Annotated in this window: 38 protein-coding genes (1 of these 38 only partly in view); 22 read left to right on the top strand and 16 right to left on the bottom strand. The window is 71.5% G+C overall.

Annotation, left to right across the window (positions count from 1 at the left end):
* Positions 1-159 precede the first annotated feature (159 nt).
* From clpB to BJ992_RS01220, 5 genes are all read left to right on the top strand, one after another.
* Positions 160-2,781, top strand: coding sequence for an ATP-dependent chaperone ClpB (gene clpB, locus BJ992_RS01240; RefSeq protein ID WP_184978124.1), 2,622 nt, complete (start codon positions 160-162; stop codon positions 2,779-2,781).
* 443 nt (positions 2,782-3,224) lie between these two features.
* On the top strand, positions 3,225-3,965 hold the full coding sequence (locus BJ992_RS01235; protein ID WP_184978123.1) for a helix-turn-helix domain-containing protein: 741 nt from the start codon (positions 3,225-3,227) through the stop codon (positions 3,963-3,965).
* Between the two features lie 19 nt (positions 3,966-3,984).
* Positions 3,985-4,191, top strand: a complete 207-nt coding sequence (locus BJ992_RS01230; protein WP_184978122.1) for a DUF397 domain-containing protein — start codon at positions 3,985-3,987, stop codon at positions 4,189-4,191.
* A 114-nt stretch (positions 4,192-4,305) separates the two neighbouring features.
* On the top strand, positions 4,306-4,512 hold the full coding sequence (locus BJ992_RS01225; protein ID WP_184978121.1) for a DUF397 domain-containing protein: 207 nt from the start codon (positions 4,306-4,308) through the stop codon (positions 4,510-4,512).
* Positions 4,513-4,630: 118 nt separating this feature from the next.
* On the top strand, positions 4,631-5,281 hold the full coding sequence (locus BJ992_RS01220) for a response regulator transcription factor (RefSeq protein ID WP_184987410.1): 651 nt from the start codon (positions 4,631-4,633) through the stop codon (positions 5,279-5,281).
* Positions 5,282-5,414: 133 nt separating this feature from the next.
* Here the strand turns inward: BJ992_RS01220 and BJ992_RS01215 are convergent, their stop codons facing one another.
* The 3 genes from BJ992_RS01215 to BJ992_RS01205 are packed head-to-tail and all read right to left on the bottom strand — an operon-like array spanning position 5,415 to position 8,822.
* Positions 5,415-6,383, bottom strand: a complete 969-nt coding sequence (locus tag BJ992_RS01215) for an Acg family FMN-binding oxidoreductase (protein WP_184978120.1) — start codon at positions 6,381-6,383, stop codon at positions 5,415-5,417.
* A 33-nt stretch (positions 6,384-6,416) separates the two neighbouring features.
* Positions 6,417-7,412: a cytochrome d ubiquinol oxidase subunit II gene (gene cydB, locus BJ992_RS01210; protein ID WP_184978119.1), complete on the bottom strand. Its 996-nt coding sequence runs from the start codon at positions 7,410-7,412 to the stop codon at positions 6,417-6,419.
* Positions 7,413-7,433: 21 nt separating this feature from the next.
* Positions 7,434-8,822, bottom strand: coding sequence for a cytochrome ubiquinol oxidase subunit I (locus BJ992_RS01205; RefSeq protein ID WP_184978118.1), 1,389 nt, complete (start codon positions 8,820-8,822; stop codon positions 7,434-7,436).
* 368 nt (positions 8,823-9,190) lie between these two features.
* Here BJ992_RS01205 and BJ992_RS01200 point away from each other — a divergent pair, with 368 nt between their 5' ends.
* Complete coding sequence (locus BJ992_RS01200; RefSeq protein WP_246496488.1) at positions 9,191-11,821, top strand: bifunctional acetate--CoA ligase family protein/GNAT family N-acetyltransferase; 2,631 nt, start codon at positions 9,191-9,193, stop codon at positions 11,819-11,821.
* A gap of 87 nt (positions 11,822-11,908) precedes the next feature.
* Here BJ992_RS01200 and BJ992_RS01195 read toward each other — a convergent pair whose 3' ends face one another.
* Together BJ992_RS01195 and gap are read right to left on the bottom strand one after the other, a co-directional pair.
* Positions 11,909-12,784, bottom strand: a complete 876-nt coding sequence (locus BJ992_RS01195) for a universal stress protein (RefSeq protein ID WP_184978117.1) — start codon at positions 12,782-12,784, stop codon at positions 11,909-11,911.
* 155 nt (positions 12,785-12,939) lie between these two features.
* On the bottom strand, positions 12,940-13,935 hold the full coding sequence (gap, locus tag BJ992_RS01190) for a type I glyceraldehyde-3-phosphate dehydrogenase (protein ID WP_425503635.1): 996 nt from the start codon (positions 13,933-13,935) through the stop codon (positions 12,940-12,942).
* A gap of 179 nt (positions 13,936-14,114) precedes the next feature.
* On the opposite strand from gap, the gene pflB reads away from it, so the two are divergent.
* Both pflB and pflA read left to right on the top strand, forming a co-directional pair.
* The gene (pflB, locus tag BJ992_RS01185) at positions 14,115-16,376 is read left to right on the top strand and encodes a formate C-acetyltransferase (RefSeq protein WP_184978116.1); all 2,262 of its coding nucleotides are present in this window, start codon (positions 14,115-14,117) and stop codon (positions 16,374-16,376) included.
* Positions 16,373-17,164: a pyruvate formate-lyase-activating protein gene (gene pflA / locus BJ992_RS01180; RefSeq protein ID WP_343072442.1), complete on the top strand. Its 792-nt coding sequence runs from the start codon at positions 16,373-16,375 to the stop codon at positions 17,162-17,164. The genes pflB and pflA overlap by 4 nt, the downstream gene beginning before the upstream one ends.
* Positions 17,165-17,178: 14 nt before the next feature.
* Here pflA and BJ992_RS01175 read toward each other — a convergent pair whose 3' ends face one another.
* Complete coding sequence (locus tag BJ992_RS01175) at positions 17,179-17,613, bottom strand: pyridoxamine 5'-phosphate oxidase family protein (RefSeq protein WP_184978115.1); 435 nt, start codon at positions 17,611-17,613, stop codon at positions 17,179-17,181.
* Positions 17,614-17,777: 164 nt separating this feature from the next.
* Here BJ992_RS01175 and adhE point away from each other — a divergent pair, with 164 nt between their 5' ends.
* The 3 genes from adhE (at position 17,778) to BJ992_RS01160 (ending at position 23,593) form a co-directional block, all read left to right on the top strand.
* A complete protein-coding gene (gene adhE / locus BJ992_RS01170) occupies positions 17,778-20,330 on the top strand; it encodes a bifunctional acetaldehyde-CoA/alcohol dehydrogenase (protein WP_343072441.1) in 2,553 nt (850 codons plus the stop codon).
* Between the two features lie 15 nt (positions 20,331-20,345).
* Positions 20,346-23,069: a pyruvate, phosphate dikinase gene (ppdK, locus tag BJ992_RS01165; protein ID WP_184978113.1), complete on the top strand. Its 2,724-nt coding sequence runs from the start codon at positions 20,346-20,348 to the stop codon at positions 23,067-23,069.
* A 98-nt stretch (positions 23,070-23,167) separates the two neighbouring features.
* The gene (locus BJ992_RS01160; protein ID WP_184978112.1) at positions 23,168-23,593 is read left to right on the top strand and encodes an Hsp20/alpha crystallin family protein; all 426 of its coding nucleotides are present in this window, start codon (positions 23,168-23,170) and stop codon (positions 23,591-23,593) included.
* 84 nt (positions 23,594-23,677) lie between these two features.
* Here BJ992_RS01160 and BJ992_RS01155 read toward each other — a convergent pair whose 3' ends face one another.
* The 4 genes from BJ992_RS01155 to BJ992_RS01140 all read right to left on the bottom strand — a co-directional run bounded on the left by BJ992_RS01155 (position 23,678) and on the right by BJ992_RS01140 (position 28,137).
* A complete protein-coding gene (locus BJ992_RS01155; protein ID WP_184978111.1) occupies positions 23,678-26,398 on the bottom strand; it encodes a cation-translocating P-type ATPase in 2,721 nt (906 codons plus the stop codon).
* Positions 26,399-26,422: 24 nt separating this feature from the next.
* Positions 26,423-26,926, bottom strand: a complete 504-nt coding sequence (locus tag BJ992_RS01150; RefSeq protein WP_184978110.1) for a universal stress protein — start codon at positions 26,924-26,926, stop codon at positions 26,423-26,425.
* Positions 26,927-26,998: 72 nt separating this feature from the next.
* Positions 26,999-27,505 (bottom strand): flavodoxin family protein, encoded by a 507-nt coding sequence (locus BJ992_RS01145; RefSeq protein WP_184978109.1) that lies wholly within the window; start codon positions 27,503-27,505, stop codon positions 26,999-27,001.
* Positions 27,506-27,582: 77 nt separating this feature from the next.
* A complete protein-coding gene (locus tag BJ992_RS01140; protein ID WP_184978108.1) occupies positions 27,583-28,137 on the bottom strand; it encodes a hypothetical protein in 555 nt (184 codons plus the stop codon).
* 255 nt (positions 28,138-28,392) lie between these two features.
* On the opposite strand from BJ992_RS01140, the gene BJ992_RS01135 reads away from it, so the two are divergent.
* Positions 28,393-28,854: a pyridoxamine 5'-phosphate oxidase family protein gene (locus tag BJ992_RS01135; protein ID WP_184978107.1), complete on the top strand. Its 462-nt coding sequence runs from the start codon at positions 28,393-28,395 to the stop codon at positions 28,852-28,854.
* A 212-nt stretch (positions 28,855-29,066) separates the two neighbouring features.
* The gene (locus BJ992_RS01130) at positions 29,067-30,719 is read left to right on the top strand and encodes a sensor histidine kinase (RefSeq protein ID WP_246496487.1); all 1,653 of its coding nucleotides are present in this window, start codon (positions 29,067-29,069) and stop codon (positions 30,717-30,719) included.
* Here the strand turns inward: BJ992_RS01130 and BJ992_RS01125 are convergent.
* Entirely contained in the window at positions 30,694-31,116 is a 423-nt protein-coding gene (locus BJ992_RS01125) for a pyridoxamine 5'-phosphate oxidase family protein (RefSeq protein WP_184978105.1), read from the bottom strand. The genes BJ992_RS01130 and BJ992_RS01125 overlap by 26 nt on opposite strands.
* Before the next feature lie 226 nt (positions 31,117-31,342).
* Between BJ992_RS01125 and BJ992_RS01120 the strand changes: the two genes are divergently transcribed.
* Both BJ992_RS01120 and BJ992_RS01115 read left to right on the top strand, forming a co-directional pair.
* Complete coding sequence (locus tag BJ992_RS01120) at positions 31,343-32,398, top strand: beta family protein (protein ID WP_184978104.1); 1,056 nt, start codon at positions 31,343-31,345, stop codon at positions 32,396-32,398.
* A gap of 93 nt (positions 32,399-32,491) precedes the next feature.
* Positions 32,492-35,746: an amidase family protein gene (locus tag BJ992_RS01115; protein ID WP_184978103.1), complete on the top strand. Its 3,255-nt coding sequence runs from the start codon at positions 32,492-32,494 to the stop codon at positions 35,744-35,746.
* Between the two features lie 45 nt (positions 35,747-35,791).
* On the opposite strand, the gene BJ992_RS01110 is transcribed toward BJ992_RS01115, so the two are convergent.
* Positions 35,792-36,721: a hypothetical protein gene (locus BJ992_RS01110; protein ID WP_184978102.1), complete on the bottom strand. Its 930-nt coding sequence runs from the start codon at positions 36,719-36,721 to the stop codon at positions 35,792-35,794.
* Between the two features lie 189 nt (positions 36,722-36,910).
* Here BJ992_RS01110 and BJ992_RS01105 point away from each other — a divergent pair, with 189 nt between their 5' ends.
* The gene (locus BJ992_RS01105) at positions 36,911-37,849 is read left to right on the top strand and encodes an Acg family FMN-binding oxidoreductase (RefSeq protein WP_246496486.1); all 939 of its coding nucleotides are present in this window, start codon (positions 36,911-36,913) and stop codon (positions 37,847-37,849) included.
* 42 nt (positions 37,850-37,891) lie between these two features.
* Positions 37,892-38,590 (top strand): CBS domain-containing protein, encoded by a 699-nt coding sequence (locus BJ992_RS01100; protein WP_184978101.1) that lies wholly within the window; start codon positions 37,892-37,894, stop codon positions 38,588-38,590.
* Positions 38,591-38,600: 10 nt separating this feature from the next.
* Here BJ992_RS01100 and BJ992_RS01095 read toward each other — a convergent pair whose 3' ends face one another.
* The gene (locus tag BJ992_RS01095) at positions 38,601-39,086 is read right to left on the bottom strand and encodes a CBS domain-containing protein (RefSeq protein ID WP_184978100.1); all 486 of its coding nucleotides are present in this window, start codon (positions 39,084-39,086) and stop codon (positions 38,601-38,603) included.
* 348 nt (positions 39,087-39,434) lie between these two features.
* Between BJ992_RS01095 and BJ992_RS01090 the strand changes: the two genes are divergently transcribed.
* The 5 genes from BJ992_RS01090 to BJ992_RS01070 are packed head-to-tail and all read left to right on the top strand — an operon-like array spanning position 39,435 to position 54,492.
* Positions 39,435-40,949 carry an AMP-binding protein gene (locus tag BJ992_RS01090; RefSeq protein WP_184978099.1) on the top strand — a complete coding sequence of 505 codons (1,515 nt, stop codon included), beginning with the start codon at positions 39,435-39,437 and terminating at the stop codon, positions 40,947-40,949.
* A gap of 47 nt (positions 40,950-40,996) precedes the next feature.
* The gene (locus BJ992_RS01085) at positions 40,997-47,389 is read left to right on the top strand and encodes a non-ribosomal peptide synthetase (protein WP_184978098.1); all 6,393 of its coding nucleotides are present in this window, start codon (positions 40,997-40,999) and stop codon (positions 47,387-47,389) included.
* A complete protein-coding gene (locus BJ992_RS01080) occupies positions 47,386-52,857 on the top strand; it encodes an amino acid adenylation domain-containing protein (RefSeq protein WP_184978097.1) in 5,472 nt (1,823 codons plus the stop codon). The genes BJ992_RS01085 and BJ992_RS01080 overlap by 4 nt, the downstream gene beginning before the upstream one ends.
* A complete protein-coding gene (locus BJ992_RS01075; RefSeq protein WP_184978096.1) occupies positions 52,826-53,089 on the top strand; it encodes an acyl carrier protein in 264 nt (87 codons plus the stop codon). Before BJ992_RS01080 ends, BJ992_RS01075 begins: the two co-directional genes overlap by 32 nt.
* On the top strand, positions 53,086-54,492 hold the full coding sequence (locus tag BJ992_RS01070) for a condensation domain-containing protein (protein WP_184978095.1): 1,407 nt from the start codon (positions 53,086-53,088) through the stop codon (positions 54,490-54,492). Before BJ992_RS01075 ends, BJ992_RS01070 begins: the two co-directional genes overlap by 4 nt.
* Here the strand turns inward: BJ992_RS01070 and BJ992_RS01065 are convergent.
* From BJ992_RS01065 to BJ992_RS01055, 3 genes are all read right to left on the bottom strand, one after another.
* Entirely contained in the window at positions 54,467-56,356 is a 1,890-nt protein-coding gene (locus tag BJ992_RS01065; RefSeq protein ID WP_184978094.1) for a glycoside hydrolase family 15 protein, read from the bottom strand. The two genes, BJ992_RS01070 and BJ992_RS01065, sit on opposite strands and share 26 nt — an antisense overlap.
* A gap of 164 nt (positions 56,357-56,520) precedes the next feature.
* A complete protein-coding gene (locus BJ992_RS01060) occupies positions 56,521-57,177 on the bottom strand; it encodes a response regulator (protein ID WP_184978093.1) in 657 nt (218 codons plus the stop codon).
* Positions 57,174-57,671: the 3' end of a sensor histidine kinase gene (locus BJ992_RS01055; protein WP_343072440.1), read on the bottom strand. 657 nt of this gene lie beyond the right edge of the window; 498 of the gene's 1,155 nt are visible here — the last part of the coding sequence; its start codon lies off the right edge, out of view — the gene reads right to left on this strand; the stop codon is at positions 57,174-57,176. The genes BJ992_RS01060 and BJ992_RS01055 overlap by 4 nt, the downstream gene beginning before the upstream one ends.

Genomic DNA, 57,671 nt, shown 5'->3' with positions numbered 1-57,671 from the left:
GGCCGTACCACTCGTACGTCCGCAGCCCTACCCCTTTGACCTGGGACGACACTGATCGTCCGGGTTCCGCGCACCGGCACACCTCAAGAGTTTTGTGTTTTATGTCCGATTTGCGACCTGGGGCCGGGTAGAGCTGAGAGCGGACACGGGAGGCGCATCGTGGATGTGAACCGTCTGACGCAGAAGTCCCAGGAAGCCCTGCACGACGCGCAGACCAAGGCGATCCGCTACGGCCACACCGAGGTCGACGGCGAGCACCTGCTGCTGGCCCTGGTCTGCCAGCCGGACGGCCTGGCCCCCCGCCTGCTCGCCGCGGCGGGAGCCGACACCGACAAGCTGCTGCTCGAACTGGACGCCGAGCTGGAGCGTCTCCCGCGCGTCAGCGGCCCCGGCGCCGCACCCGGCGAGGTCTACGTGACCAAGCGGCTGGCACGGCTGTTCGACGCCGCCGACCGCGAGGCCAAGCGCCTCAAGGACGAGTACGTCTCGGTGGAACACCTGCTGCTCGGCCTGCTCGACGAAGGCGCCGAGGCCCCGGCCGGACGCCTGCTGGAAGGCCACGGCGTGACCCGGGACCGCCTGCTCCAGGTGCTCACCCGCATCCGCGGCAACCAGCGCGTCGTCTCGGCCCACCCGGAAGGCGCGTACGAGGCCCTGGAGAAGTACGGCACCGACCTGGTGGCGGCCGCCGCGGCCGGCAAGCTCGACCCGGTGATCGGCCGGGACGCCGAGATCCGCCGCGTCGTGCAGATCCTCTCCCGCAAGACCAAGAACAACCCGGTGCTCATCGGCGACCCCGGCGTCGGCAAGACCGCCATCGTCGAGGGCCTCGCGCAGCGCGTCAACAGCGGCGACGTACCGGAGGGCCTGAGGGATCGCACCATCTTCAGCCTGGACATGGGCTCGCTCATCGCCGGCGCCAAGTACCGAGGCGAGTTCGAGGAACGCCTGAAAGCCGTACTCGCCGAGGTCAAGGCCTCCGACGGCCGCATCCTCCTCTTCGTCGACGAACTGCACAACGTCGTCGGCGCCGGCGCCGCAGAAGGCGCCATGGACGCCGGCAACATGCTCAAACCCATGCTCGCACGCGGTGAACTCCACATGATCGGCGCCACCACGGTCACCGAGTACCGCAAGCACATCGAGAAGGACGCCGCACTGGAACGCCGCTTCCAGCCGGTGTACGTGGACGAGCCGTCCGAGGAGGACGCCATCTCGATCCTGCGCGGCCTGCGCGAACGCCTGGAGGTCTACCACGGCGTCACCATCCAGGACGGCGCCATCGTCGCCGCCGTGGTCCTCAGCCACCGCTACATCTCCGACCGCTTCCTCCCGGACAAGGCCATCGACCTGGTCGACGAGGCCTGCGCCATGCTCCGCACCGAGATCGACTCCATGCCGGCCGAACTCGACGAACTCATCCGCCGCGTCACCCGCCTGGAGATCGAGGACGCCGCACTCGCCAAAGAGGACGACCCCGCGAGCGTCCGCCGCCTCGAATCCCTGCGCAAAGAACTAGCCGACCTGCGCGCCGAAGCAGACGCCATGCGCGCGCAGTGGGAAGCCGAACGCCACTCCCTGCGCAAAGTGCAGCACCTACGCCAGGAGATCGAGTCCGTGCGCCGCGAAGCCGAACGCGCCGAGCGTGCCTACGACCTGAACAAGGCCGCCGAACTGACCCACGGAAAGCTCCCCGAACTGACCCGCCGCCTCCGCGCCGCCGAGGAGGCCCTGGAGTCCAAACAGTCCGGCCACCGCCTGCTCCGCGAAGTCGTGACCGAGGACGAGATCGCCGGCATCGTGTCCCGGTGGACCGGCATCCCGGTAACACGCCTCAAGGAAGGCGAACGCGAGAAACTCCTCCACCTCGACGAAATCCTGCACGAACGCGTCATCGGCCAGGACCAGGCCGTCCAGTCCGTAGCCGACGCCATCATCCGCGCCGGCTCCGGCATCAAGGACCCCCGCCGTCCCATCGGCTCCTTCATCTTCCTCGGCCCGACCGGCGTAGGAAAGACCGAACTCGCCAAAGCGCTCGCCGAGGCGTTGTTCGACACCGAAGAGAGCATCGTCCGCGTGGACATGAGCGAATACCAGGAACGCCACACCGTCAGCCGCCTGGTAGGCGCACCCCCCGGCTACATCGGCTACGAGGAAGGCGGCCAACTGACCGAGGCCGTCCGCCGCAAACCGTACTCAGTAGTCCTGTTCGACGAAATGGAAAAAGCCCACACCGACGTCTTCAACATCCTCCTCCAGGTCCTCGACGACGGCCGCCTCACCGACGCGCAAGGCCGCACGGTGGACTTCCGCAACACCGTGATCATCATGACGTCGAACATCGGCTCGCAACACCTGATGGAAAGCGGCGTGACCCACACCGGCGAGATCGCACCAAGAGCCCGCGACCTCGTCCTCAGCGACCTACGCCGCCACTTCCGTCCAGAGTTCCTCAACCGGGTGGACGACACCGTCCTCTTCAAACCCCTGACAGAACCGGAGATCGAACGCATCGTCTCTTTGATGTTCAACGACATCAGAACCCGCCTGTCCGATCGCCGCATGACCCTCGACATCACAGAAGCAGCTCTGCACCACATAGCAGAACAGGGCTTCGACCCCGTCTACGGCGCACGACCTCTGCGCCGCTTCATCGCACGCGAGGTGGAGACCCGGATAGCCCGCGCCTTGGTCGCCGGCGACGTACGCGACGGCGCCGTCATCCACATCGACGCACCGGCCGACCACCTCACCGTCCGCTACGACAACCCCGAGCAATAGCCGAACCCCGAGCCGACCGAGGCCTCACCGACGCTCTGGCACTGAAGCGCGCATGTGCCGAGCACAGCGCTCTGGCGGACCACGACCGACCGGCTCGCGACCCCGTACCGCCACAACCGGCCCCACCAGACCCGCCGAACGCGACCCTTTCGATCTCTGTTCACTCGTCCCACCCTCGCTGATACACATCCAGTGAATTTTCTTTTCCGTACCGCCGGATGAATATGACGTGTGCTTAGATTGCCTTCGTGACCTGTGATTCCACGGCCAGAACGATGTCCCAGAAGATGACCGATGATGACATCGACAGGTTTGATAAAACCTAGGCCTGACATCGCCGCCATAGATAAAAAGCCCGATTTCATCTGTTTCGGGAGTATCGCGAATGAGCGTCGAACACTTCCCCGATCCCGGCTCCCCCCCGCACACTCTTCGGCGCAGAAATGCGCCGCATGCGCGAAGCCGCGCAACTGTCCCAAGCCGCCGTAGCCACCCGCCTCGGCTGCACCCAGACGCAGGTAAGCCGCCTTGAGTCCGCCACCAGAACCCCATCCAAATCCGACGCCGAACGCCTCGACCGCCTCTTCGGCGGCGAAGGCACCACCTACTTCGCCGGCCTGCGCCGCCGCATCGTGGCCCGTCCCAGCGGCCCCATCTGGTTCGAAGGCTGGACCGAAGAGATCGAACCCACCGCCGTGGTCCTCCGATCCTGGGACCCCCTCCTCATCCCCGGCCTCCTCCAGACCGAGGCGTACGCACGCCAGCTCTTCAGCCGTGCCCCACGAGCCGTCCCGGAAGATGTGGAAAAGCGAGTCGAGGCCCGCCTGCGCCGCCGCAAGATTCTCGACGCACAAAACCCGCCGTCGGTGCTCGTCCTCTTCGACGCAGGCGTACTACGCCGCCGGGTAGGCGGCTCCGAGGTGATGAGCGAACAACTCGGCTACCTGCTTGAGGTGGCCGAACGACCTAACGTGACCATTCAGGTCGTCGACCCCGACTGTCTCGCGGGACTGGCAGGCGCCTTCATGATCGCAGAACTTCCCCATGGACAGCCAGATGTCATCCATGCGGACTCACCGGTCCAGGGACAGATTACAAGCGAACACGAATTCGTAGCATCCATACGCAACCGATATGAAGCCGTACGAGCATGGGCCTATCCTGAGCATGTGTCCTTGAAATGATCGAGGAGGCGAGACGAGAGTGGACCTGAGCACCGCCGCGTGGCGGAAGTCGTCATACTCCTCCGACAACGGCGGGCAATGCGTCGAGATCGCGACCAACCTGCCCCACGCGATCGCGGTACGCGACAGCAAGTTCCCCGCGGGCTCCAAACTTGTTTTCAGGCCGACCGAGTGGCGGCATTTCATTGGAGAGATCAAGAAAGGAATGTTCGATTCCATGTCCTGACTTGTCATGATTCGCATCTTTTGATGCGTTCTGGAGGGTTTCCTCCCTGAATGACGGCGAATTCTCCTGAGCCGACACATCCGGCCAGAGCCAAAGGCCGAGGAGGCATCAGTCGTGACCGTAGACCTGACCCAAGCCGCATGGAGAAAGAGTTCTCGCAGTGGGGACAGTGGTGGGAACTGTGTCGAGGTGGCATCGAATCTGCTCGGCATCGTCGGAGTCCGGGACAGCAAGAACACGACCGGGCCCGCATTGATCTTCAGCTCCGGCGAGTGGTCGGCGTTCCTGCGCGGCGTCAAGGGTGGCGAGTTCGGCCGCTGATCGGTAGCGACGAGGACGCGAACCAGGAGGCTCCGGCCGAGGGGACAGGTCCTGTGTCGGCGGGACACGGGACCATGGTCACTACCGGTAGGGGCCGGAGGTGCATAGATTCGGTTCTATGATTCGTGTTTTCCTTCTCGATGATCATGAGGTCGTTCGGCGGGGTGTCGCGGCGTTGCTGGAGGCCGAGGACGATATCGAGGTCATCGGTGAGGCGGGGACGGCCGAGTCGGCGGTGGCGCGGATTCCGGCGCTTCGGCCGGATGTCGCGGTGCTCGATGTGCGGCTGCCGGACGGCAGCGGTGTGGAGGTGTGCCGTGAGGTGCGGAGCCGGGTGCCGGGGTTGAACTGCCTCATGTTGACCTCTTATGCCGATGACGACGCGCTGTTCGAGGCGGTCATGGCGGGGGCCTCGGGGTATGTGCTCAAGCAGATCCACGGCTCGGACCTGGTCGGCGCGGTGCGTACCGTCGCGGCGGGGCAGTCGCTGCTCGACCCGCAGACGACGGCGGCGATGCTGCACCGGCTGCGGGACCAGGCGACTCGCAAGGATCCGCTCGCGGTGCTGTCGGACCAGGAGCGGACCATTCTGGAGCTGATCGGCGAAGGGTTGACCAACCGGCAGATCGGCGAGCGGATGTTCCTCGCGGAGAAGACCGTGAAGAATTACGTGTCGAACCTGCTGAGCAAGCTCAACATGCAACGCCGCACCCAGGCCGCCGCGTTGGCCGCGCGGCTCAAGGACCGGCCGGAGACGCCAGGGACTTAGGAGCCGTACGCGGCCTCGGCCATGGCCTTTTGCCTTCCGGCCGGTCCGCGCGCCGGTTTCCGGTATCTGTGCCGTCCCCCACGGCGGGCCTGCCATCGTGGCGGCTGATCACGTGCCAGGAGCACGGGGCCTGCTATTTCTCGTCCAGGACCTCGTGGACCGGACGCCGGACGCCGTGGGTCTCGGTGCCGGTGTGGCCGAGTCTGAGGATCATCTGGGGGTGTTCGCCGGCGCAGAGTTCCTCGCGGATGAAGGCGCGTAGCAGCGGCCGTTCCAGGGCCTGTGTGTGGAAGGCGGCGCGCACGCCGTTCGCGGCGGCGTGCAGCAGTACGCGTTGCAGGGCCTGGCCGGCGGCGATCCAGTCGCGGCGGTCGTCGGCGCGGGTCGTGATCATGGCCACGAGGCCTGTCGCGGTCTCGTCGCCGCGGTCCTCTCCGGTGCCCCAGGCGTTGCCGTGCGCGTAGTCACGTTGTGCGAAGTGCGGGGACGTGCGGCGCGGGTCCCGGGGGTAGGCGGCGGCCGGAACGCCGTCGCCGTGGCGGCTGCCGGGAGGACGGCCCCATTTGACGGACTCGAGGGTGAAGGCACGGTCGCCGGCCTGGATCTCCTGGGCCGCGGCGGTGATCGCCGCGAGAGCACGCACCGCCGCGTCCTGCTCCACGAGCAGCAGGTGTGCTCCTTCGGCCTCGGCCTGTTTGACCAGTGCGGTCACCAGGTCCTGCGGCACAGGTTCATCGGCGAAACCGGCACGGTGGGTCCGCCGGGCCGGGATCTGCTCGTTCATGAGCTTCACCTGCTCGTCGGCGTCCATCGGGCCGTCGGCCCTGACGGACGCCAGTACAGCGGGCCGGTCGGGGTCGGGGAGGACGGTGACCACGGGCCGCAGGCCGGCGGCGCGCAGGGCCGTCCTGATGGTGAACAGAGCGGCGCCGCAACTGATGAGCTGTTCACGGCCCTCGGGATCACCGGCGCGTGACCAGCGCTCGGGGTCGGCGCGCACCCGGATCTCGTCTCCCTCGATGACGAAGGACCAGGGCTGGCTGTTGTGCAGCGACGGGGCCCAGACGGCGGCCTCCACCGCTGAACGCAGATGGTTCGTCATGTCATCAGTCCATCACCTGGACGGATCCGCAGGTCAGGGACTTATGGCCTTTTCCAGGGGGTCGTTGGTGAGCCGCTTGCGGAACACCCAGTAGGTCCACCCCTGGTACAGCAACACCACAGGAGTGAAGATCGCCGCGACCCACGTCATGACCCCGAGCGTGTACGGCGTGGAGGCGGCGTTGACCACCGTGAGGCTGTTGGCGGGGTCGAGGGCCGGCATGACGTCGGGCCACAGATTGCCGAACAGGGTGGCCGTCACGGCGACGATCGCCGTCGCGGTGGCGGTGAACGCCAGTCCGTCCCGGCCGGCCCGCGTCGCGACCAGGGCCGCGAGCAACCCGGCGGTGGCGATCCCCGCGGTGATCCAGGTGGCCGTTCTGCCGCCGTCGAGCTGGGTGAGCAGCAGGAACGCGCCGCCGGCGAGCACCGACGCGAGGCCTGCCTGGAGTGCGAGCCGCGTCGCGCCGGCGCGCAGTTCGCCGACGGTGCGCAACGCCAGGAACACCGCGCCGTGGAAGGTGAACAGCGTGAGTGTGGCGACCCCGCCGAGGAGCGCGTACGGGTTGAGCAGCGTGAGCAGGGTGCCGGTGTACTCGTGGTCGGCGTCCAGGGGGACGCCGCGCACGATGTTCGCGAACGCCACACCCCACAGGAACGCGGGGATCAGCGACCCCCAGAAGAACGCGTGGTCCCAGGCGCGGGTGCGGTCGCTCTTGGCGCGGTACTCCAGTGCGACGCCGCGTGCGATCAGCGCGAGCAGGATGAGGAACAGCGGCAGGTAGAAGCCGCTGAACAGCGTCGCGTACCACTCGGGGAAGGCCGCGAACGTCGCGCCACCCGCCACGAGCAGCCACACCTCGTTGCCGTCCCACACCGGGCCGATGGCGCGGTAGACCAGGCGCCGCTCGGCCTCGTCCCCCGCGAGGAACGGCAGCAGCACGCCGACGCCGAAGTCGAAGCCCTCCAGCACGAAGTAGCCGGTCCACAGGACGGCGATGAGGACGAACCATACGGTGGTGAGTTCCATGGTCTTCGCTTTCCGGTGCGGCTAGTACGACAGGGCCGGCAGCGGCTCGGCGGGGGTCTCCGCGCCGGGGTCGGGCTCGGGGCCGAGGCGGATGAACTTGAGCAGCAGCCGCACCTCGATGGCCGCCAGCACCGCGTAGACCAGGGTGAAGCCGACGAGGCTGATCGCGACCTCGGGGACGTCGGCGCCGGGTGAGACGGCGGCGGCGGTGCGCATGACGCCGAAGACCGTCCACGGCTGTCGTCCCATCTCGGTGAAGACCCAGCCGAGTGAGTTGGCGAGGAACGGCAACGCGATCCCGGCGACCGCGACCCGGGTGAACCACGGGCTCGCCGGGGTCCTGCCGCGCCGCGTCAGCCACAGCCCGGCCAGCGACAGCAGCCCGGCGAGGAAGCCGAAGCCGATCATCAGCCGGAAGCTCCAGTACGCGAGCCCGATGACCGGCCGGTAGTCCCCCGCGCCGTACAGCGCCAGGTAGCGGGCCTGGATGTCGTTGATGCCCTCGACCCGGCCGTCCAGGGTGTTGGTGGCGAGCACGCTCAGGCCGTTCGGCACCTGGAGGTTGACGCGGTTGCGGCCGTTCTCCACGTCGCCGATCGCGAACAGCGAGAATCCGGCCGACGACTCGTCCTGCCACAGCGCCTCGGCCGCGGCCATCTTCATCGGCTGCTGCTCGGTCATGATCTGCGCCTGCCAGTGGCCGGACAGCGCGACACCTCCGGCGGCGACCAGACCGACGACCATGGCGAGCCGCAGCGACGTGCGGAACATCGCGACGTCGCGCCGCCGTGCGATCTGCCAGGCGCTGATCCCCGCCACGAACGCGCCGGCCGTGACGAACGCGCCGAAGATCACGTGAGGGAAGGTCACCAGGGTCGTGGAGTTGGTCAGCACGGCCCAGATGTCGGTCAGCTCGGCCCGATGCGTCACAGGGTTGATCCGGTAACCCACCGGGTGCTGCATCCAGGAGTTGGCCGCCAGGATGAAGTACGCCGACAGGGCCGTGCCGATCGACGCCAGCCAGATCGTCGCCAGGTGCACACGCGGCGGCAGTTTGTCCCAGCCGAAGATCCACAGGCCGAGGAACGTCGACTCCAGGAAGAAGGCGATCAGCCCTTCCATGGCCAGCGGCGCACCGAAGACGTCCCCGACGAACCGCGAGTACTCACTCCAGTTCATCCCGAACTGGAACTCCTGCACGATCCCCGTCACCACACCCATGGCGAAGTTGATCAGGAACAGCCGGCCCCAGAACCGGGTAAGACGCAGGTAGGCGGGTTTCTTCGTGCGATACCAGGCCGTCTGCAGGCCGGCCACGACAAGCGACAAGCCGATCGTCAACGGGACGAAGAGGAAGTGGTACACGGTCGTGATGCCGAACTGCCATCGCGACAGGTCCAAGACGTCCATCGGGGACTCCAAGTCATAGCGAACTCCTGCGAGGGTCCTCCCGGCCGCACGACCCGGCGTAGGGCCGGGAGGCTCACGGGGTGAGGACCTTGGTCCCGGCACACCGCGCCATCGGTCCTGTGACCTGCCACAGAACCGCCGGGGCCTGATCACGTGAAGCCAGGCCGGCCTTGACGCGCGGCACGGAACCACCGGGGTCCTGATCACGTGAAGCCGGGCTGGTCCCGGTGTCCGGTACGGGCCGGCTCGGTGGTCTCGTCACCTGCGGGCCGCGGACCAAAGTCCTCCGGGGCCGGGCCGTCCGGCTCTCCTCGCCGCACCCCGGCCGGGGAGAACCTGACGGCGGAAACCAGTGAAGGAGTCGTGCCATGTCCCCCGTCGAATCGGGAATCCGCGCCATGTCCGACGCAAGCCCCGTCGAATGCGACGTGCTGTTGCGTGACGGCACCATCGCTCACGTGCGCTCGCTCACGCCAGGCGACCTCGCCGCGCTGCACGACCTGGTCGACCGCAGCTCCGAGCGGTCGGCGTACCTGCGGTTCTTCACCGGGGGACGTGCCACCGCGCACACCTACATGGACCGCGTCACGGCGCCGGGTCACCAGGGCCGCGCGCTCGTCGCGGTGGTGCGTGGCCGCGTGGCCGGCATCGCCGAGTACACGCCGTACGGCGACGGGACCGCCGACATGGCCGTCCTGATCGGCGACGAGGCCCAAGGCGAAGGACTCGGCACGCTGCTGCTCGAACACCTGGCGGCTCTCGCCGCCGCCGAAGGCGTCGGGACGCTCATCGCGCAGGTGCTCAGCGCCAACACCGCGATGCTGCGGGTTCTGCGTGATCTCGGCCTGGAAGTGGAGGTCGGCTACAACGGCGCGACCGCGGACGTCCTGGTGGACCTCACCCCTGGCGTACGGCTCATGGAACGCCTCGCGGCCCGCGACCACGAGGCCGAACGCGCCTCTCTGGCCCCGCTGATGACCCCCGGCTCGGTCGCGGTGATCGGCGCGGGACGCGACCCCGCCGGCATCGGCCACAAGGTGGTCCGCAACCTGATCGACAGCGGCTTCCGCGGCGCGATCCACCCTGTGAACCCGCGCGCCACGACCATCGCCGGCCTGGAGGCCTGGCCCGACATGGCGGCCATCCCGGTACCTGTGGACGTGGCCGTGGTCGCCGTGCCGGCCGCGGCGGTCGTCAAGGTCGCTCGTGAGTGCGCCGCCACCGGGGTCAAGGGCCTCGTCGTGCTGTCCGCCGGTTTCGCCGAGAGCGCCGGCCGCGACGCCGAACGCGAGCTGCTCGCCGTCTGTCGTACGGCCGGCATGCGGCTGATCGGCCCCAACTGCCTCGGAATCGTCAACACCGCGGCACGGCTGAACGCCAGCTTCCTGCCGCACACCCCCGTGCCAGGCGACGTCGCCGTCCTGTCGCAGTCCGGCGCCGTCGGCGCGGCGCTGCTGGACCGCCTGGCCGTCTCGTCGTTCGTGTCGGTCGGCAACAAAGCTGACGTGAGTGGCAACGACCTGCTCGAATACTGGGAGGACGACGACGCGACCAAGGTGATCGCGCTGTACCTGGAGTCGTTCGGCAACCCACGCAAGTTCGCACGCATCGCATCGCGTGTCGGCCGCCGCAAGCCGATCCTGCTCGTCAAGAGCGGCCGTTCCGACGCCGGCGACCGCGCCGTACGCTCGCACACCGCCGCCGCCGCGACTCCGGACATCGCCGTGGACGCACTGGTCCGCGCCGCCGGCGTCATCCGCCTCGACAACGTGCGCGACCTGATCGACACCGCCAGACTCATGGCCGCGCAACCCCTCCCCGCCGGCCGCCGCGTCGCCATCGTCGGCAACTCCGGCGGCCCGGAAGCCATGACCGCCGACGAATGCGAAAGAAACGGCCTGCTCGTCCCCGAACTCCCCACCTCAACGGCGCTCGCGGCCCGCATCCCGTCCGCCGCACTCCACAACCCCGTCGACCTGACCGCCGGCGCCACCGCGGAAGACATCGCGCTGGCCGTGACCGAGGCCCTCGCCGCACCGCAGACCGACACCGTCCTCGTCGTCTACACCCCCCCGTTCGGCTCAGGTGCGGACGCCACCAAGCAGGCCATCGCCGAAGCGGCCCGCGGCGCCACCAAGCCTGTCGTCGCCTGCGTCATGGGTGAGGACGGCCTGATCGACGGCCTCGTCCCGACCTACGCCTACCCCGAGCAGGCCGTACGCGCTCTCGCACGCGCCGCCGCCTACGCCGAGTGGCGCCACCTGCCTCCCGAGATCCCCGGCCCCACCCTGGACGACCCGAAGGCCCGCGAGATCGTCAAAGGCACCGACGGCTGGCTCTCCCCCGAGCTGACCGAACGCCTCCTGCGCCACTTCGACATCCCGGTGCTGCCGTCCCTGACCGTCCACGACGCAGAAGCCGCCGCCGAGGCCGCCGAGTCCCTAGGTGTCCCCGTGGCTTTGAAGGTCACCGGCCCCGTCCACAAGAGCGAAGCCGGCGGCGTACGCCTGAACCTCCGAGGCGCCGCCGAAGTACAACAGGCCTACCAGGAAATGTCCGCCTCCATAGGCACCGCCATGACCGGCGCCATCGTCCAGCCGATGGCCGCACAAGGCGTGGAGATCATCGTAGGCGGCGTCAACTACCCGACCTTCGGCCCCCTGGTCATGGTCGGCATGGGAGGCGTCACCGCCGACCTCCTGGCCGACCGCTCCTTCCGCATGCCCCCCTTCCGAGTCGACACCGCCGCCGAAATGATCGCCGACCTCCGCTGCTCCCCCGTGCTCTACGGCTACCGAGGCCGCCCCAAAACCGACACCACAGCCCTGGCGACCCTCGTCACCCACGTAGGCCACCTCATGGACACCCTCCCCGAGGTGGCGGAACTCGACCTCAACCCGGTGATCGTCACCCCGGAAGGCGCCGTGGCCGTCGACTCCAGAATCCGTGTGACCCCCCGCCGTCCCACCCCGTCCCCCTACATCCGCCGCCTGCGCTGACCCGGCCACGACGAAGGCCGCTCACCGGAGTCCTCCTCCGGTGAGCGGCCTTTTGCCTGATGTCGGCGTGCGACGCGGCGCCTGACGTCAGGAGTCGGCACCCCCCTCATCGAGCCTCGGCCGCACGACGGCGACCGGACACCTGGCGTGGTGGAGGACGGCGCGGCTCACCGAGCCGAGGACGGTGGCGGTGACGGGGCCGCGACCGTGAGAGCCGACGACGAGCAGGTCCGCGCCTTCGGACGCGGAGGCGAGGGCTTCGACCGGGTGCGCGCGGCGGACGTCCTCGATCACCTGGACGCCGGGGTACTCGGCGCGGGCTTTGGCGAGGAGGCTTGCCACCGCGGTCTGGTGTGCGATGCGGGTCTCCTCCATGTTGTAGCCGATGTCCGGCGCGAAGGGGTAGACGTCCGGTTCCCAGGCGTGCAGTGCGCGCAGGGTGGCGCCGCGGCGTGCGGCCTGTTCGAAGGCGTAGGTGAGGGCCGGGAGGCACTCGGGGGTGTCGTCGACACCGAGGACGACTTCGCCTTTCGTGAGGTCCGGCAGGTGCGGCACGACGACGACGGCGCCGGCGGCGCGGCCGGCGACCTGCATGCTGACGGAGCCGACGACCAGCCTGGCGAAGCCTCCCATGCCGCGTGTGCCGATCACCAGCTCGCCGGCCTTGGCGGCCAGGTCGCGGAGCACCTCGCCGGCGGCGCCTTCCAGCATCTGGGTGGTGACGTCGACCTCCCCGGACCGCGCGTGCGCGATCTGCTCCGCTTCGGCGAGCACCTTGGCGGCGCCACGGGTGAGCTGGTCGTCGAGCTCGGGGTCGGGGAATCTTCTGAGCTGGTAGGGGTCGCGGTTCAGGACGAACACGATGCGCAGGGGAACTCCGGCGCGCACCGCGTCGTCGGTGGCCCATTGGACCGCCGCGAGTGACGCCGGTGACCCGTCCACTCCGACGACGACATCTTTCATGACTGCCTCCTTCGTCTCTTCCATGGCACCGCGCGGAGCGTCCGCATCGAAGGGCCGAAGGTCCCTGCCAAGGTCCCGTACGGCGCGAAGCCGGTCCGCTACGAGAAGAGCCCGTCCGGCGAAGGCGGACGGGCTCTGGAGCTTGGGTCAGGGGGTCAGTGTTCTGCGGCGATTCTGGTGGCGGTTTCGGCGAGGCGGGTGGCGTAGGCCCATTCGTTGTCGTACCAGCCGAAGATCTTCACGAGGGTGCCTTCGGACTGGGTGAGGGGTGCGTCGAAGACGCAGGAGGAGGGGTCGCCGATGATGTCGGTGGAGACCAGGGGTGCGGTGCTGTAGCGGAGGATGCCGGCCAGAGGGCCGGTGGCGGCTGTGGCGAAGGCGTCGTTGATCTCTTCGGGGGTGGCGGGGGTCGCGAGGACGGCGGCGAGGTCGGTCAGGGAGCCGTCGGGGACGGGGACGCGGAGGGCTATGCCGTCGAGGCGGCCGGCGAGTTCGGGGATGACCTCGCCGACCATGCGTGCGGCGCCGGTGGTGGTGGGGACGATGTTGACGGCGGCGGAGCGGGCACGGCGGGGGTCTTTGTGGGGTGCGTCGAGGAGGCGCTGGTCGGCGGTGTAGGCGTGGACGGTGGTCATGAAGCCTTTGACGAGGCCGAAGGTGTCGTTGAGGACCTTGACCATGGGGGCGACGCAGTTGGTGGTGCACGAGGCCATCGAGATGATCTGGTGGAGGCCGGGGTCGTAGGCCTGGTCGTTGACGCCGGGGACCAGGGTGACGTCCATGCCGCGGCCGGGTGCGGTGACGAGGACCTTGCGCGCGCCGTTCTTCAGGTGGATCTCGGCGTCGGCGCGGGTGCGGAAGCGGCCGGTGGCCTCGATGACGAGGTCGGCGCCGTAGGAGTACCAGTCGATGCCGGACGGGTCGTGGTGGCCGGTCACGGGGATGCGTGTGCCGTCGACGACGAGTGCGCCTGGTGCGGCGGCGACCGGTTTGTCGTAGGTGCCGTGGGTGGAGTCGTGCTGGAGCAGGTGGGCCAGCGTGCCGACGTCGGCCAGGTCGTTGATCACGGCGATGTCGAGGCCCCGGGCCAGGCCGGCGCGGAGCACGGCGCGGCCGATCCTGCCGAAACCGTTGATACCGATCTTCATCATGGCGTCCTCCAAGGCGTCTGTACCGCCGATGGTGCGGCGGCGGCGGGGCCGGGCCGTAGAGGCGAACCGATGCGGTGAGAGGGGACCTTCGTCCCGCTGACCGGTGACCTCTGTGCGATGAGAACCAGGTGTTCCGGCGGGAGGGTGGTGGGAGAAGCAGAGACCCGAGGAGGTTTCCGATGACGGTCACCATGGACCGGGGACGGATGGCCCCGGTCATCGCATGGCACGGTTTCCGTGGCACGGCGTGGCGGGAGCGGATTGACGTACGTGCGTTCATTCAGGACAACTACACACCGTACGAGGGTGACGAGAGCTTCCTGGCCGGGGCCACCGGCCGTACCCACGCCGTCTGGGCCAAGATCACTGAGTTGCTGCCGGAGGAGCGGCGCAGAGGCGTGTACGACGTGGACGTCACCACGCCGTCGTCCATCACCGCGCACGCTCCCGGGTACATCGACAAGGAACGTGAGCTGATCGTCGGACTGCAGACCGACGCGCCGCTCAAGAGAGCGATCATGCCGCAGGGTGGCCTGCGGATGGTGGAGAACGGGCTGGCCGCCTACGGCTACGAAACCGCCGCCGCCGTGCGGGAGATCTTCACCAAGTACCGCAAGACGCACAACGACGGCGTGTTCGACGCCTACACCCCCGAGATCAAGGCCGCGCGGCGCTCGGGGATCATCACCGGCCTGCCGGACGCGTACGGCCGGGGACGGATCATCGGCGACTACCGCCGGGTCGCGCTGTACGGTGTGGACCGCCTCGTCGCGGCGAAGAAGGACGAACTGAGCGGCCTGGACGCCGCGTTCTCCACCGCGGACGTGATCCGCGACCGCGAGGAGCTCTCCGAGCAGATCCGCGCGCTGGAGGAACTGCGGCGGATGGCCGCGTCCTACGGCCATGACATCTCCCGTCCCGCCGCCACCGCGCAGGAGGCCGTGCAGTGGCTGTACTTCGCCTACCTCGCGGCGGTGAAGGAGCAGAACGGCGCGGCGATGTCGCTCGGCCGCACCTCGACCTTCCTCGACGTCTACCTGCAGCGGGACCTCGCCGAGGGTCTCATCACCGAGGAACGCGCGCAGGAGCTCATCGACGACTTCGTCATCAAGCTGCGCGTCGTGCGGTTCCTGCGGACCCCCGAGTACGACCGGCTGTTCTCCGGCGACCCGACATGGGTGACCGAGTCCATCGGCGGCATGGGTGAGGACGGCCGCACGCTCGTCACCCGGACGAGCTTCCGCTACCTGCAGACGCTGCGGAACCTCGGCCCCGCGCCGGAGCCGAACCTCACGGTGTTCTGGTCGCCGCGACTGCCGGAACCGTTCAAGCGGTTCTGCGCGCGGATGTCCATCGAGACCAGCGCGATCCAGTACGAGAGCGACGACCTGATGCGGCCGTGCACCGGTGACGACACCGCGATCGCCTGCTGCGTGTCGGCCGCTCCGGTCGGCGAGCAGATGCAGTTCTTCGGCGCGCGGGTGAACCTCGCCAAGACGCTGCTGTACGCGATCAACGGCGGACGCGACGAGGTGACCGGTGAACAGGTCGGCCCGGTGACGCTGCCGATCACCGGCGAGTACCTCACCTACGACGAGGTGGCCCCGGCGTTCGACCGCATGATGGACTGGCTGGCCCGCACGTACGTCTCGGCGCTCAACGTCATCCACTTCATGCACGACAAGTACGCCTACGAGCGCATCGAGATGGCGCTGCACAACTACCCGGTGAAGCGCACGCTGGCCTGCGGCATCGCCGGCCTGTCGGTCGCCGCCGACAGCCTTTCCGCGATCCGGTACGGCCGGGTCCGGGTGGTGCGCGACAAGAGCGGCCTGGCGGTCGACTACGTGGTGGAAGGCGACTACCCGGCGTACGGCAACAACGACGACCGCGCGGACAGGATCGCCGTCGACCTGGTCAGGTCGTTCATGACCAAGATCCGCAGGCACCCGGCGTACCGGGACGCCGAGCACACCCAGTCGGTGCTGACGATCACCTCCAACGTGGTGTACGGCGCGCACACCGGCAACACCCCCGACGGACGCCGCGCCGGACGGCCGTTCGCTCCGGGGGCCAACCCGATGAACGGACGCGACCGGCACGGCATGATCGTCTCCGCGCTGTCGGTGGCCAAGCTGCCGTACGCCGAGGCCAGGGACGGCATCTCACTCACCAACACGGTCACCCCCGAGGGCCTCGGCCGCACCGATGAGGAGCGGGTGACCAACCTGGTCGGCGTGCTCGACGGATACATGGACGCCGGTGGCTTCCACATGAACGTCAACGTGCTGACCAGGGCCGTGCTGCTCGACGCGATGGAGCACCCGGAGAACCACCCGCAGCTCACGGTCCGCGTGTCCGGGTACGCGGTGAACTTCGTGCGGCTGACCAGGGAACAGCAGCAGGACGTCGTGGACCGCACGTTCCACGGGTCGCTGTGAACACGCGCGACGAGGTCCTGGCGCAGGCGGCGGACGAGTTGCGTCCGCCGCCTGCGCCGGACGGGACCGGGGTGATCAGCTCGTGGGACCTGTCGGTCGGCGTGGACGGCCCCGGCAGCCGTTTCGTGGTGTTCACCTGCGGCTGTCCGCTGCGCTGCCTGTACTGCCAGAACCCCGAGACCTGGCGTATGCGCGACGGCCGCAGGGTGACCGTGGACGAGGTGATGGCCGAGATCGGCAAGTACCGCAGGTTCATCGAGGTGGCCGGCGGCGGAGTCACGGTCAGCGGCGGCGAGCCGCTGCTCCAGCCCCGCTTCACGGCGGAGCTGCTGCGGCGCTGCAAGGACGCCGGTCTGCACACCGCGCTCGACACCTCGGGGTTCCTCGGCGACCGCGCCGATGACGCGCTGCTCGCCGATACCGACCTGGTGCTGCTCGACATCAAGTCCGGCGACCCCGAGGCGTACCGCGCGCTGACCGGCCGCGATCTCGAACCGACTCTGCGCTTCGCGCGCCGCCTGGCCGATCTCGGCAAACGGACCTGGGTCCGCTTCGTGCTCGTCCCCGGCCTCACCGACGCGCCGGAGCACGTGGACGCCGTCGCCAGGTTCGTGGCCGGGCTCGGCAACGTCGAGCACGTCGACGTGCTGCCGTTCCACCGGATGGCCGCCGAGAAGTACGGCCGGCTCGGCCTGACCTTCCCGCTGGCCGATGTTCGGCCGCCGGGGCCGGACCTGACGGCCCGGGTGCGCGCGCAGTTCGCGGTCCGCGGCGTGACCGCGATCTGACGCGCACCCCGGGGCTACGAACCGCGGACCCGGCGGCCGGTGATCCGGGTCGGCACGACACGGATGTGCAGCGCGCGTTCACCTCCGGCCCATGGTTCCACGGCCGCGTCCCGCGCGGCCGCGAGTTCGTCCTCCGAGGTGACGCGGTGCGCGGCTCCCTGGACGAGCACGCTCCACCCCTCACGGGCCGCCGTGTCGATGTGGTCGACCTCGAAGGCGATCTTGAACTCCAGGCCGGCGGCCCCGGTGTCCAGGCTGTCGTCCATCGGGCCGCCGAAACCGGTGCGGAACAGCACCGTGTCGCCGTCCATCGTGTAGTTGACCGGCAGCACCACCGGGCCGTCCGGCCCGTTGAAGCCCACCCGTCCGATGACGCCTTCCGCCAGCAGGCGGCGGCACTCGTCCACATCCAGTTCCCGAAACACGGGTGCGGTGTCGTGATCCTTCATGACGGGACCTATTCCCCCCGGCGGCCCCCTTACCTTCCCCGGCGCGCGGCGGGTCTCCCGGACATGTCCAAGGTCCTCCCCGCCGGTGCCTAACGCCTCCGGTGCCCGGCCCCGTTGATCGAGATGCTTGAGGTGTCCACAGGACCACCGACCCGTCCCCCGAGGTGACCGGCGACATGATCGACTTACTGGTGGAAAACGCACTCAAGGCCCTCGACGAGTACGCGGCCTTCACGCAGGAGCAGATCGACCACATCGTGAAGAAGGCGTCGGTGGCGGCCCTCGACGAGCACGCGGCACTCGCCGAACTCGCGGTCGAGGAGACCGGACGCGGGGTGTTCGAGGACAAGGCCGTGAAGAACATCTTCGCCTGTGAACACGTGACCAACAGCATGGCGACGCTGAAGACGGTCGGCGTCGTCGCGCGGGACGACATCAGCGGCCTGGTGGAGATCGCCGAGCCGGTGGGGGTCGTCGCCGGCATCACCCCGGTGACCAACCCGACGTCCACCACGGTCTTCAAGGCGCTGATCGCGCTGAAGACGCGCAACCCGATCGTCTTCGCCTTCCACCCCTCCGCGCAGGAGTGCAGCGTCGCGGCGGCCACCGCCGTACGGGACGCCGCGGTCGCCGCCGGAGCACCCGAGCACTGCATTCAGTGGATCACCGAGCCGTCGCTCGACGCGACCGCCGCGCTGATGCGCCACGACGGCGTCGCGACGATCCTCGCGACCGGCGGCGCCGGCATGGTGCGGGCCGCGTACTCGGCCGGCAAACCGGCGCTCGGCGTCGGCCCCGGCAACGTTCCCGCGTACGTCGAGCGCACCGCCGACCTGCGCAGGGCCGTCAACGACATCGTCTTGAGCAAGTCCTTCGACAACGGCATGGTGTGCGCCTCCGAGCAGGCCGTCATCATCGACGCCGCCGTCCGCGACGAGGCGCTGACCGAGTTCACCCGCCTGCACGCGCACCTCGCCACCCCCAAGGAGAAGCACCTGCTTGAGGAGTTGCTGTTCGGCACCGGAGCGCTCAACGCCGATGTCGTCGGCCGCACCGCGCACGAGGTGGCGCGCATGGCCGGGTTCGAGGTGCCGCGGGACACCTCGATCATCCTCGCCGAGGTGGCGGAGGTCGGGCCGGCCGAGCCGCTGACCAGGGAGAAGCTGTGTCCGGTGCTGGCCGTGCTCACGGCGAGCGGCCGCGAGGAAGGCATCGTGCTCGCCGAGCGCATGGTCGAGTTCGGCGGCCTCGGCCACAGCGCCGCCGTCCACACCGAGGACGCGGGGCTCGCCGAGGAGTTCGGCGAACGGGTCAAGGCGGTGCGGATCATCTGGAACGCACCCTCGTCGCAGGGGGGCATCGGCGACATCTACAACGCGTTCGTCCCGTCGCTGACGCTCGGCTGCGGCAGCTACGGCCGCAACTCCGTCTCGCACAACGTCTCTGCCGTGGACCTGCTCAACATCAAGCGCATCGGACGGCGCACCAACAACCTCCAGTGGTTCAAGGTGCCGCCGAAGATCTACTTCGAGCCGCACGCCGTCAGGTACCTCGCCGACATGCCGGACGTCCACCGGGTCACCGTGGTGACCGACGCCACCATGACCCGGCTCGGCTACGTCGACCGGATCATCACCGTGCTCGGCCGGCGGCCGGAACGGGTCGCGCTGCAGATCATCGACGACGTCGAGCCCGAGCCGAGCGTCGCCACCGTCGACCGCGGCGCCGAGCTCATGCGCGCCTTCCACCCCGACACGATCATCGCGCTCGGCGGTGGATCGGCGATGGACGCCGCCAAGGTCATGTGGCTGCGGTACGAGCACCCCGAGGTCGTCTTCGCCGACATGCGGCAGAAGTTCTTCGACATCCGCAAACGCGCCTTCAGGTTCCCGCCGCTCGGCGCGCGGGCCCGGCTGGTGTGCGTGCCGACCACGTCCGGCACCGGCGCGGAGGTCACCCCGTTCGCCGTCATCACCGACACCGCGACCGGCAAGAAGTACCCCCTCGCCGACTACGCGCTCACCCCGACCGTCGCGATCATCGACCCCGTGCTCGCCGCCGACCTGCCGGCCGTGGTCACCGCCGACAGCGGCTTCGACGCGCTGACCCACGCCATCGAGGCGTACGTCTCGGTGTACGCCAGCGACTACACCGACGGCCTCGCGCTGCACGCCGTCAAGCTCGTCTTCGCCAACCTGGAGCGCGCCGTACGGCACGGCGCCGCCGACCCCAAGGCACGCGAGCACATGCACAACGCCGGCACCATCGCCGGCATGGCGTTCGGCAACGCCTTCCTCGGCATCGTGCACGCCATGTCGCACACCCTCGGCGCGACCTTCCACATCGCGCACGGCCGCACCAACGCGGTCCTGCTCCCCCACGTCATCCGCTACAACGGCACGGTCCCCGCCAAGCCGACCGGCTGGCCCAAGTACGAGCACTACCGGGCCCCCGAGCGGTTCGCCGAGATCGCCAAGGCGCTCGGCATCGACGGCGGCGCCGAGGAACTCGCCGCGGCCGTCGAACGGCTCAGGGACGCCGCCGGCATCGAGCCGTCCTTCCAGGCGCTCGGCGTGGACGAGCAGGACTTCCTGGCGCGGCTCCCCGAGCAGGCACGCAACGCCTACGAGGACCAGTGCGCGCCGGCCAACCCGCGCATGCCGATGCTCGACGACATGCGGAACCTCATGCGCGCGGCGTACTACGGCACCAAGTGAAGGAGGCGACTCGCGATGCGGACCTTCGTGTACGACTTCGCGGACGGCGACAAGGACATGCGGGACCTGCTCGGCGGTAAGGGGGCGAACCTCGCCGAGATGACCCGGATGGGGCTTCCCGTCCCGCCGGGTTTCACGATCACCACCGAGGCCTGCCGGGCCTACCTCAAACTCGGCGAGGCCCCCGAGGGCCTGATGGACGAGGTGGCGGCCCACCTGCGCCGCGTGGAGGAGGCGATGGGCCGCCGCCTCGGCGACGCCGCCGACCCGCTGCTGCTGTCGGTGCGTTCCGGCGGGAAGTTCTCCATGCCGGGGATGATGGACACGATCCTGGACATCGGCCTCAACGACACCACGGTCCACGGCCTCGCGGCGGCCGGTGAGCGCTTCGCCTGGGACTGCTACCGGCGCCTCATCGCGATGTACGGCGCCACGGTGGCCGGCGTGCCGCACGACGACTTCGAACGCGCGCTGGCCGAACGGCGTCGCACGGCCGGCGTGACCGCCGACTCCGGTCTCGGTGTCGCGGACCTGCGGGACCTCGTCGAGGAGTACCGGTTCATCTACCTGCGGCACACCGGCGAACCCTTCCCGCAGGACCCCCGCGACCAGCTCACCGGCGCCGTGCTCGCGGTGTTCCGGTCCTGGAACACCGAACGGGCCGAGGTGTACCGCCGCGCCGAGCACATCCCCGACGACCTCGGCACCGCCGTCAACGTCATGGCCATGGTGTACGGCAACCGCGGCCCCTCCTCCGGCACCGGCGTCGCGTTCACCCGCGACCCGGCCACCGGCGCGCGCGGCGTCTACGGCGACTACCTGCCGGACGCGCAAGGTGAGGACGTCGTCGCCGGCGTCCGCGACACGCTGCCCCTGCACGAACTGGCCCACCTCGACCCGCGGTCCTTCGGCGAGCTGACCCATGCCATGGACCTGCTGGAACGCCGCTACCGCGACCTGTGCGACATCGAGTTCACCATCGAGGACGGCCGGCTGTGGCTGCTCCAGACCCGGGTCGGCAAGCGCACCGCGGCGGCGGCCTTCACCGTCGCGGCCCAGCTCGTCGACGAAGGTGTCATCGACCTGGACGAGGCGCTGCGCCGCGTCGACGGCGCCGGGCTCGCGCGGCTCATGTTCCCCCGGTTCGACCTGTCCGGCGGCCCCGTCCCCGTCGCGACCGGCGTGCCGGCCTCCCCAGGCGCGGCCACCGGCCGTGCGGTGTTCGACGCACGCCGCGCCGCCGCCGCGCACGGCCCTGTCGTCCTGGTCCGCGAGGAGACCAACCCCGACGACCTCCCCGGCATGATCGCCGCACGTGGCATCCTGACCGGCCGCGGCGGCAAGACCTCGCACGCCGCCGTGGTGGCACGCGGCATGGGCCGCGCCTGTGTCTGCGGCGCGCCGGTGGTGGTGGACGAGGAGCACCGCGAGCTGCGCGCCGGCGACGTGGTCGTCCGCGAAGGCGACCTGATCTCCGTGGACGGCGCGACCGGCGAGATCTACCTCGGCGAGCTGCCGGTGCGGCCGTCCCCCGTCGCGGGCTACTTCGACCACGGCCTGGACGCGGAGTCCGGGCCGCTGGTGACGGCGGTGCACCGCCTGGTGACGCACGCCGACGCCGTGCGCCGCCTGGAGGTGCGGGCCAACGCCGACACCCCGCAGGACGCCGCGCGCGCCAGGCGGTTCGGCGCCGCCGGGATCGGCCTGTGCCGCACCGAGCACATGTTCCTCGGCGAACGACGCGCGCTGGTGGAACGGCTGATCGTCGCCGAAGGCGAGCAGGAGGTCGAGGAGGCGCTCGACGCGCTGCTCCCCCTCCAGCGCGCCGACTTCATCGGCATCCTCACCGAGATGGACGGCCTGCCGGTGACGATCCGGCTGCTCGACCCGCCGCTGCACGAGTTCCTGCCGTCGCTGGAGGACCTCCTCGGCGCCACGAGCGACCACGAACGCAAGCTGCTGGCCGCCGTCCGCCGGCTGCACGAGAGCAACCCGATGCTCGGACTGCGCGGCGTGCGTCTCGGCCTGGTGGTCCCCGGCCTGTTCGCCATGCAGGTCCGCGCCATCGCCGAGGCCGCCGCCGAACGGGTGCGCGCCGGCGGCGACCCCCGTCCCGAGATCATGGTCCCGCTCGTCGGCGACGTCAGAGAACTGTCCGCCGTCAAAGCGGAAGCCGAACGCGTACTGGCCGCCGTCAAGGCCGAAGCCGAACAGGTGCCGGCCGGCGTCAACGCGAAATCCGGACGCGCGCCGACCACCACCGACACCGAACCCGGACTGCCGGCCGGTGGCTTCCCCTGCGTCCCCGTCGGCACCATGATCGAGGTGCCGCGTGCCGCGCTGACCGCCGGCGAGATCGCCGGTGAGGCCGAGTTCTTCTCCTTCGGCACCAACGACCTGACCCAGATGACCTGGGGATTCTCCCGCGACGACGTGGAAGGCACCATTTTCCCGGCCTACATGCGCCTCGGCATCCTCACCGCCTCCCCCTTCGAGACCATCGACAGGCACGGCGTGGGCCGCCTGGTGGAACTCGCCGTGGCCGAGGGCCGCGCGGCGAGGCCCGACCTGACCACCGGCGTCTGCGGCGAACACGGCGGCGACCCCGCGTCGGTGTGGTTCTTCCACGAGACCGACCTGGACTACGTCTCCTGCTCCCCGTTCCGCGTCCCGGTCGCGCGCCTCGAAGCCGGCCGAGCCGCACTGCCGCACCGGACCAGTACCTCCGACACCCGCTGACCATCGCCGCCTGGGGCGGGCCTTCCGGCTCTACGCGCCACCCGCCTCAGGCGGTCGAATGGAATCGAACACCCATCCATCCACAAGGAGGTGGAGCGATGAGCACGCTCACTCGCCGGGAAAAGGGATTCATCCCCGAGATCGTCGACCTGCTGGAGGCCCCCTTCTTCGGTCTCCGTCCGATGTCTCAGCCCCTGCGCTTCGAGGACTACGTCAAGGACGGCGAGTACGTCCTGCGCGTGGAACTCCCCGGCGTCGACCCCGCCAAGGACATCGAGGTCACCGTCGGCGGCGGCGTCCTGACCGTCCACGCCGAACGCCACCAGGAGCAGACCGACGTCACCCGCACCGAGTTCCGCTACGGCACCCTGACCCGCTCGATCACCCTCCCCCCGTCCGCCGACGAGAAGGACGTCACCGCCGCCTACGACAACGGCATCCTCCAGATCACCGTCAAGCTCACCGAACCCAAGGACGCCACCACCCGCATCCCCGTGACCACCCCGAAGCCCACCAAGCACTGACAATCCATACGGAAGGACCCGCCTTCACCGGCGGGTCCTTCCGACGTTCTCCCTCACCGGGTGACCGCTGGGACCGAAGGCTCTCTAGCGGGTGGACTCGCGGGTGGCGCGGTGGCGGGTCAGGGCCAGGACGGCGCCGGGGATCAGGGACAAGGCGGCGGTGACGAGGAGGTCGCGAGGGGACAGGGGTTCGACGCGCAGGAGCTGGCGGAGGGGGGCCACGTAGAGGGGGATGATCTGCAGGATCAGTGCGCCTAGGACGGCCAGGTCGAGGAAGCGGAGGCGGCTCTGGCCGTGGGGACGGGGAGCCCGTACGGCCAGGGCCACGCCTAGTTGGGCCACGCCTAGGGATATGAAGATCATGGTCTGCCAGGGAGCGCCGGTGAGCCAGGCCCAGGCGCCTAGTGCTGTCGCGATCGTGGCCATGGCGGTGCCGGTCAGCGCGATGGGGGTCAGCAGGCCGGACAGGATGGACTGGCGTGGGGGTCTTGGGGGGCGGCGCATGGCGGAGGGGTCGGGGGGTTCGGCTCCCATGGCGACGCCGGGGAGGCCGTGGGTGAGCATGTTGATCCACAGGATCTGCGCGGGTTGCAGGGCCACGGCGGGGCCGAGGAACGGGACGGCGAGCATGACGAGCAGTTCGGCGAGGCCGCCGCTCAGGCCGTAGCGCAGGAAGCGGCGGATGTTGGCGTAGACGCGGCGGCCCTCCTCGACGGCGGACGCCACGGTGCGCAGGTCGTCGTCGGTGAGGACGAGGTCGGCGGCCTGGCGGGCCACTTCGGTGCCGCCGCGGCCCATGGCGACGCCGATGTCGGCGCGGCGGAGCGCGGGGCCGTCGTTGACGCCGTCGCCGGTCATGGCGACGACGTGGCCTTCCTGCTGGAGCGCGCGGACGATGTCGAGTTTCTGCTCGGGGAGGGTGCGTGCGAACACCCGCGCGGCGGTGAGGCGTTCGGGGGTGACGCCGGCCGCGATCTGCGGGCCCGTGAGCACCTGCGTGGCCGTGGCGGGGATCCCGACCCGTTCGGCTACGGCCGCGGCGGCGGCCGGGTGGTCGCCGGTGATGAGCCGGAACCGGATACCGGCGCGCCGGCACGCGGCGACGGCCTCGGCGGCGTGACTGCGCGGCGGGTCGGCGACCGCGACCAGGCCGAGCATCCGCAGACCTCGCTCCGCCTCGTCCACCTGGTCATCGGCCGTCGGCCGGGTCTCGGCCACCTGCTTGTCGGAACCTTGCCGGGTCTCGACCGCTTGCTCGCCGGACGCTTGCCGGGGCTCGGCCACGGCCGACCGTCTGGACTCGGTCGCCTGCTCGTCGGCTGCTCCCCTGAACTCGGCCACGGCCAGTACGCGGTATCCCGCGGTGGCGAGTTCCTGGGCCTTCTGGAGGGTCCCCGCCGCGGTGTCACCGATCATGGCGGCGAGTACGTCGGGAGCGCCTTTGCAGACGACGAGCCGGCCGCCGTCCGGGGTGTCGTGCGCCGTGGTCATGCGTTTGCGTGTGCTGTCGAACGGCACTTCGCGGACCCGTGGGTACGTACGGCGGTACCCCGCGGCGTCCACCCCGGCCTTTCCCGCGAGCGCCAGCAACGCCGCCTCAAGTGGATCGCCGGCCGCCGTCCAGCCGGTGTCCTCGCCGGGAGGCACCAGGTGAGCGTCGTTGCAGAGCACCGCGGCGCGGAGCAACGCCGCGAGGTCGTCCGGAGAACCGGCAGCGGAGCCGCCGGTGGCGCGGATCTCGCCGAGCGGCGCGTATCCCTCGCCGGTGACCTCGTATTCGGTGCCGGCGGGGGTCCACACGCGGGTGGCGACCATGCGGCCCTCGGTCAGGGTCCCGGTCTTGTCGGCGGCGAGGACGGAGACGGTGCCGAGGGTCTCGACGGCCGGAAGGTTGCGTACCACGGCCGATCGCTGGGCCATGCGTCGCGCGCCGAGCGCGAGGGCCAGGGTCACCACGGCGGGGAGGGACTCGGGGACAACGGCGACGGCCACGCTCACGCCGACGAGCAGCATCTCCCAGAGGGGTTCACCGCGGAGAACCCCGAGGGACACGACGACGGCGCTGGCCGCGAGCACGCTGAGGGCCAGCACCCGGCCGAGCCGGGCCAGGCGGGTCTGGAGAGGGGTCGGCCGGGGCTTCTGCTCGGCGAGGAGGGTGGCGATACGTCCGAGCGTGCTGCCGGCGCCGATGGCCGTCACGACGGCGGTGCCGCGGCCGTGGGTGACGACCGTGCCGGCCCGCACCCGGCACTGGTCCGGGTGCTCGTCGACCGATCTGTCCACAGGCATGGACGCACCGGTCACGGCGGATTTGTCCACAGGCATGGACTCGCCGGTCATGGCCGACTCGTCGACCTGCAACTGGACGGCTTCGGTCAGCTCGGCGTCCGCGGCGACCACGTCCCCGCCGGTGAGCACCATGACGTCGCCTGGCACCACCTCGGCGGCCGGTACGAGCAGGTCGGCGCCGTCCCGCCGCACCCGGGCCATCGGCGCGGCGAGGTCGGCCAGCGCGTCGATGGCATGCGCGGCGCGCACCTCCTGGACGACTCCGACGGTCGTGTTGACCACGATGACGAACGAGATGACGATCGCGTCCACGGCGTCACCCATGACGGACGCGATCACGGCCGCGGCCACCAGCAGCAGGATCATCGGGTCCCGTGCCTGGCTGAGCAACCGGTCCCGCAGGTGACGGTCGCGCCGTACCCGCACGGTGTTCGGCCCGAACTCCGCGTGCCGCCGCGCCGCCTCGGCCGCGGTCAGCCCGGTCTCGGCGGACGGCGACAGCTGCTCCGCGTTCATGCCAACCTTCGATCGTTCGTACTGTCAGTGGACACGGATCCCGCGGCGCCTGGCACGCGTGGCGGACCCGTGAGCGGACGAGCCACCGGCCGGCGACGTACACGCCGGCGTCTGCACGACCACCACCGGACAAGGAGGCCACCGCAGGCAGGCCAGCAGCACGGCCCCAAGGCGTCCGTCCCCCGGTTGCTGTGCCGCCGAACCAAGGACGAGCAGATCGGCGCCGGTCACCCCGGTCAGCGCCTGCTCCGGCCTGAGCCCGCTGAGCACGGTCCTGACCGGCAGGCCGGGAAACCCGGCGCCGACCATGTCCACCGACCGTTCGAGCAGCCGCATCCCGGCCCTGTGCTCGTCGTCCGGCCCCGGCACGGGAGCGTACGGCGCCGGTGGCCGCAGGTGACGGTTCCACGCGTGCAGGACGAGAAGGACGCCACCTCGCTGGTAGGCCTCCCGTGCGGCCCACAGCAGCGCGGCCTCCGCGGCGTCCGAGCCGTCGACTCCCACCGCGATCACATGTCGGTTCCTCATCATCGCCTCCTCAAGGTGGATGTCGCCGCGAGACGTGCGGGTGGCAGGGGATCGGGGTGCGACCGGTGGGTGTCAGGCGATCGCCAGAGCAGTGGCGAGCGACTCGCCCCACTCGCGAGCACGGCTTTGCTCCGCCGCATCCAGCGGGCCTTTGGTGCCGGTGACGTAGAAGCTCATGGGTGGCGCGGCGGGGTGCAGGCCGTGCCTGCGCAGCGCCTTGTGCGCACCTTTGGCCGCCGACCCCGACAGCGCGGCGCGGACCTTGGTGTCGAACGCGACCGCCGCGACCGGACGGTTCACCCGCAGCGCCGACAGCCACTCCCTGATGCCTTCGCCGGGAGAGACCAGCGGGCCGTCCGCCTGCTGCCGCGCGGATGCGCGAGTGGTGGTGCGGGTCATGCCGAACGCGTGCGTGGGGCCGCCGACGACGAGAAGGGTGACGTCATCGGGGAGTCCGGGTGGCGCGGTGCCGACCTCCTGGAGGCCGACGGTCATGCGGGTCGCGAGACCGCGCGCGACCTCCTCGGCGATGGTCTTGGTGTTGCCGAACATCGACTCGTACACGATGAGCGCGTGCATGGCGCCTCTCCTTTCCCTGGTGTCGAAAGCCGCGCCGCCTGCCGTCCGGTGCGGACGGGAGGCGGCGCGGCGGCGGGCTACTTGAGGACCGGGTACTTCTGGACCAAGGCGGTGCGCGACCACCAGGCGCCGATGCCGAGGGTGTCGCCGGCCGAGGCGAGCGCGAGGCCGATCAGGACGACGGCGTAGATCAGGTGCTCGTCCATGAAGGGGTTGTTCGCCAGGGGGAGTTCGGCGGCCCACATGAGGACCAGCAGGACGGTGCCGGCGCCGGCGGCGATGCGGATCCCGGCGCCGAGGACGAGGGCCGCGCCGATGCCGAGGAGGCCGAGCATGAACAGCCAGTCGACCCACGGCTGGCCGGCGAGGCCGGAGAAGAAGCCGCCGAGCGCGTTCTCACCGGTGCCTTTGAGGAAGCCGGTGGTGGGGCTGCCGCCGTTGACCCAGGCCTTCGCGGCGGGGGTGGCGAAACCCCAGCCGAAGAGCTTGTCCAGGAAGGCCCAGAGGAAGACCCAGCCGATGGCGATGCGTGCGACGGCCCAGACGTAGTCCACCGTGCGCGCCGTGGCCGGCGCCTGCGAACCGATCGCGTGGGAGGTGTGGACGTTGTGACGTCCCTGGGTGGTGGCCATCGTCAGCCCCTTTCAGAGCGGTTTCTGTCGTGTTCTCACACCTCGAATCTCATCGCTTTGCCGAGATTTGGCTTAGGGCTGGAGGGCTCCTGACCTGTCGCCGCAAGACCTGTCCCGCGTGGGACTTTCGGCCCCTGGACCGGCCCGGTGCGCTCAGGGCCGAAAGTCCTGCCGGGTGGTGCCGATCGGCGGTGCCGGAGGCCGGTTCCCGCCGGGGAGACTGAGGCCCGTAGAGATGACGGAAAGGACGATCCGATGGCTGAGACGGCGAACTTCGACCTTGCCGCGACCGGAGAGCCGGACGGCGCCACGCTGCACCGGCTCGGCGAGGAGGAGTGCCTGCGCCTGATCGCTCCTGGAGGGGTCGGCCGGGTCGCGTTCGGCGGCGCCGACGGGCCGGTGATCCTCCCGGTGAACTACCGCGTCGTGGACGGCGCGATCGTGTTCCGCACCCGCGCCGGCGGTGTCATGGACCGTGATCTGCGCACAGGTGTGCGGAACGTGGATATCAAGATCGCCTTCGAGGTGGACGAGATCGACCCCGTCCGCGAGGAAGGCTGGAGCGTCCTCGTGCAGGGGCCCTTCCACCAGGTGACCGCCGACGAGGTGCGCTGGACGGCCGACGTGCCGGTGCGGCCCTGGGCCGGCGGCGACCGCGACCTGTACGTCCGTGTCACGCCGACGCGCGTCACCGGCCGCCGCGTCGGCCCCGCGTGAGGACGACCCGCGTGGCGGGTCCGTCGCGGCAGGCCCGCGGTGGCGGGCCCGTGGTGGCAAGCCCGTGGTGGCAAGCCCGCGGTGGCTAGCCCGCGGCGGACGTCCCGTGTGACGGATCTTTCGTCGAGGACGGCCACGGCGGTTGAGGCGGCGGGGTGCGGTGTCAGAATGTCGGCATGACCTCGGGTGAGTCGCACTCTCTAATTCCCAGCATGCGGCTGGACGAGTTGCTGGCCGAGTTGCAGGCCCGGTTGTCGGCGGTGCTCGCCACCCGTGACCGGGTGCACACCCTGCTTGAGGCCGTGGTGTCGATCGGCACCGACCTCAAGCTGGAGACGGTGCTGCGGCGCATCGTGGAGACCGCGACCCGTCTGGTGGACGCCAGTTACGGCGCGCTCGGCGTGGTCGGCGAGGGTGGCACGCTCGTCGAGTTCATCCCGGTGGGCCTGTCGGAGGAGGAGATCGCGCGCATCGAGCACTGGCCGCACGGGCTCGGCCTGCTCGGGTTGCTGATCAAGACACCGGAGCCGGTGCGGCTGGCCCGGATCTCCGACCACCCCGAGTCGTACGGCTTCCCCCCGGGCCATCCTCCGATGGGGTCGTTCCTCGGGGTGCCGCTGCGGGTGCGCAGCGAGGTGTTCGGCAACCTTTATCTGACCGAGAAGCGTGGCGGCGCCGAGTTCGACGAGGAGGACCAGGCGGTCGTCACGGCGCTCGCCACCGCGGCCGGCGTCGCGATCGAGAACGCGCGCCTGTACGAGGAGACCCGCCGCAGGGAGATCTGGCTGCGCGCCTCGGCGGAGATCACCACGAGCCTGCTGTCCGGCGCGGGTACCGAGCAGGTGCTGGCCCAGGTGGCGCAGCACGCGCGCGAGATGGCCGACGCGGACCTGGTCACCATCTTGTTCCCCTCGGCGGACGGCGAGACCTTGCGGGTGCGCATCGCCGAAGGCGCGGACGAGCCGGCGGGGGCCGACGTTCCTGTGGAGGGGTCGCTGCCTGGCGCGGCGTTCACCGGCGGCGACCCGGTGATGGTCAGTGACCTGGCGGCGAGCCATCTGCGGCTGCCGGTGCGGTCGGCGTTGGGTCCCGCGGCCGCGGTGCCGCTCGGCACCGCGGGGTCGGTGCGCGGTGTGCTCACCTTGGCGAAGCGGCCCGGCAGGTTTCCTTTCACCGAGTCGATGCTGCACATGCTGCAGGCGTTCGCCGGTCAGGCGGCCATCGCGCTGGAGCTGGCGGAGGCGAGGAAGGACGCCGAGCGTCTCGGCCTGCTGGAGGAGCGGGACCGGATCGCCAAGGACCTGCACGACGTGGTGATCCAGCGGCTGTTCGCGGTCGCGATGACGCTGATGGGGGCGATGCGGCTGGTGGAGCGGCCCGAGGCCGCCACGCGCGTGCAGCACGCCGTCAACGAGCTGGACGAGACGATCCGGCAGATCCGTTCGACCATCTTCGCGCTCCAGGCCCCGCTGGACGGCTCCGACCCGGGGCTGCGCGCGCGGATCGTCCACCTGGTGGAGGGTGCGCGCGGCCACCTCGGGTTCATGCCGGGGTTGCGCATGGAGGGCCGGCTCGACAACGTCGTGCCGGCGCCGGTCGCCGACCATCTGCTCGCCGTGCTGCGTGAGGCGCTGTCCAACGTCGTGCGGCACGCCAAGGCGACCAGGGCCGACGTGCTCGCGGAGGCCACCGACGCCGAGGTGACCCTCGTGGTGCGGGACAACGGTGTGGGGCTGCCGCAGGACGGCCGGCGCAGTGGTCTGCGCAACCTTCAGGAGCGTGCCGAGCAGCTCGGCGGCTCGTTCACCGCGGAACCCGCCGACGACGGCGGCACCGTGCTCACGTGGCGGGTTCCTCTGGGCTGATGCGCCGTCCTGAGAGCTGTTCGGCCTGGATCACGATGAAGTGGTCGTGACTGCCGGGTGCCCAGGACACCAGGGGCAGCGCGGACAGCCGCTTGATCTCGGCGGGGTCCGAGACGGCCCTCGCGCGGCCGACGGCCGTGACGGACCAGCCGGTACGCGACTCCCAGTCGATCTCGTCCGCCTCGAACGCGACGACCGCTCTGCGGGTGGCGACGGCCAGCTTGGTGCCGACGGCCGTCCGGATGACGATCTCGTCGCCGTCGAGGTGGAAATTGACCGGCTGCACGGCCGGCAGTGCCCTGTCGGTGAAGACGATCCTCCCGATAGGTGTCAGCGACAGCAGGCGCAGGCACTCCTCATGTGAGAGCACCCGCAGGCCGGCCGAGTCGAGTTTCATGTTCCCAGGTTCTCTCGCCGGCGCGCGTGAGGGATGGGCCGATGGTCCCATTCCGTTCCGCCGATGTGCCTTTCGTTCCTCCCGGTGGGGGAATCTGGCGGCGAGGAGATAGACGGCCCGGGGCTCGAAAGCACACCGTTGTGAACAAACCGGCCAGGTAAGCGGCTTTCCAGGGACGGCCGCGCCACCGGGACAGAGGTTCGCCGGCCCATGGAGAACCAAGGTCATGACGGTGTACGTGCCGATCCTGAAGGGTCGCCGTCCGCAGTTCCAGGCGTTGCGCCACGTGACCGATCAGGACGACACGCGGCCGGTCGTGGAGGTCGAGCCGGGTGAGCGGGACGCCGACGTCAAGGTGAGCGTGACCCGGCTCGCGGGTGAGGTCGGCAGGAACATCCCCGACGGGGTGGCTCTGGCGTTCGACACCGCGCCGCTGGCCCGCAGGTTCGGCCGATCGGCGCCGAGAGAGGCGCTGTCCGTGCTCGCCACACTCCTTGAGGACCGCGGCCACGCGTTCCGTCCGGTGATCCGGCCGGACGACGACCCCGGCGGTCTCGGGGACGTGCGACGGCTGGTGGCCGACCACCAGATGGGGGTGTGCCTGCGCGTGGACGGGGCCTACGCGTGCGGTCTCGGCGACGTGCGGCCGCTGCTCGAACAGCTCGACGCGGTCGGTGTGGCCCCCGAGCGGGCCGACGTCGTGGTGGACCGCGGATACCTGCCGCCGGGGTCCGACGCCGTGACCGGCGTCGCGGGGACCGTGGAGCTGCTGCTCGGTGTGCCGTGGCAGTCGGTCGTGGTCGCGGCGGGTTCGTTCCCCGCACCCGGCGACCTGCGTGCGCTGCCGCCGAGAAGGGTGTGCACCATCGGCCGGCGGGAGGCGCGCCTGTGGCGGGAGGCCCGCCGCCGCTGGCCGGTCGGCGTCGGCGACTACGGCGTGGACCACCCCGGCCCGCCACCCGAGGGCCGGCCCTTCGGCCCGAACCTGCGCTACACGACCGGCGACACCTGGCGGCTGTACCAGTGGCCCACGGACGCCTCCGGGGGGTACAGCACCTTCTACGACCTGTGCCGCACCTTGCGGGAGTCCGCCGACTGGCCGCGCGACGGCCCGGCGTTCTCCTGGGGGGACCGCAGGATCGAACTGGCGGCCCTCGGCAGAGCGGGCCCGGGTGGCGGCGCGCAGTGGAAGGCGTACTCGGTGTCCCATCACCTCGCGTCGATCAGGAGGCATCTGGACGATGAGGAGGCGTTTACGGCGCCGACCGATCAGGACATCTGAGCCAGCGGTTTCACTGCGGGAATATATCGGACATTTAGTGGTAATTGATGATCTCTAGCATCACCGGCATCCGAAGCTCTCAAGGAGCCAGTGGTGCCAAGAACCCGCTTCACCCTTACCGCACTCCTCGCCCTCTCCCTCGCCGTCACCCTCACCCCCACCGCCGCCGAAGCCCATCCCCAGCACCGGCCGGCCGTTCTCGACCTGGAGAATCTCACCGGACCTCAGGCCGTCGCCATGATGGCCGCCGGCCGGCTCACCTCCGTCGAGCTCACCAAGGCGTACATCGACCGCATCGACGCGCTCAACAAGCGCGGCCCCGCGCTGAACGCGGTGACGCAACTCAACGCGAACGCGCTCAAGGAGGCGGCGCTCGCCGACAAGCAGCGCGCCGCGGGCCGGGTACTCGGCCCCGCGCACGGACTGCCGATCCTGCTCAAGGACCTCATCGACGTCACCGGCATGTACACCTCGGCCGGTAACTACTCGCTGCGCAAGTCGTACCCGGCGACGGACGCCGGCATCACCACGAAGCTGCGCGAGCACGGCGTCGTGATCCTCGGCAAGGTCGGCCTGTCGGAGTACGCCAACAGCTTCGGCAACCAGCCGTCCGGCTTCGGCAACCTCACCGGTCAGGTGCTCAACGGCATCGACGCCGACCAGAACCCGAGCGGCTCCTCGTCCGGAACCGGCTCCGCCATGGCGGCGGCCTTGTCCACGCTCGGCATCGGCACCGAGACCTCCGGCTCGATCATCAGCCCGTCCAACGCGCAGAGCCTCGTCGGCCTGCGTCCCACCGTCGGCCTCGTGCCGGGGTACGGCATCGCGCCGATCAGCGCCTCGCAGGACATCGCCGGACCGATGGTGCGCAGCGTGCCGGACGCCGCGATGACGCTCGCGTCCATCGCCGGCCCCGACCCGGTCGCCGACGCCGGCTACAAGGCGATGTTCGGCGACGACTACCTCGCCACCGGCGTCATCCCCACCCCGCCGGCGCAGGTGCCGGACTACATGAAGGCCCTCGACCCCGGCTTCGTGCGCGGTAAGAAGATCGGCTACAACGGCACACTCACCGACGGCACCCCGCTCAAGGCCGCCTACGACGCGCTGACCGCCGCAGGCGCCGTGATGGTCCCGCGTCCCGCCACGCAGGTCCCGGCGCTGCCGGCCCTCCCGGCCGGCTACGAGCAGCACAAGAGCATCGACGAGTACTACAAGCGCCTCGGGCCGGACGCGCCGATCAAGTCGCTCGCGGAGGAGGTGGCCGACAACCAGGCCAACGCGCACCAGGCGCTCAAGTACGGCAACAACAGCCACCTCAACGCGCTGAACGCCGACGTCACCCCCGGCGGCGCCAACGAGACCGCCTACCGTGCCACCCTGCCGGTCCGTAAGGCCGCCTGGCACAAGGCCATCACCGACATGCTGACCTACACCGACTCCGACCCGGCCAAGCCCGCCGACCCGGTCATCGCGATCCTCGGCGGCGTGCCGAACGGCCCGCAGGCCGGGTACCCCACGATCACCATCCCCATGGGGTACTCCGCCACGCACCGACGCGCGGTCAACGTGCAGGTCCACGGCGGCGCGTACAGCGAGTACGACCTGATCGGCGTCGGCTACGTCATCGAGCAGGCCACCCGGCTGCGGCAGCCGGCGTCGATGGTGAACCCCAGCATGTACCGCTGCGCCGCGACGGTCCCCGCGCCGCCGTTCGCCAAGCGGGGCCACTGCAACCCCGGCCACGACGCCGTCATGGACCTGCTCGGCCGCGCGCCGAAGCCCCTGCCGTTCTCCCTGGAGACCGAGACGGCGCAGAGTCTCGCCGCACGGCTCGCCTCCGGCAGCCTGAGCTCGGAGGACCTGGTCAAGGCGTACCTGTACCGGATCGCGCTGACCAACACCGACGGGCCCGCAACCCAGGCGGTGCGTTCGATCAACCCTGACGCGCTCAAGGAGGCGCGTGAGATCGACAAGGAGCGCGGCAAGAAGGACAAGAAGGGTCCCAAGCCGGTACGCGGTCCGCTCTACGGCCTGCCGGTGCTGCTCAACGACGGCTTCGACGTGCGTTCGCTGCCGACGACCGGTGGTTCCATCGCGCTGCAGGACCTGCGGCCGGACCGCGACTCCACGGTGGTGGCGAAGCTCAGGGCCGCCGGAGCGATCATCCTCGGCACGACCAACATCACCGAGCTGAACGGCGTCTTCGACGCGAACCTGCCGAAGGGATACTCGTCGCTGGCCGGTCAGGTGCTCCTGCCGTCCGACACCGACAAGACCCCTGCGGGCTCGTCCGCCGGCGCCGCGGCGGCGACGGCCTCCGGGCTCGCGGCGCTGACCGTCGGCATGGAGACCTCCCCCGACTCCGCGCAGCTCCTGGCCCCCGCCGACGCCGCGGGTGTCGTCGGGCTGAAGCCGACCACCGGACTGGTCAGCCGCACCGGAGTCCTGCCGGTGGCACGCTCGCAGGACGCGCCTGGCCCGATCACGCGCGGCGTGTTCGACGCCGCCGCCGCGCTGACCGCGATCGCCGGCCCCGACCCGGCCGACCCCGCCACCAAGGGTGCGCCGGTCAAGGACTACACCGCGGGCCTGTCCACGACGGCGCTCCAAGGCAAGAAGATCGCTGTGGTCGGCGGCGCCGCCGAACCGTACGCCACGGTGGTGAAGGCTCTGCGGTCGCTCGGGGCCACCGCCACGGAGGTGACGGCCGCCGCGCCGAGCCCCGACCCGGCGAGCGTCGTGCCGAGGGAGTTCCGGCGGGACCTCGACGCCTATCTGGCCGGGGTGCGGCACGGCCCCAAGAAGTGGTCACTGAAGGCCGTCATCGACTACAACATCGCCAACCCTGTGGAGGGACTCAAGTACCAGCAGGGCCAGCTCCTCGCGGCCCAGGCGGTCGACCTGGCCGACCCCGCCACCGGTGCGGCCTACCAGGCCGACCTCGAAGCCGGCAAGGCGTCCAACCGTGCGGTGATCGATGCGATCCTCACCAACGGGACACCGAACGACAAGTCCGACGACTTCGATGCCGTCATGGTCCCCACCGGCAACGCGCTCGTCGGGTACGCCGACCGGGCCGGCTACCCGGCGCTGACCGTACCCGCCGGGTACGGCGTGACCACGAGCTCGGCGGGCCGCAACCCGATCGGCGTCACCTTCGTCGGCACGGCCTTCAGCGAGGGCACACTCCTCGCCGGGGCCTACGCGCTGGAGCAGGCGACCGCCGTGCGTCTCGCGCCGAGCTACACCAACCCGAGCATGTGGCGCTGCGTCCCCGGCGGCACGTTCTTCACCGGGGAGCTGTGCCACCCGGGTGACCGGCTGCTCGGCGGCAACCGCCGCTGATCGCGTGGCCGGTGCCGGGTCCGTCGGCCCCGCACCGGCCGTGTCTCAGTGTCCGTGGTCCCCGGTCTCCTCGGGGGCCACGGACATCGTGCCGTCCGCACTCACGGTGAAGGCCGCGGTGCGGACGGCGCCGTTGTGCTTGAAATCGAGGAACAGCCGGTAGGAGCCGCCGCTCGGCACCTCGGCGTCGAAGGCCACGGCCGGTCCCGGGCCGCCAGGCGCCGGGTGGACGTGCAGGTACGCCAGGTCTCCGCCGCGCAGAGCCACGAGGTGGCCGTACGACCCGAGGTAGGGCTCCAGGTCGGTGACCGGCCTGCCGTCCCTGCTCACCGTCAGGGTGAGCCTGCTCGTGCGGCCCGCCGTCAGGTCGCCGTCCAGGGTGACGGTGTAACCGTCGACGGTCACGCGGCGACCGGTGTCCGGCGGCGTGCCGGGCCGGTAGTCGCCTGGCGCGTAGAGGTCGGCGCCGAGCGTGAGCCCGGTGGCGCCTTCGGGGACGAAGTCGGCGAACATCCGGTACGCGCCGGGGGCCGGCAGCGTCAGGGGCACCGACCACACGCCGCCGGGGCCGAGCTCGGGGTGCAGGTGCTGGAAGCCGCCGAGGTCACGCGGCACCACGATGAGGTGCAGCTTCTTGCCGTGTGCCACCTCGTACGCCGTCACGGGCCGTCCGTCCGCACCGGTCACGGTGAACCGGAAGCCGGTGGTCTCGCCTGGTGTGAGCGCGGTGTCCAGCGGCACGAGCGTGTACCCGTCCTGCGACACCTGCAGCCCGGCGGGGACCGGTGTGTCCTTCGCGGGGTTCCCGGCCGCAGCGTCGCCGGCGCCGTGTGGTCCGCCGGACCCGGCGTGACCGGTGGCCGCCGCCGGTCGCGGCTCGGCGGCCGGCCCTGCCAGCCGGCCGGCCCAGAACGTGCCGCCGAAGACCAGCACGAGGCCGAGGACGCACGCGGCCAGCTTCGCCGGGGTGCTCATGTGCGGCACTTCCCTTCAGATCCGGTCAGCTCGTGTTCTTTACACCATACCCCCCTATCGTATTGGCTCGCCACCCGGCAGTCCCGGCGCGGCACCGACCAAGGTCCCGGCGCCGTGCGACGTCCGCCCCTGCACGCCGGGCCGCCGGAGCGGGACGCTGGCCGCAGCGCGACTGAAGGAGACCGTGCCATGACCGCCATGATCGATCCGCTCGCCACCGGACTCGGCGTCCGGCGTCTGCTCGTCGCGGCCGGCGCGGCGCCGTCGGTGCAGAACACCCAGCCGTGGCGGTTCCGCGTCACGCGCCACCAGGCCGTCGCGTTGTACGCCGACCCCGGCCGCCGTCTCACCGTGAGCGACCCCCGCGGCCGTTCGATGTACGTGAGCTGCGGCGCGGCCCTGTTCAACCTGCGTCTCGCGATCCGATGCGCCGGGTACCACCCCGTGGTCACGCCGCGACCCGGCACCGAGCCACGCCTGCTGGCCGTGGCCGGCATGGTGGCGGCAGGCCCACCCACACCGCACGAGAGCCGGCTGTACGAGGCGATCCCCCTGCGCCGCACCAACAGGGAGCCGTTCGACGGGGCCCCGGTCCCGCCTGCGGCGCTGGCCGACCTGCGGATCGCCGCGAGCCGCGAAGGCGCCTGCCTGGTGCCGCTGGACCGGGCCGCCGTCGCCGACATGCTCGACTACGCCGCCATGGCCGAGGAAGAACTCGCCGCCGACCCCGTCTACCTGGCCGAACTGGCACGTTGGCGGCTGCCTTCCTACGTGCGCGGCCCGGCCTCCGCCGGCGACCCGCCGGTGACACGGCGCTTCGGCGACCGGGACAGGACCGCCGCGTTCGAGGCCCGGCCGTCGCTGGCCGTCCTCACCACCCCCGGCGACGGCCCCGCCGACTGGCTGCGCGCCGGCCAGGCACTCCAGCGCGTGCTGCTCACCGCCACCGTCCACGGCCTGTCGGCGTCGTTCCTCAACCAGCCGCTGGACCTGCGCGACATGCGCGGACGCACCGACCCCCGCCACCGCAGGGGCCACCCCCAGATGATCATCAGGCTCGGCTACGGCCCCGCCGTACCGCGCGCCCCCCGCCGCCCCGCGGCCGACCTCCGGACACACCAGGCCTGAGGCACCGCAGGCGCCGCGCCGCGCAGAGCAGGAGGAAGAACCATGCGCACCACAGTGAACAGCGTCATGACCCGTGACGTCGCCGCCGTCCCCCCGGCCGCACCCGTGAAGGACCTCACCGAACTCCTCGTCGCGCGCCGCGTCAGCGCCGTCCCGGTCGTGGACACCGGACGCCATGTCATCGGCGTGGTCTCCGAGGCGGACGTGCTACGCAAGGAGGAGTTCCGCGACCAGTACTACCGTGAGGAGTACCGGCCGCCGCTGCGCACCCGCCTGCGCCACCTCGTCACCGGCCACGGCCGGCCCTCCAGGAAGGCACGCGGCCACACGGCCGGCGACGTCATGACGGCCCCCGCGGTGACCGTCCGCCCCACGACCTCGGTCGTGCGGGCCGCCAGGCTCATGGACGAGCACGACGTCAAGCGGCTTCCTGTCGTCGACGACGACGGCCGCCTGGTCGGCATCGTGAGCCGCGGGGACCTGCTGAAGGTCTTCTCCCGGCCCGACGCCGACATCGCCGCCGAGGTGGAGAACGACGTGCTCGGGAAGTACATGCTGACCAGCACCGGCGGCGTCCGCGTCCACGTCGACCACGGTGTCGTCCACCTGCGCGGCGCCATCGGCCGCCGCAGCGAGGCCCGCATCGTCACCCGCGTCACCGGCCGCGTCAACGGCGTCGTGGACGTCGTGGACGAGATGACCTGGACCGATGACGACGAACGCGAGTGGCGCGGCGCCTGACCTGCCGTGCTCAGGGCCGGTCCCGGGTCGTGGACGGCTCCGGCAGGACGGGCTGGAGGCGGAACATCGCGCAGTGGACCTCCCCGGCGGCGGTGGGGCCGGGGAACCGGCCCGCGACGGCCTTGAGGATGTCGACAGCGGTGATGAGGCCGACGGCGCGGCCCTTTTCGTCCACGACGGAGACGGCGTCCAGGCCGGCGTCGAGCATCGCGGCGGCCACGCAGTCCAGGGGTTCCTCGCGTACGACGCGGGGGACCCGGCCGTAGGGGAGCAGGTCGCGGACCTGGCGGCGGGACAGGCCGGCCGGGGAGCCCTGCCATTCCATCGCCAGGATCTCCGTGGTGAGGACGCCGTACAGACGCTGGTCCTCGCCGATGACGGGGACGTGGTGGACGCGTGCGCGCCGCATCAGCTCCCATGCCATCAGCGGGGACTCGTCCGGGGTGACGGTCACGACGTCCCGGCTCATGACGTCGGCCGCGGTGATCGTGGTCATGGCTGCCTCCTCCCGGCGCGCGGCCGGGACGTCCCACCTGGCCGTGCGCCTGGTCCTCCTCTTCCATCACACCACGACGGGGCTTCGGACCGGCGAGGTCCATGGTCCCCGGGTGCCGGGACCTTCGACCAGGCCTGACGCGCACCCCGGCCCCGAGTGGATCACCACTGCCGACCGGGATGCCGAAACATTTCGGTGAATGACTTTTCATGTTTCGCTGCTATGTCGGTCCTGCGGTGCCTATCCTTCCGGTTGAGATAGCGGGACCGCGTAAGCGCGGCTATCTGGCGACTTCAGCATCGATCACGCGGAGTGAGGCATTTTGTCGAAATCTTTCGGTGACATGCCGTGACGACCCACGACCGCCACCTCACCCTTCCCGGCCTGCTCCGGCGCCGGGCCGAGGAAGATCCGCGGCGGCCCGCGCTGCTGGTGGCCGACGTCGGTGAGCTGACGTTCGGCGAGTGGGACCGGCGGGCCGACGGCGTGGCGCGGGGGCTGGCCGAGCGCGGGGCCGCCGTCGGGGACCGGGTCGGCCTGGTGTTCGGGGAGCGCGACTGGATCGAGTTCGCGGTCGCGTGGTGCGGTGTCACGCGTGCCGGATGCGTCGCCGTGCCGCTGTCGGACCGGCTGGCCCCCGCCGAGGTGCGGCACGCGCTGACGGACTGCTCGGTGGCCGCCGTGCTGCACGGCGCCGGCGCCGACATCCCCGAGACCGGCGGATGGCGGGCCACGCCGGCGGAGTTGAGCGTGGCCGGGGGGCCGTTCGAGCGCGACCCCGGTCCTGAGGCACTGGCGCAGATCATCTACACCTCCGGCACGACCGGCCGGGCCAAGGGGGTCGGCGCCACGCACGGCAACCTCGCCTACGGCGTCACCGTCAACCCGCGGCGCCGCAAGCTCGCGCACTCCAGGCATTTCGTGCACGCCTTCCCCATCGGCAGCAACGCCGGTCAGACCATGCTGGTCAACGCGCTCGACGCGAGCCCGGCCGCGCTGACCCTGCCGCGGTTCACACCGGGACGCTTCGCCAAGCTGATCGAGTCGTACCGGGCCGGCACGGTGTTCGTGGTGCCGGCCATGGCCATCGAGCTGCTCAACGCACGGGTGCACGAACGGCACGATCTGTCGAGCGTGCGGCTGCTCGGCTCGACGGCGGCGAGCCTGCCACCGGCCGTCGCCGCCGCCTTGGCCGAGGCGTTCCCCAAGGCCACGATCGTCAACTACTACACCTCCACCGAGGCGGCACCGGCGCAGACCACGATGATCGTGGATCCGGCGCGGCCCGCGTCGGTGGGCCGGCCGTCGTCCGGCGGCGACCTGCGGATCGTCACACCGGACGGCGCCACGGCGGCGCCGGGTGAGCACGGCGAGGTGTGGCTGCGGTCCCCCGCCGGGGCCCGTGCCTACTACGGGGACCGGCGGCTGACCGGCGCCACCTTCAAGGACGGCTGGGTGCGCATGGGTGACATCGGCTACCTGGACGCCGACGGTTACCTGTACCTCGTGGACCGCGAGAGCGACGTCATCAAGTCAGGCGCGCACAAGGTGTCGACGCTCCAGGTGGAGGCCGCGCTGTACGAGCACCCGGCGGTCGCCGAGGCCGCCGTGACCGGCGTGCCGCATCCGGTGCTCGGCAAGGTCATCGCCGCGGCCGTCGTCGTCCGTTCCCCGGTCACGGCGGCCGACCTGCGCGTGTTCCTGCTGGACCGCCTCGCGGGCCACGAGATGCCGAGCCGGCTGCTGTTCGTGCCTGAACTGCCGAAGAACCACGTGGGGAAAGTGGTGAAGCCCCGGCTCCTCGACCTTTTCGACCGCGGCCCTTCGGACGCGCCTTCGGACGCGCCTTCGGACGCACGGTGAGACCCCTGGTGGCTCCGGCCGCCGGCGAGCGGAACTGAGAGACGAACATGAACCACCGCCAGTACGACCGCGAGGCCTCCCCCGCGCAGCAGGGCATGTGGATCGGCGAGCGCATGGGAGCGGGACCGGCGTACCGCATGCCGCTCGCCCTGTGGTTCGACGGCGACCTCGACGTGTCCGCCATGCTCGCCGCCTGCGGTGACGTGATCGGCCGCCACCCGGTGCTGTCCACCACCGTCGAGGAGACCGGCGACGGCCTGCACCTGGCCGCGGCGGCCGAGCCGGTGGTGACGCACCTGCCGGGCTCCGGCGACCTCGGCCGGTTGGTCGAAGAGGAGTCGGCCCGCGGCTTCGACCTGGAGAAGGGCCCGCTCGCCAGGTTCACGCTCGCGGCGGCCGAGCCGGCGCGTCACGTGCTGCTGTTCACCGCGCACCACCTGGTCTTCGACGGCATCTCCAAGGACATCCTGGTGCGTGACCTCGCTCGCTTCTACGCGGCGCGGACCGCCGGCCGGCCGGAGCCGGTGGTGCCGTTGCCGTTCGCCGGCGTGGCCCGCGCCGAGCACGTACGGGTGGAGGCGGCCCTGCCTGCCGCGCGCGCGTTCTGGGCCGCGCGCCAGGCGGCGGCCACGGAGCTCGTGCTGCCGGGACAGCGGCGCACGGCCCACCGGTACGGCGAAGGCGAGGAGATCGTCGCCGAGGACGGCCGCGAGCTCGGCGCGGACGCCGAGGCGGTGGCACGCGCGGCGGGTGCGACGACGTTCGAGACGCTGGTCGCCGCGGTGCACGCGCTGCTGTTCCGGTACGGCGCGCGCGACGCGGCGGTGGCGGTGGACCTGACCACGCGGCACGCGGACAGCCGCGACCACATCGGGCCGTTCGTCAACGAGCTGCCGGTGCTCGCGCGGCCGGAACCGGCGCGGGAGTTCACGGACTTCGTCCGGGACGTCCGCGGTGAACTGCGGCAGATCTACCGGTTCCGGGACGTGCCGATCTCGCTCGGCGTGCCGCGCGGCGTCGTCACCCCCGTGTCGATCAGCTACCGCAGGCGTGAACCGGATCCGGTGTTCCCCGGCCTGCGGCTCACCGTGGACCGCATGATGTTCGCCGGCGGCAGCAGAGGCGCGCTGCACCTGCAGGCCGTGGACGGCCCGGACGGCCTGGCCGTCCGACTGCGGTACGACCCGGCGGCGCTCGGCCGGGACGACGCCGCGCGGTTCCTCGGCGGCCTGCGCGCCTTGCTCGGTCACGCCGCGGCCGGCCCGCGTACCCGCCTCGCCGACCTGGAGGTGCTGGCGCCGGCGGAGCTGCGCCGCGTGCTCACCGAATGGAACGCGACCGCGGCACCCTACCCCGAGGACGCGACGCTGCCGGGCCTGTTCGCCGAGCGGGTGCGTGACCGGCCGGACGCGGTGGCCGTCACCTGCGAAGGCCGTTCGCTCACCTTCGCCGAGCTCGACGCCATGGCGGCCCGGATCGCGCACCGGCTGCGGCGGGCCGGTGTGGAACGCGGGGACCTGGTCGCCGTGCACCTGCGACGGTCGCCGCTGCTGCTCGCGTCACTGCTCGCCGCGCACAAGGCAGGCGCCGCCTACCTGCCGCTGGACCCCGGCCACCCGGCGGAACGCCTCGCCATGATCGTGGCCGACGCGCGTCCCCGGCTGCTGCTGTGCGAGAGCCCCGCTCCGGAACACCTGCCGGGCCGGATCCTCGTGGTGGACGAGGGGACCGAGTCCCCTGAGACGTCCGGCGAGGCGGCGACAGAGCCGGCGACAGAGCCGGCGACAGAGCCGGTACGGCCGCTTGCCGGCGACATCGCGTACGTGATCTACACCTCGGGTTCGACGGGACGGCCGAAGGGTGTCGAGGTCGATCACGGGAACCTCGCCAATCTGCTGCTCGCGATGCGCGACCTGCTCGGTGCGCACCACGGCCACACATGGCTCGCGCTCACCTCACCGGCGTTCGACATCTTCGCCCTGGAGATCTACCTGCCACTGGTCACCGGCGGCCGGGTGGTGGTCGCGCCGCACGACGCGGTGCGGCGGCCCGAGGCGCTGGCGCGGCTGGTGGCCGCGCAGGGGGTGACCCACGTGCAGGCCACCCCGTCGGTGTGGCGGCTGCTGCTGCCTGGCGGCATCGGCGGCGTGACCGCGCTCACCGGCGGTGAGGCGCTCACGGCGCGGCTCGCCGGTGAGCTGCGCTCGCGTTGTCCCCGGGTCGTCAACGTGTACGGGCCCACCGAGACGACCATCTGGAGCACGGCGGGTGAGCCGGGAGAGCCGGATGGGACGGTCACGATCGGCCGTCCGGTCGCCAACACCCGCGTCCACCTGCTCGACGCGGCCATGCGGCCGGTGCCGGTGGGGGTGGCCGGTGAGTTGTGCGTCGCGGGGGACGGGGTCGCGCGCGGCTACCGCGGACGTCCCGGCCGCACGGCCGAGCGCTTCGTGGCCGACCCGTTCGGGCCGCCGGGTTCGCGGATGTACCGCACGGGGGACCTGGCGCGGTACCGGGCCGACGGCGAGATCGAGTTCATCGGACGTGAGGACGGCCAGGTCAAGGTGCTCGGCCACCGCGTCGAGCTCGGTGAGATCGAGGCACGTCTCCTCGGCCACCCCGCGGTGGCCGAGGCCGCGGTGGCCGTCCGCGACCGGGAGGCCGGCGATCCCCGCCTGGTCGCGTACGTCGTGCCGGCGCGCGGCGCGTCCCCCGAGCCGTCCGCGCTGTCGGCGCACCTGGCGCGCACGTTGCCGCAGCCGCTGCTGCCGAGCGCGTACGTGGTGCTCGACGCGCTGCCGCTCACCCCGGTCGGCAAGCTCGACCGTGCCGCGCTTCCCGACCCCGCGCGGGTCACGCCGGCCCCCGAGCCCGGCGGGACGACGGATCCGGCCGGCGAGCCCGGCGGGAGCGCGGACCTCGCCGAGCAGGTGCGGCGCATCTGGCGTGAGGTGCTCGACCTCGACGAGGCGGGTGAGGTGGGGGACATCGCGCTGGACGACGACCTGTTCGACCTCGGCGGCCACTCGCTCACCATGACGCAGATCACGGCGCGCGTGCGCGATCGCCTCGGGGTGGACGTGTCGCTGGACGCCTTCTTCGACGACCCGACCATCGGGGGTGTCGTCGAGGAGATCGTGCGGCTGCGTGGCGGGCCGGCCGGCGAGGTCGCGGCGGAACCGGAGACCCCGGCGATACGGCCCCGGCCGCCGGGGGCGGCGCCGCCGTTGTCGTTCGCGCAGGAACGGCTGTGGTTCCTGCAGCGGTTCGACCCCGGCGACGCCTCGTACAACATGTACCTGGTGCTGCGGTTGCGTGGCCCGCTGGACGTCCGCGCGCTCGGCGACGCGCTGGACGCGGTGGTGGCGCGGCACGAGAGCCTGCGCACGTCGTTCCCGGACATCGACGGCACGCCGATCGCGGTCGTCGACCCGCCGGGCCCGGTGCCGGTGGAACGCGTCGACCTGAGCCGCGTTCCCGACGCGCAGGAGGAGGCGCGACGGCTGGTCTCCGCGCGCGTCAACGCGCCGTTCGACCTCGCCGCGGCGCCGCCGCTGCGGGTGACCCTGATCACGCTCGGCCCCGGCGACCACGTGCTGTGCTTCGCGCTGCACCACATCGTCGCCGACGGCTGGTCCAACAGCATCCTGTTCGACGACCTGTTCGCCGCCTACCAGGCCAGGGTCGCGGGGACCGAACCCGGATGGCCGCCGATGCCGGTGCAGTTCGGCGACGTCGCGCTGTGGCAACGGGACCGGGACGCAGGGCCCGCCGCGGAGGAGGCGCTGGCGTACTGGCGGCGCCGCCTCGCCGACCCGGCCCGCCTTGAGCTGCCGCTCGACAAGCCGCGCGGCGGACGGCCGGACGGCGCGTTCCACATGTTCGGTGTGCCGGAGGACGTCGTCGGGAGGCTGGAGCGGCTGGCGCAGGAGCACGGGGCTTCGCTGTTCATGGTGCTGGTGGCCGCCTACCAGGTGTTGCTGGCCCGGCACACCGGTCAGCACGACATCCTGGTCGGCACGCCGTGGGCCGCCAGGGACCGCGTGGAGCTGGAACCGGTCATCGGGTACCTCACCGACACGCTGGTGCTGCGCGGCGACCTCGGCGGGGACCCGGAGTTCACCGGCCTGCTGGACGCGACCCGCCGCTCGGTACTGGAGGCGCACGCGCACCGCACGGTGCCGTTCGAACGGCTCATCGGGGAACTCGGCCTGCCGCGTGACGTCCACCACAACCCGCTGCTCGCCACAATGATCATCCTGCACAGCCAGGTGGGAGACGGCACACCTCCCGAGCGGGTCGGCGACCTCGGGGTGGAGCTGTTCGACGGCGGCTACCGCCAGGCGAAGTTCGACCTGGCCCTGGAGACGTGGCGCGGCGAGCGGGGCCTGCGGGCCGCGCTCGGCTACGACGCGACCCTGTTCCACACGGCCACGATCGAGCGGCTCGCGGCGCGGTTCGAGACGCTGCTGCGCGGCATCGCGGACGCGCCGCGCACCCGGATCTCGCGGCTGCCGATGACGACGAGCGAGGACGACGCCGCGAACGCGGCCCTGGCGGCAGGCGCGGCGGACAGGGAAACCGGTCCGGCGCAGACCGGCCGGGAGGTGGCTCACGACGGTGGCGCCACCGTGCCGGAACTGTTCGCGCGGACCGTCGCGGCGACGCCTGAGGCGACGGCGCTGGTGTGCGGCGGTGAACGTGCCGGATACGCGGAGCTGGACGCGCGGGTGACGCGCCTCGCGGCGGCGCTGCGGCGGCGGGGTGCCGGCCGCGGTGACGTGGTCGGGGTGTGTCTCGGCCGGTCGATCGGCGCGGTGACGGCGCTGCTCGCCGTGTGGCGGGCCGGCGGCGCCTACCTGCCGCTCGACCCCGAGTATCCGCAGGAACGCCTCGGCCTCCTCGTGCGCGACAGCGGCGCGCGGCTCGTCGTGACGGACGCGTCACTGGCGTCGCGGCTGCCGGAGTCCGTCCCCGTGCTGATCGCGGAGGACGCGTACGACACGGCCGACACGAACTACGCGGCCGACGGCGAGCCAGGCGACCTCACCGGCACCTGGCCGGCGCCGGACGACCCGGCGTACGTCATCCACACCTCAGGCTCCACCGGCCGGCCTAAAGGCGTGCTCGTCGAGCACGGCGCGCTCGCCGCACGAGTGCGCTGGATGCGCCAGGAGTACGGCCTCGGTCCGGCCGACCGGGTGGCGCAGTTCGCGTCGCTCAGTTTCGACACCCACGTCGAGGAGTTGTGGCCCGCGCTCACGGCCGGCGCGTCGGTGCTGCTGCTGCCGGACGGCGCGGCCACCCTGCCGGATGTCCTGCGCACCCCCGAAGGCGGCCGGGTCACCGTGCTCGACCTGCCGACCGCGTACTGGCACCACCTCACCGAGGCACTCGGCGACGTGACGTGGCCGCGTCCGCTGCGGCTCGTCGTCATCGGCGGCGAGCAGGCGCACGCTCCGGCGGTCGGCCGCTGGCGTGCCTGGTTCGGCGACGAGGTGCGGCTGGTCAACACCTACGGCCCGACGGAGGCCGTCGTCGTCGCCACGGCGGCCGACCTCGGCCGGGCCGACACGGAGACCACTCCGCCGATCGGCCGGCCCGTCGACGGCGTGACCGCGCGCGTCCTCGGCCCGTACGGCGAACCGGTGCCGCCAGGCGTGCCGGGTGAGCTGTGCCTCGGCGGCGCGAGCCTCGCACGCGGCTACGTCGGCCGTCCCCTCTCCACCGCGGAACGGTTCGTCCCCGACCCGTTCGGCCCGCCTGGTTCCCGGCTGTACCGCACCGGCGACCGGGTGCGCCTGCGGCCGGACGGCGCTCTCGCCTTCCTCGGCCGCTTCGACGACCAGGTGAAGGTGCGCGGCTTCCGGGTGGAGCCGGGTGAGGTGACGGCGGCGCTGCTCACCTGCCCCGGTGTGCGCCAGGCGGTGGTGACCGCCGACGGCGACCGGCTGCTCGCGTACACGGTGGGACCGGCCGACCCCGAGGACCTGCGCCGGCGGCTCACCGCCACGCTGCCGGCGCACCTGGTGCCGTCCGGCTGGGTGCGGCTGGACGCGCTGCCGCTCACCGTCACCGGCAAGGTCGACCACGCGGCCCTGCCGCTGCCGGGCCCCGTCGCCGCCGCGCGGTACGTGCCGCCGCGCACAGACGCCGAGACGCTGGTCGCGGGGGTGTGCGCCGAGGTGCTCGGTCTCGACGCCGGAGCCGTCGGCGCGTCCGACGACTTCTTCGCGCTCGGCGGCCACTCGCTGCTCGCGACCCGGGTCGCGGCGCTGCTGCGGAACGCGCTCGACATCGACGTGCCGATCCGCACGGTGTTCGACCGGCCGACCGTCGCCGGGCTCGCCACGGCGGTCGAGGAGCTGCTCGTCGACCAGCTCTCCGGCCTGACCGAGGACGAGGCGGCCCACCTGCTGGAACAGGAGACGCCGCGGTGACCGGGACCGAGAAGCTGTCGGCCACCAAGCAGGAGCTGCTGGCCCTGCGGCTGCGCCATGGCGCCCCGGCCCCGCGCAGGCGGACCGTCCCGAGGCGGCCCGAAGGTGAGCCGCCGCCGCTGTCGCACGCGCAGGAACGGCTGTGGTTCCTGGAACAGTTCGCGCCGGGAACCACGCAGCTCACCATCCCGCTCACCCTGCGGCTGCGCGGCCCCCTCGACGCCGCCGCGCTCGCGGACGCGCTCGACGCCGTGGTGTCCGCGCACGAGGCACTGCGCATGCGGTACCCGGCCACCGCGGACGGCGAGCCGCGGGTCGTGGTCACCGAGGACGCCACCCTGCCGCTGACCGTGGCCGGCGCGCCGGACGAGGCCACCGCGCGGTCCCTGGTCGAGGTCTTCCTGTCCGCGCCGTTCGACCTGGCGCAGGGACCGGTGGCGCGAGCGCTGCTGGTGCGGCTCGCCGACGACGACCATGTGCTCGTGGTCGCGGTGCACCACATCGCCGCCGACGGCTGGTCCGCCGAACTTCTGCTGCGCGAGGTCTTCACCCGTTACGCCGACGGCACACCCCCCGAGCCGGAGACCGGGTACGGCGACTACGCGGCCTGGCAGCGGAGCCTGCCGCCGCCGGAGCGCGACCTCGGCTTCTGGCGGGAACGGCTGGCCGGCCTCGAACCGCTCGACCTGCCGTCCGACCGGCCCCGGCCGCCGGAACGCACCTACACCGGCGCGGCGTGCGGGTTCCCGCTGGACGCGGACCTCGCGACCGCGCTCGCCGAACTCGGCCGCGCGCACGGCGCCACACCGTTCATGACGATGCTCGCCGGGTTCGCCGCGCTGCTCGGCCGGTACGCCGGCACCGAGGACGTCGCGGTGGGGTCACCGGTGGCGGGACGCCAGGCGCCGGAGCTGGACGGCGTGATCGGCTGCTTCGTCAATATGCTGACCATGCGGGTGGACCTGTCGGGTGACCCGGCGTTCGGGGAGCTGCTGGACCGGGTGCGCCACGTCACCGTGGACGCGCTCGCGCACCAGGACCTGCCGTTCGAGCGGCTCGTCTCCGAGCTGGACCTGCCGAGGGACGTGTCGAGGTCGCCGCTGTTCGGCGTCATCCTCGCGATGCAGAACTTCCGTGGCGGCGGCGTCGAACCGCCGCAGGGCCTGAGCCTCGCGGACTTCCCGCTCGACGCCTGGGCCACGCGGTACGACCTGGAGCTGTACGTCGCCGACGACCCCGGCGGCGGCATGTCGGGGCTGTTCGTCTACAACACCGACCTGTTCGAGGCCGCCACGGTGGAACGGCTCGCCGGCCACCTGCGCACCCTGCTCGAACGCGTCGCGGCCCGTCCTGACCTGCGGCTGTCGCAGATCGACCTGCTCGGCGAGGAGGAACGCCGCCTCGTCGTCGAGGGCTGGAACGCCACCGCCACGGCCTACCCCGGCGTCGCGACGCTGCACGGTCCCGTCGAGGAGCAGGCGGCGCGCACCCCCGACGCCGTCGCGGTGCGTTTCGAGGGCCGGTCGCTGACGTACGCCGAGCTGGACGCGGCGGCGACCCGCGTGGCGCACACCCTGCGCCGCCACGGCGTGACCGCCGGCTCGGTGGTCGCGGTCTGCGCGGAGCGCTCGCTCGAGCTGCTGCCGGGGCTGCTCGGCGTGCTGAAGGCCGGTGCCGCGTACCTGCCGGTCGACCCGGACTACCCGGCCGAGCGGATCGCGTTCATGCTCGGCGACGCCGCGCCGGCCGCGCTGCTCACGCAGCGAAGGATCCGGCCGTCCGTGCCGGACACCACCACGGTCGTGCTCGACCTGGACGACCCGTCGGCCTGGTCCGGCGCCGGCCCCCTGCCGGCAGTGGACCCCGGCGACGTCGCCTACGTCATCTACACCTCCGGCTCCACCGGCCGGCCCAAGGGGGTGCCGAACACCCACGGCGGCATCGCCAACCGGCTCCGCTGGATGCAGGAGCGGTACGGCCTCGACGCCGGCGACGTGGTGGCGCAGAAGACGCCGGTGAGCTTCGACGTGTCGGTGTGGGAACTGTTCTGGCCGCTGCGCCACGGCGCGACCCTCGCGCTCGCCACCCCCGGCGGCCACAAGGACGCCGCGTACCTGCGGCGTTTCCTCGTCACCGAGAAGGTCACCACCGTCCACTTCGTGCCGTCCATGCTCGCCGCGTTCCTCGCCGAGGACGACGTGGCCGGCTGCCGCGCGCTGCGCCGCGTCATCTGCTCCGGCGAGGAACTGCCTGCCGACCTCGCGCGGCGCTGCCTCACCACGCTGCCGGGTGCCGAGCTGCACAACCTGTACGGCCCGACCGAGGCCGCGGTGGACGTGTCGTCCTGGCACTGCCGTCCGGCCGCGCTCGCCAAGGCGGCCCGGGTGCCGATCGGCACGCCGGTCGCCAACACGTCCCTGTACGTGCTGGACGCCGCCATGGCGCCGGTGCCGGTCGGTGTGCCGGGTGAGCTGTTCATCGGCGGGGACCAGGTGGCGCTCGGGTACCTCAACCGGCCCGGCCTCACCGGCGAACGGTTCGTGGCGAACCCGTTCGGCCCGCCTGGCTCGCGGCTGTACCGCACCGGCGACCTCGCGCGACGGCGCCTGGACGGGGCCCTTGAGTTCCTCGGCCGCATGGACGGCCAGGTCAAGCTGCGCGGCCTGCGCATCGAGCTCGGCGAGATCGAGGCGGCGCTGCGCGCCGTCCCCGCCGTCCGGGACGCCGCGGTGATCGTCCGCGAGGACCGTCCCGGCGACCCGCGCCTGGTGGCGTACATCACGCCGGTGGACGGCGGCGCGCTGGACGAAGTGCTCGACCACGCCGCCGTGCGCGCCGAGCTGAAGAAGACGCTGCCGGACTACATGGTGCCGGGAGGCTGGGTCACGCTCGCCACCTTGCCGCTCGGCCCGAACGGCAAGCTCGACCGCCGCGCGCTGCCGGCGCCGGTCGCCGGACGAGACGCCGCGATCGAGTTCGTCGCGCCGGACACCCCGACCGAGCGAGTCTTCGCGGAGATCTGGTGCGAACTGCTCGGCGTCGAGGCGATCGGCGTCGACGACGACTTCTTCGACCTCGGCGGCCACTCGCTGCTCGCCACACAGGTGGTGGCGCGGCTGCGCAAGCGGACCGGGGCCGAGGTCGGCGTGATGGACGTGTTCAAGCACCCCACCGTGCGTGAGCTGGCCGCGCTCGCCGACACCCCGGCCGACCGGCGCGGCCCCCGGTCGCTGCTGCACCGCCTCACCCCGGCCCGCGCCACGCCGCCGGTGCTCAGCTACGTGTGCGTGCCGTACGGCGGGGGGAGCGCGGTCGTGTACCAGCCGCTCGCCGACGCGCTGCCGGACGGTCACGCACTGTGGTCGCTCGCGGTCCCCGGTCACGACGCCGGTGTCGCCGAGGGACGGATGGAGTTCGACGACCTGGCGGCGGCGTGCGTGCGGGAGATCCTGGAGAAGGTCGAGGGCCCGGTCGCGCTGTACGGCCACTGCGGCGTCGGGTCGGCGCTGAGCGTGGAGATCGCTCGGCGTCTCGAGGCCGCGGGACGGGAACTCGTGGCGCTGTACATCGGGGCCATCTTCCCGTTCGCCAGGCCGCGCGGCGCGCTGATGTCGCGGGTCGCGAAGCTCGCCGAGGCGGAGCGGCTGCGCGGCGACCAGCGGTACGTCAACTGGCTCATCTCGCAAGGCGTGGACCTCGGTGACATCGAACACGCCGAGGCCCGCCGGATCGTGCGCAACATGCGGCGCGACTCGCGGGAGGCGGAGGACTACTACACCCGCCTGTTCGCCTCCGGCACCGAGCGGCTCCGCGCTCCGGTGATCACCCTGGCCGGCACCGAGGACCCGGCGACCGACTACTACCAGGAGCGGTTCCGTGAGTGGCACTTCCTGACGTCCACGTCGGCGGTGGTGGTGCTCGCCGAGGCCGGCCACTTCTTCCTGAAGTACCGCGCCGCCGAGGTCGCCGAGATCGTCACGACCACCCATCGCGCGCTGGACGGGCCGCGCGACGGGCCGGAGCGCGCGCCGGACGCCACGTGGTGGCTGCACGACGTGTCGCGCTCGGACACGCCGGTGCGGCCGGCCGGGGTGCAGCCGAGCCTCGCGCGGTTCCTCTCCGTGGCGGCAAGCCAGCTCGTGTCGGTGACCGGGTCGGCGCTGACCGAGTTCGCCGTCCCGCTGTGGATCTACACCACGACCGGTTCCGTGGTGCAGTTCGCGCTGCTCGCGGTGGCGGGCCTGGTCCCCGGGCTGCTCACCGCGCCGGTCGCCGGCGCGATCATCGACCGGTCCGACCGGCGCAAGGTCATGCTCGCGGGGGACGTCGCGGCGTTCGCCACGCAGCTCGCGTTCGGGTTGCTGCTGTGGACGGGGAACCTCACCACGGGGGCGATCTACCCGCTGCTCGGCTGCCTGTCGGTCGCGCTCACGTTCCAGCGGGTCGCGTACGCCACGGCGATCCCGCAGCTCGTGCCGAAGCACTACCTCGGCCACGCCAACGGCATCGCGCAACTCGGCTTCGGCACCGCGCAACTGCTGGTGCCGATCTTCGCGGTGGGGCTGCTCGCCGGCATCGGGCTCGGCGGCATCCTCCTGCTCGACGTCCTCAGCTACGCGGCCGCCATCGTGGTGCTGCTGGTCGTGCGGTTCCCCGCCACCATGGCGTGGCGGCGCAGGGAACCGATCACCGCCGAGATCCTCGGCGGGCTGCGGTACTCCCTCGGCCACCGCGGCTTCCGCGGCATGCTGCTGTTCTTCGTCGTGATGAACGTCTTCCTCTCGCCGCTGCTGCTGATGTTCGGGCCGCTGGTGCTGTCGTTCGCGGGACTCGCCGACGTCGGCAGGGTGTCGTTCCTCGCCGGCGTCGGCACGTTCGCCGGCGCGCTCATCATGATCGTCTGGGGTGGGCCGCGCCGGCTGCGGCTGCGCGGCGTGCTGCTGTGCACGCTGGCGCTCGGCGTGTTCAGTGTGGTCACCGGCCTGCGTGCCGACCTGGTGGTGATCGCCGTCGGCGTGTGCGGCATGACCGCCTGGGTGACGCTGCTCAACGGCATCTACACCACGATCGTGCAGGTCAAGGTGCCGCAGCGGTTCCACGGCCGGGTGTTCGCCATGAACACCCTGATCGCGTGGTCCACGCTCCCCATCGGCTTCGGCCTCGTGGCGCCGTACGCCGCCTCCGTGCTCGACCCGCTGCTCGTGGACGGCGGCGCGCTCGCCGGCAGCGTCGGCACGCTCATCGGCACCGGCCCCGGCCGCGGCATCGGGTTCATGTACCTGCTGTTCGGCGCCGCCATCGTGGCGGTCGCCCTCATCGCCATGCGGGTGCCCGCGCTCGCCCGCTTCGACCACGAGGTGCCGGACGCCGTCGCCGACGACCTGATCGGCGTCCAGGCGCTGCGCGCACTCGACGAGACGAGAAAGGCCAAGACAGATGAGCGAGACCACCACCGAGCTCCGGCATGAGCTGGCCGGCATGATCGCGAGCGCCTCCGACGGCGAGGTACGCGCCGAGGACGCGCTCACCGGCCGTCACTCCCTCTCCGCGCTCGGGTTCAGCTCGCTGGCCCGCATCCGCCTCATCGACGCCATCGAGGACACCTTCGGCGTGGACGTCGACCTCGGCGGTGACCTGTCGTCCTTCGAGAGCGTGGACACCCTCGCCGCGCACGTCGCGACGCTGCTGGCGGCGCGATGACGACCCGTGCCGTCGCGTTCGAAGGCATGCGGGACGGGGTCGCCACCCTCACCTGGGGCCAGCGGCTGATGTGGCGCGCCGTCCACCTGATGGGGGACAGCCAGTCGTTCCTCAACTGCCCCTGGGTGCTGCCGGTGTACGGCAGACGCGGGCTGCCGGTCGTGCTCGACGCGCTGCGCACGCTGATCGAGCGCCACGAGAGCCTGCGCACGACCTTCACCGCCACCGCCGACGGCCCCGTGCAGCAGGTGAACCGCGTCGGTGAGCTGACCGTCGAGCTGGTCGACGCCGGCGAGGACCGTGCGCTCACCGTGGCCGAGCGCCTCGCCGCCACGCTCAGCGAGACCGTCTTCGAACACGGCACGGACCTGCCGCTGCGCTGCGCCGTCGTGCTCAAGAACGACCGGCCCATGGCCCTGGCCTTCACCTTCTCCCACCTCGCCGTGGACTACCAGGCCCTGTCCCTGCTGTCGGCGGAGTGGCGTTCCCTGCTGCGCGGCGAGGACCTGCCCCCCGCCGACTGGCAGCCCATGGACCAGGCCGAACTCGAACTCGAACCGTCCTTCCAGGCCCGGTCGCGACGTTCGATCCGCTACTGGCGCTCGGTGTTGGAGGACGTCCCCCTGGACGTCTTCGACCACCCGCCGGGAACCCCCGAGACGCCACGTTTCATCGAGGTCGGCATGACGTCCGTCGCCGCCGCCGTCGCCGCGGAGCGTCTGGCGGAACGCTGGGCCATCAGCACCACGAGCATCCTGCTGGCCGCCTGTGCCACGGTCCTCGCCACCGTCAGCGGCCGGCCGAGGGCCGTGATGCAGCTCGTCCACAGCAACCGCCGCGACCCGCGCACCCGCGCCATGGTCGGCACCGTGGGCCAGGACGGCCTTTTCGTCCTCGACCTGCCGGACACCGACTTCGCCGCCACCTGCCAGGAGGCCCACCGCAGCGCGCTCACCGCGTACCGCAACGCGCACTACGACCCCTTCGCCATGACCGCCATGCGCGAGGAGATCGGCCGCCTGCGCGGCAGGGAACCGGACCTCGACGCCTTCCTCAACGACCGCAGAGGCGGCACCACCTGGCCCGGCCTGCCGAAACTGCTCTCCGGCGAGGACGTCGCCCCCCTGGCCGCCAGGACCCGCACCCATGTGAAAAACGCCTGGCCCGGTGTCCGCTTCAAGGCCTTCTTCACCATCGGCACGGCCCCCGACACCGCCGAGCTGAGCCTGATCATCGACACCGCCTACCTGCCGCGTCCCACCGCGGAGGCGATGCTGCTGGCCGTCGAGCGCCTGCTGCTGCGCAGCCTCACCGAGGACGTCCCCATGGCCGCCGTCCCGGAGATCTGCGCGCTCTCCCCCGTCGGCTCAGGCGCGGTCAGCCGAGGGCCTGGTCGAGGTTGACGGCCGCGCTGATCAGCGCCAGATGGGTGAACGCCTGCGGGAAGTTGCCGAGCTGCTCGCCGGTGTGGCCGATCTCCTCGGCGTACAGGCCCACGTGGTTGGCGTACGTGAGCATCTTCTCGAAGGCGAGGCGGGCCTCGTCCACCCGGCCCGCGCGGGTGAGCGCCTCGACGTACCAGAAGGAACAGATGGAGAAGGTGCCTTCCGGGCCGGTCAGGCCGTCGGGGCTGGCCTGCGCGTCGTAGCGGTAGACCAGGGAGTCGGAGACCAGGACGCGGCCGAGCGCGTCGAGCGTGGACAGCCACTTGGGGTCGGTCGGGGACACATACTTGGCGAGCGGCATCATCAGGACCGAGGCGTCGAGCACGTCGCCGTCGAGGTGCTGCACGAACGCCGCCACTTCGGCGTTCCACCCCCGGCACATGATCTGGCGGTAGATCGCGTCGCGGCTGCGCCGCCAGCGGGGGATGTCGGCCGGCAGTCCGCGGCGCGCCGCCATGCGCATGGCGCGTTCGATGGCGACCCAGCACATCAGGCGCGAGTACACGAAGTGCTGACGGCCGCCACGGGTCTCCCAGACCCCCTCGTCCGGACGGTCCCAGTTGGCGCACACCCAGTCGACCAAAACGCACAACTCGTCCCAGCGGTCGCTGGAGATGGGGTCGGCCCACTTGTCGTACAGGTAGATGGAGTCGATGAGCGCGCCGTAGATGTCGAGCTGCAACTGGCCGGCGGCGGCGTTGCCGACGCGGACCGGCGCCGAGTCCTGGTAGCCCGACAGGTGCGGCAGCTCGCTCTCGGGGATGTCCCTGCCGCCGTCGATCCGGTACATGATCTGCAACGGCCCGGCCGGACCGTCCTCGCACAGGGGGACGTACTCGGACAGGAAGCCCATGAAGGCCTCCGCCTCCTCGGTGAAGCCCAGCCTGAGCAGCGCGTACACGCAGAACGCGGCGTCACGGATCCAGACGTACCGGTAGTCCCAGTTGCGTCCGCCACCCACCATCTCCGGCAGGCTGGTGGTGGGTGCCGCGACGATGCCGCCGGTCGGCGCGTACGTGAGGAGCTTGAGGGTCAGCGCGGAGCGGTGCACCATCTCGCGCCACCGGCCCCGGTACCGCGACCTCGCGAGCCAGCGCCGCCAGTAGGCGACCGTGGCGGTGAACTGCTCCTCGGCCTCGGCGATGGGGCAGTGCCGGCGCGGCAGTGACACGTCGCTGCGATCGAGCGCGAAGACGGCGGTCTCCCCCTCGCGCAGCGTGAACCGGGACCGCACGTCCACGCCGTCCCGCTCCAGCGGCACCGTCGCCTCCAGGGTGAGGCTCATCGACGGGGCCGTGAAGACCGCGCGGTCCTCGTACGTCCGCACGGTGTGCGACTCGGCGCCGTACCCGAACCGGGGGGCCACCAGTGCGGTGAACGGCAGTTCGCCGCGCACGCAGACGACGCGGCGGATCAGCCGGTGCCGGTCGGCCTCGCGGGGGTCGGCGGGGATCGGCATGAAGTCCTGGATCTCGCCGACGCCGTCGGCGGCGTAGAACCGGGTGATCAGGACGTTGGTGTCGGGGAAGTAGAACTGCTTGGTCCTGCGTTCCGGCACGTCCGCGCCGAGCCGGAACGAGCCGCCGCGCTCGGCGTCCAGGAGCGAGCCGAACACGCTCGGCGCGTCGAACCTCGGTGAGCAGTACCAGTCGACGGTCCCCCTGGTGTCGACCAGGGCCACCGTGCGCAGGTCCCCGATCAGGCCGTGCTCGGCGATGGGAGGGTACGCGTCCCGTCCCGCGGTCACGCGCTCCTTCTCGGCGCGCTCGCCGCCGGTGGGGCCTTCCCGGTCGTGGATCCCTCCGTGTCCGTCCCGTGGCATGACTTCACGTTATGTTCGCGTTTTCCCCCGCCGGTCCTGCGTTCCGTCAACAGGACGCCAGGGTTGTGCAATTCGGCGAGACCCCGCTGAACAGGTCTTTTGTCCACAGGCGCCGGAGTTATCCACAGTTTCCACAGAGTCGTACACAGGTTCGAAACGGGGTCCTACCGTTGGCCCATCAGACCGTTCTCCCAGGCCCAGGCCGCGACCTCGACCCGGTTGCGCAGCCCAAGCTTGGCCTGGATGCCGGAAAGGTGGCTCTTGACCGTGCTCAGTGAGATGAACAGCTCGGCCGCGATCTCCTGGTTGGTGCGTCCTCTCCCGATGGCCCGCACCACCTCCGCCTCCCGGTCCGTCAACGGCCGCTCGGAGCCGCGCGCACCCGCCGCCGGCGGCCCGGTCAGGTGGCGCAGCAGCCGCAGCGTCACCGACGGCGACACCAGAGCGTCCCCGGCGTCCGCCGCGCGCACCGCCTCCACCAGCAGACCGGGTCCCGCGTCCTTCAGCACGAACCCCACGGCGCCGCCGCGCAGCGCGCCGTAGACGTACTCGTCGAGGTCGAAGGTCGTGACCACCACGACCCGCAGCGGATCGGCCACCCCCGGCCCCGCGAGCGCGCGGGTCACCTCGATGCCGTCCAGACGCGGCATCCTGATGTCCACCAGGCACACGTCCGGCCGCAGCCGCCGCGCCAGCTCCACCGCCTCCGCGCCGTCCGCCGCCTCGCCGACCACGGTGATGTCCGGCTGGTCCTCAAGGATCATGCGCAGCCCGCCGCGCACCATGGCCTGGTCGTCGGCCACCAGCACCCTGATCGTCACCGGCGCCTCCGGTCACCGATCGGCAGGGTCGCACGAACGCGCCAGCCCGCGTCCCCCGGTCCGGCGTACAGTGTGCCGCCGAGGGCCTCCAGCCGTTCCCGCATGCCGGTCAGCCCGTAGCCGCCGCGGTGCGGCCGGCCCTGACCAGGCGGCGCGTCGTCGGCGACCTCCACGACGACACAGCCGCCGTCACCGATGGCGCCGTTCTCGGTGACGGTGACCGTGACGGCGGTGGCGTGCGGCGCGTGGCGCGAGACGTTGGTGAGCGACTCCTGGACGACGCGGTAGACGGTGCTGGTGATCTCCGGCGGCCAGGACGGCTCGGCGGCCGGCAGCCGCAGGCGCACGGCGGGGCCGTGGCCGGCGAACCGGGCCGTGAGGTCGGAAAGGCTCTCGGGCCCGGACGTGGCCGGCGGGCCGTCGGCGGTGTCACGCAGCACGCCGACGACGCGGCGGGTCGCGTCGAGCGCGTCGGAGCCGGCCGTCTCGATGCC

The organism is Sphaerisporangium rubeum (genome assembly GCF_014207705.1).
Lineage (GTDB): Bacteria > Actinomycetota > Actinomycetes > Streptosporangiales > Streptosporangiaceae > Sphaerisporangium > Sphaerisporangium rubeum.
Note: the sequence above shows the minus strand (reverse complement) of the source record. Positions and strands in the feature narration are given on the sequence as shown.

Excerpts from the sequence above, each read along its gene's own strand:
- BJ992_RS01235 (WP_184978123.1), top strand. The coding sequence starts at position 3,225 with ATGCGCCGCATGCGCGAAGCCGCGCAACTGTCCCAAGCCGCCGTAGCC.
- BJ992_RS01220 (WP_184987410.1), top strand. The coding sequence starts at position 4,631 with ATGATTCGTGTTTTCCTTCTCGATGATCATGAGGTCGTTCGGCGGGGT.
- BJ992_RS01215 (WP_184978120.1), bottom strand. The coding sequence starts at position 6,383 with ATGACGAACCATCTGCGTTCAGCGGTGGAGGCCGCCGTCTGGGCCCCG.
- cydB (WP_184978119.1), bottom strand. The coding sequence starts at position 7,412 with ATGGAACTCACCACCGTATGGTTCGTCCTCATCGCCGTCCTGTGGACC.
- BJ992_RS01205 (WP_184978118.1), bottom strand. The coding sequence starts at position 8,822 with ATGGACGTCTTGGACCTGTCGCGATGGCAGTTCGGCATCACGACCGTG.
- BJ992_RS01200 (WP_246496488.1), top strand. The coding sequence starts at position 9,191 with ATGTCCCCCGTCGAATCGGGAATCCGCGCCATGTCCGACGCAAGCCCC.
- BJ992_RS01195 (WP_184978117.1), bottom strand. The coding sequence starts at position 12,784 with ATGAAAGATGTCGTCGTCGGAGTGGACGGGTCACCGGCGTCACTCGCG.
- gap (WP_425503635.1), bottom strand. The coding sequence starts at position 13,935 with ATGATGAAGATCGGTATCAACGGTTTCGGCAGGATCGGCCGCGCCGTG.
- pflB (WP_184978116.1), top strand. The coding sequence starts at position 14,115 with ATGACGGTCACCATGGACCGGGGACGGATGGCCCCGGTCATCGCATGG.
- BJ992_RS01175 (WP_184978115.1), bottom strand. The coding sequence starts at position 17,613 with ATGAAGGATCACGACACCGCACCCGTGTTTCGGGAACTGGATGTGGAC.
- ppdK (WP_184978113.1), top strand. The coding sequence starts at position 20,346 with ATGCGGACCTTCGTGTACGACTTCGCGGACGGCGACAAGGACATGCGG.
- BJ992_RS01160 (WP_184978112.1), top strand. The coding sequence starts at position 23,168 with ATGAGCACGCTCACTCGCCGGGAAAAGGGATTCATCCCCGAGATCGTC.
- BJ992_RS01155 (WP_184978111.1), bottom strand. The coding sequence starts at position 26,398 with ATGAACGCGGAGCAGCTGTCGCCGTCCGCCGAGACCGGGCTGACCGCG.
- BJ992_RS01150 (WP_184978110.1), bottom strand. The coding sequence starts at position 26,926 with ATGAGGAACCGACATGTGATCGCGGTGGGAGTCGACGGCTCGGACGCC.
- BJ992_RS01145 (WP_184978109.1), bottom strand. The coding sequence starts at position 27,505 with ATGCACGCGCTCATCGTGTACGAGTCGATGTTCGGCAACACCAAGACC.
- BJ992_RS01140 (WP_184978108.1), bottom strand. The coding sequence starts at position 28,137 with ATGGCCACCACCCAGGGACGTCACAACGTCCACACCTCCCACGCGATC.
- BJ992_RS01135 (WP_184978107.1), top strand. The coding sequence starts at position 28,393 with ATGGCTGAGACGGCGAACTTCGACCTTGCCGCGACCGGAGAGCCGGAC.
- BJ992_RS01130 (WP_246496487.1), top strand. The coding sequence starts at position 29,067 with ATGCGGCTGGACGAGTTGCTGGCCGAGTTGCAGGCCCGGTTGTCGGCG.
- BJ992_RS01125 (WP_184978105.1), bottom strand. The coding sequence starts at position 31,116 with ATGAAACTCGACTCGGCCGGCCTGCGGGTGCTCTCACATGAGGAGTGC.
- BJ992_RS01120 (WP_184978104.1), top strand. The coding sequence starts at position 31,343 with ATGACGGTGTACGTGCCGATCCTGAAGGGTCGCCGTCCGCAGTTCCAG.
- BJ992_RS01110 (WP_184978102.1), bottom strand. The coding sequence starts at position 36,721 with ATGAGCACCCCGGCGAAGCTGGCCGCGTGCGTCCTCGGCCTCGTGCTG.
- BJ992_RS01105 (WP_246496486.1), top strand. The coding sequence starts at position 36,911 with ATGACCGCCATGATCGATCCGCTCGCCACCGGACTCGGCGTCCGGCGT.
- BJ992_RS01100 (WP_184978101.1), top strand. The coding sequence starts at position 37,892 with ATGCGCACCACAGTGAACAGCGTCATGACCCGTGACGTCGCCGCCGTC.
- BJ992_RS01095 (WP_184978100.1), bottom strand. The coding sequence starts at position 39,086 with ATGACCACGATCACCGCGGCCGACGTCATGAGCCGGGACGTCGTGACC.
- BJ992_RS01085 (WP_184978098.1), top strand. The coding sequence starts at position 40,997 with ATGAACCACCGCCAGTACGACCGCGAGGCCTCCCCCGCGCAGCAGGGC.
- BJ992_RS01075 (WP_184978096.1), top strand. The coding sequence starts at position 52,826 with ATGAGCGAGACCACCACCGAGCTCCGGCATGAGCTGGCCGGCATGATC.
- BJ992_RS01070 (WP_184978095.1), top strand. The coding sequence starts at position 53,086 with ATGACGACCCGTGCCGTCGCGTTCGAAGGCATGCGGGACGGGGTCGCC.
- BJ992_RS01065 (WP_184978094.1), bottom strand. The coding sequence starts at position 56,356 with ATGCCACGGGACGGACACGGAGGGATCCACGACCGGGAAGGCCCCACC.